Genomic DNA, 41,247 nt, shown 5'->3' with positions numbered 1-41,247 from the left:
AGTTTCTGCAGCGTTTGCTTTAGTTGCGATATCTGAAGCCAATGCGTCTGTTGTTGTTTTTACATCTGCAGCGTTTGCTTTAGTTGCGATATCTGAAGCTAATCCATCGGTGGTTGCTTTTACGTCCGAAGCGTTTGCTTTAGTTGCTAATTCTTGTTTTGTAGCATAAACACTTAAGTCTTGATCTCCTGTATTTGTTCCACTCAAATTAGGAGCAGAAATGACTCCAGTAAACACTTGACCAGCAATATTTGCCTTTAGAGCAATATCACTTGTGTTTTCCATAATAGCAGCCAATTGTTTATCCGAAACATAATTTTTATCTGTACTTGGAATTATGTCAGCGGTTGTAGCTAGTTTTCCTTCTGTTATTCTTCCTTTTGAATCAACAACAACTTTAGAATAAGTTCCTGCAACGACACCAGTATTTGAAAGTGTAGTTACTAAATCAGCACCAGAAGTAGTTATATCTCCAGTTAATCCATTTGGTGCATTTAATACTCCTCCTGAAACGGTAACTATACCTGATCCTAAAGGTGCTGGTCCAACCGCACCAGTCAATCCTACATCTCCTTTTTCGCCTTTTTCACCTTGAATTCCTTGATCTCCTTTTACACCTTGAGCACCATCTTTTCCGTCAGCTCCATTTGTTCCAGCTACACCTTGAATACCTTGAATACCTTGGTCTCCTTTTTCGCCTTTTTCACCTTGAATTCCTTGATCTCCTTTCACACCCTGAGCGCCATCTTTTCCGTCAACTCCATTTGTTCCAGCTACACCTTGAATACCTTGGTCTCCTTGGATTCCTTTTTCTCCTTGAATTCCTTGCGCTCCAGTATCACCTTTTGCTCCAACTGCTCCATCTTTTCCATTTGTTCCAGCAACACCTTGAATTCCTTGTGCTCCAGTATCTCCTTTTGCTCCTTGGATTCCTTGATCTCCTTTTACACCTTGAGCACCATCTTTTCCGTCAGCTCCATTTGTTCCAGCTAAACCTTGAATACCTTGAATACCTTGAATACCTTGGTCTCCTTTTTCGCCTTTTTCACCTTGAATTCCTTGATCTCCTTTCACACCCTGAGCACCATCTTTTCCGTCAGCTCCATTTGTTCCAGCTACACCTTGAATACCTTGGTCTCCTTTATCGCCTTTTTCACCTTGAATTCCTTGCACTCCAGTATCACCTTTTGCTCCAACTGCTCCATCTTTTCCATTTGTTCCAGCTACACCTTGAATTCCTTGTGCTCCAGTATCTCCTTTTGCTCCTTGGATTCCTTGAGGGCCAGGCAAACCTGGCACATTAGCGTTTTCTGCATATAATGCATAAGGAACACTATTCAATTGTGTGGTTCCCATATCAATATAAGCAACACCTCCAGTTGAATCCATTTCCACCTGAATAAATTTTGATCCAACACCCCAATTCACTCCAGACAAAGTTCCTGTAATAATTGTACCAGAACCAATGTTTACATCAAATAAACCAAGACTAGTAGTCGTTATACTATGTGTTTCACTAAAAACAACAGGACCAGTAGAGGCTCCAGTGTGAATAGTAAAACGTAAACTGATTTTTTGCGATGCAACTACACTACCATCTGCACCATATGCCACACCCTGATAAGGAATAGCTTGAGGAGTTTGAGCATAAACATTGTCAATTGTACCTATATAACAAAAAATACATAGTAACATCAAGAATATTCTTTGCAATGATTTTTCTTTTTTTGTAAAATTATTTATCATAAATTTAAATTTAAAATAATATTATTTTTGAAATGGGTTATATGTTGTGCTTAAAAAATTACTTCTATGTTTATCTTTATCTAAGACTTTTTTTTCTTATGGCGGCCAAAAGTATATTAAAAAACTTTCTCAAATAAAAAAATAACAAATACTCGTTTAAAAGTTAAAACTGTCTTTTAATGGGTAAATTATTGTTATTTTATTTAAATATTTTCCTATATTTTTACTTTTTATTAACTTATTATTAAAAAATGTTTCTTTTTTCATAAAATAACTTTATGATTTTATTATATATTTCAAAAGTAGGAATAAATATATGCAATACATTATATAGTCCGATAAAGTGCAAAAAAAATACGATTAAGTGAAAATAAAACCGTTAAAGTGTTTTTTTATAGTCTTAAACCTATAAAATAAAAATCATCAACAAAAAGTGGACTGATTAAAGAAAAAGCGATTGATAATTATTATTTAAAAAAAAAATTATTAACAACAATAAATTTTAGACATACTAACTTAGTTGTCACAGAAAGTTAAAAACAATCTTAATTTTGCCCTATGAAAAAAGTCCATAAAATTTATAGCAAATCTTTTAAAGAGAAAGCAGTCCAAATGAGTTATGCATAGAGCCAACATATCAGAGTTCGCCAGAGAGTTAGGAATAACAACACCACAGTTGTATAAATAGCGCAAAGAGTTTGAAGAATTTGGAAAAAAAGCTTTCATGCAAAAGGAAAATTAAAACTAACTCCAAGTTGGAGTTCAAGCGATGGAATGAGTACGGATAAAACTACGCTTTGAGCTTGGAATATGGCGGTTATAAATCGAAAAATCGAGTAAAATTTGATTTTCCACTCTAACAGAGGTGTTCAGTGTGTGAGCAAAAAAATGTAAATATTCTTGATTCCTATAAAAAAATTACCCGTATTATGAGTCGAAAAAGAAATTGTTGGGACAATGCAGTAGTGGAAAGCATTTTTAAATCCTTGAAAACTGAATTGATTTACGGAAACAAATTGATTTCTAAAGAACAAATGAAACTAGAAATCTTTGAATACATTGAAATTTTGCACAATAGAAAAAGGAGGTATTTTGCTTTGAATCATGCAACTATTGAAGAATTTAACAATCAAATTAATTACAAAAAAGTAGCTTAACTTAATGGGCAGTTTTTATTTGCATATCCAGTTTGCGAGCTAAAAAGAAAAAGGGACTTAACTAAAAAATCAGTTAAGTCCCTTATGGTGGGCGATGAGGGGTTCGAACCCCCGACCCCCTCGGTGTAAACGAGGTGCTCTGAACCAGCTGAGCTAATCGCCCTAATTGTGGGTGCAAATATACACTTAGATATTGGATTCGCAAACAAAATTTAAAAAAATATAATTTTAATTTGAAATGAAATAAAACATATTTTTATCATTACTTCAGGATAGTATTATATTTGTAAAAAAACAATTAAATTTAAATGGCACATTTCAAAGAAAATGATTTACCAAAATCAAAAATAACAGCAACATCTCTAAACAAAGCAACAGTTATTTTTAAATATGCAGGAAGTCATCGTTGGAAATTTTATGTAGGTCTAGTTTTTCTACTTTTAACCGGCGCAACTGCTTTAGCTTTCCCCAAATTAATGGGAATTCTAATTGATAGTGTAAAAACCAAAAGTTACGATCAAGCTAATAATATTGCTATATTACTTATCGTAATATTGTTTTTGCAATCTATATGTTCCTTTTTTAGACTTTCTTTATTTGTTAATTTTACGGAACATACTTTAGCGAATCTTCGATTATCATTGTACAGTAACTTAGTAAAACTGCCAATGTCATTCTTTTCACAAAAACGTGTTGGAGAACTAAATAGTAGAATAAGTGCCGATATTACTCAAATTCAAGATACATTAACATCTACAATTGCCGAATTTTTAAGACAATTTATTTTAATTATTGGCGGCATCATTTTGTTAGCCACCGAAAGTATAAAGCTTACTTTATTGATGCTTTCAGTAGTTCCACTTGTGGCGGTAGCTGCGGTTATATTTGGAAGATTCATTCGAAAATACTCCAAAAAAGTACAAGATCAAGTTGCAGAAAGTCAAGTTATTGTTGAAGAAACGATGCAAGGTATTAGTATTGTAAAAGCTTTCGCCAATGAATGGTATGAAATTGCCCGATACGATGGGAAAATTAAAGAAGTAGTAAAACTAGCTATTAAAGGAGGAAAATACAGAGGGTATTTTGCGTCCTTTATCATCTTTTGTCTTTTTGGGGCTATCGTTGCTGTGGTTTGGTTTGGCGTGAGATTGAGTATTAGTGGCGAAATGAGCGTGGGACAATTAATCTCTTTTGTACTATATTCTACATTTGTTGGGGCATCTTTTGGAGGAATTGCTGAACTTTATGCTCAAATTCAAAAAGCAATTGGAGCTACCGAACGTGTTTTCGAGTTATTAGACGAAACTCCTGAGAAAATTAATGCTACACAAAATTCGCATTCCATTCAGAAAATTCAAGGCAATGTCACTTTCAATAATGTTGGATTCACCTACCCTTCTCGAAAAGAAATGAAAGTATTAAAAGGAGTAAATTTCACAGCTGATTTTGGTCAAAAGATTGCTGTTGTTGGTCCAAGTGGTGCTGGAAAATCTACTATAGCTTCTTTATTATTGCGCTTTTACGACATTGACAGTGGAGAAATATTGGTAGATGGAAAAAATATCTACGATTATGATTTAGAAAATCTTCGTGGCAATATGAGCATTGTTCCTCAAGACGTTATTTTATTTGGCGGAACTATTAAAGAAAACATTGCTTACGGAAATCCTGATGCAACAAATGATGAAATTATTTTGGCTGCAAAACAGGCCAATGCTTTGGTTTTCATAGAAAGTTTCCCTGAAAAATTTGAAACTTTGGTTGGAGAAAGAGGCGTTAAACTTTCTGGAGGACAACGCCAACGTATTGCTATTGCAAGAGCATTATTAAAAAATCCAAGTATTTTGATTCTGGACGAAGCTACTTCTTCATTAGATAGCGAAAGCGAAAAACTGGTTCAGGAAGCTTTAGAAATCTTGATGGAAGGAAGAACGAGCATCATTATTGCACACCGCCTTTCGACCATTCGAAGTGCAGACCAAATTTTGGTTTTAGATAAAGGAGTAATTGCTGAGCAAGGAACTCATCAAGAATTGATTGCTTTAGAAAATGGTATTTATAAAAATTTGAGCCATTTGCAATTTAGTCATTCTTAATTTATAGACGCTGATGAAACTGATTCGCAAAAGCGAAAACGCAAATAAAAACTGATTAGCATTTTATTTCTGCAACTAAAATCAGTTTTTATCCGCGTCTTTACGAAGTAAATCCGTGTTATCCGTGTTCCAATAACGACTACTTCCCTTTTCTCCTATTTCTCTCCGCTTTTATCATTGCTAATTCACGGCTGGTTTGTCCCGCTACCGAAGTATTTTCTTCGGCACGGCGAATTAAGTAAGGCATCACATCTTTTACAGGACCAAAAGGCAAATATTTAGCAACATTATAACCACTATCGGCCAAATTATAACTGATATTGTCGCTCATACCATACAATTGACCAAACCAAATTCTATTGTCTGTCGATTGTATTCCTTTTTTTTCCATTAAATCCATCAAATAATAAGTACTTTCTTCGTTGTGTGTTCCTTCAAAAATAGACATCATATCAATATGATCTAACATATATTTTACTGATGCATTATAATTTTCATCAGTAGCTTCTTTGGAAGCGCAAATTGGAGTTGGATAATTTTTTTCAATGGCACGTTCATTTTCTTTTTCCATATAAGCACCACGAACGAGTTTCATTCCAATGAAAAAACCTTCTGTTTTAGCTTTTTCGTGCACTTTTTTCAAATAATCCAATCGATCCCAACGATACATTTGAAGCGTATTGAAAACAATTGGCTTCTCTTTGTTGTACTTCTGCATCATTTCTTCAACCAAATTATCGACCGAATCTTGCATCCAACTTTCTTCAGCATCAATCAATAAGGCCACATCACTATCATAAGAGGCTTTGCACACTTTTTCGAAACGTGCCACTACTCTATCCCACTCATCAGATTCTGCTGGTGTTAATTTTTTTCCTAAACTAACTTCTTCATACAAATTGATACGCCCAAAACCTGATGGTTTGAACACAGCAAACGGAATTGATTTTTTTTCTTTTGCAAAATCTATCAATTTTAAAGTTTTTTCTAAAACCGCATCAAACTGTTCTTCTTCCTCCTTGCCTTCTACAGAATAATCTAAAACTGATGAAACTCCTTTAGTAAATAATTTGTCCACAACTTTCAAGCTGTCGTCCTCGTTTACTCCTCCACAAAAATGGTCAAAAACAGTGGCACGAATCAATCCTTCTACAGGCAAACTTGCTTTGAGAGCAAAATTTGTTACAGCAGTTCCAATTCGAACAAGTGGTTCATTTGCAATCAATTTGAATAGAAAATAGGCTCTTTCAAGTTCCGTATCGCTTTTCAAAGAGAATGCAATTTGTGTATTATCGAATAAATTTTTCATTTTTTGTTATATTTTTGCACAAATATAAAGAGAGTTTTCAAAATTATTAAGCAAAAAATCCCTTATTTTGCGGTTTAAATTAATTAATAAATATGCAATCTATCCAAGCCAACAATTATCCAATATATTTCAATGAATCAGGATATGAAGCTCTAAATTTGTTCCTCAACGAAAGCAAATATTCCAACTTATTTATTATTGTTGATAGCAATACTAATGAGTATTGTTTGTCAAAATTCCTTCCCTATTTAGCAACTGAATTGACCATTGAAATTGTTGAATTTGAAGCCGGTGAACCCAATAAAAATATTGAAACTTGTGTTCAATTATGGAATGTTTTGACCGAACTAGGTGCTGATAGAAAAAGTCTTGTTCTAAATCTTGGTGGCGGAGTTGTTACTGATTTAGGCGGTTTTGTAGCTTCTACTTTCAAACGTGGAGTAGATTTTATTCATATTCCAACTACTCTACTTTCAATGGTTGATGCTTCGGTTGGAGGAAAAACAGGTGTCGATTTAGGCAATTTAAAAAACCAAATTGGGGTTATCAATGTGCCAAAAATGGTTCTTATTGATACTCAATATTTAGAAACACTTTCTAAAGAAGAAATGCGTTCTGGACTTGCCGAAATGCTCAAACACGGATTGATTTATGACAAAGGCTATTGGGAAAAATTCTTGGATTTAAAATCTGTAGATTTTGCCGATTTTGATGAATTGATTTATCGTTCGGTTGAAATTAAAAACGAAATTGTAATGCAAGATCCAACCGAAAAAAATATTCGCAAGGCATTGAATTTTGGTCACACACTGGGTCACGCCATCGAAAGTTATTTTCTTGAAAATGAAAACAAGAAAAGTCTATTGCACGGCGAAGCTATTGCTATAGGAATGATTTTAGAAAGTTTTATTTCGTTAGAAAAAGACTTGATAAACTCACAAGAATACAACCAAATCAAAACTGCAATAAAAGGCATTTATGATGATGTTGTTTTTGAAGAGAATGATATCGAACCCATAATGGAATTGCTCATTCACGACAAAAAAAATGAGTACGGAAACATTCAGTTTGCGTTAATTGAAGGCATTGGAAAAATTAAAATCAATCAATCTGTTGAAAATGAATTAATTTTAAAGGCTTTCCAAGATTATAAATCTTAACATTTTTTATAAAAAAGGATTGTAATTGGTATATATTATTTTCTACATTTGCAACAATGAAAAAAAGTCAAAATACAAGGAATTATAGCGCTCTAAAAAACGAAAAAAGAAGTTCTTTTTTAAGAATATTAAGGCGTTTTTTTGCTGTTAAGGATTCTTTTAGTTTTGATATTTTTCCCTATTTGAAAGCCGAAAACGAAAAACTTCAAATCGTTTTTGAAAATATTAGAGTTTGAATTTTAGCTTAATTAATTATTTCAATTAAATTAATCTAAAATATTAAAAATCAAATGAATACAAAATATTTCGATTTAATAAATCAAACTTACTATTTTCCACAAGAAGAATTTACATTAAATAAAGACAACCTAGAATTTCATAATATAGATTTGATGAAATTGGTAGAGCAATATGGTACGCCATTAAAATTTACCTATTTGCCTCAAATTTCCAACAACATTAACAAAGCCAAAAGTTGGTTTCGTAAATCGATGGAAAAAAACAATTATGAAGGCAAATATTACTACTGTTATTGCACAAAAAGTTCTCATTTTGAATACATAATGAATGAAGCTTTCAAAAATAATATTCATATCGAAACCTCTTCGGCTTTTGATATTAATATTGTCGAAAGTTTATTAGAATCTGGGAAAATAAATAAAAGTACTTACGTAATATGTAACGGTTTCAAAAGAGATCAATACATCGAAAACATTGCACGATTAATCAATAATGGACATAAAAACACGATTCCAATTATTGATAATTATGAAGAATTGGATATTTTACAAGAAAATATCAAGAAAAAATTCAAAATCGGAATTCGAATTGCAGCTGAAGAGGAACCTAAATTTGAGTTTTATACTTCACGTCTTGGAATTGGTTATAAAAACATCGTTCAGTTCTATAAAAAACAGATTCAGGATAATAAGAAACTGGAACTTAAAATGTTGCACTTTTTTATAAACACCGGAATCAACGACAACGCCTATTATTGGAACGAATTAGTAAAATGTATCAAAGTGTATGTAGCTTTGAAAAAAGAATGCCCTACACTTGATGGTTTGAACATTGGTGGCGGATTTCCAATCAAAAATTCATTGGCATTTGAATATGATTACCAATACATGATTGACGAAATTATCAATCAAATTAAGATTGCTTGTGACGAAGCTGAAGTAGATGTTCCGAATATTTTTACTGAATTTGGTTCTTTTACCGTTGGTGAAAGTGGTGGTGCGATTTATCAAATTTTGTATCAAAAACAACAAAATGACAGAGAAAAATGGAATATGATTGATTCCTCTTTCATCACTACTTTACCAGATACTTGGGCCATAAACAGACGTTTTATTATGTTATCCATCAACCGCTGGAATGATACTTACGAAAGAGTTTTACTAGGCGGAATGACTTGTGATAGTGATGATTATTACAATTCTGAGCAAAATATGAATGCCATTTATTTGCCAAAATACAACAAAGAAAAACCACTATATATCGGTTTTTTCAATACAGGAGCCTATCAAGAAACTATAGGCGGTTATGGAGGTTTGCACCACTGTTTGATTCCGCAACCCAAACATATTTTGATTGATCGTGACGAAAACGGAATCTTAGCCACCGAAGTTTTCTCACAACAACAAACCGCCGATGAAGTATTAGAAATATTAGGCTACAACAAAAAATAATTTTTAAAATTTTTCATTGAGTTATCAAAAAAAAATATTTTCTTTGAACACTCAGGAATCCGCTTTTAAACAATAAAAACAAAATGAGTAAAGGACCAATAAGTCAGTTTATCGAAAAGCATTATTTGCATTTCAATTCTGCATCTTTAGTCGATGCCGCCAAAGCCTACGAGCAACAATTAGCTAACGGAGCAAAAATGATGGTGAGTATGGCTGGAGCGATGAGTACCGCCGAAATAGGCAAAATTTTTGCTGAAATCATTCGCAAAGATAAAGTGCAAATCATTTCTTGTACAGGAGCAAATCTTGAGGAAGACATCATGAATTTAGTAGCACATTCGCACTACGAAAGAGTACCACATTATCGTGATTTAACTCCTGAAGACGAATGGGCATTACTAGAAAGAGGTTTAAATCGTGTGACCGATACTTGTATTCCAGAGCACGAAGCTTTCCGTCGTTTGCAAAAACACATCTATAAAATTTGGAAAGATGCCGACGATAAAGGGGAACGCTATTTCCCTCATGAATTTATGTACAAAATGCTACTTTCGGGAGTTTTGGAAGAATATTACGAAATTGACCTAAAAGACAGCTGGATGTATGCTGCAGCGGAGAAAAATTTACCTATTATTGTACCAGGTTGGGAAGATAGCACGATGGGAAACATTTTTGCTTCCTATGTTATCAAAGGCGATTTGAAAGCATCTACAATGAAATCAGGTATTGAATATATGACTTTCTTAGCTGATTGGTATCCAAAAAATAGCGCTAACGGTATTGGATTTTTCCAAATTGGTGGTGGAATTGCGGGAGACTTTCCAATTTGTGTTGTACCAATGCTGTATCAAGATATGGAAATGCATGACATTCCGTTTTGGAGTTATTTCTGCCAAATTTCAGATTCTACAACCAGCTATGGTTCGTATTCGGGAGCTGTGCCAAATGAAAAAATCACTTGGGGAAAATTAGACATTAAAACCCCTAAGTTTATAATCGAGTCGGATGCAACCATTGTTGCTCCATTAATTTTTGCCTATTTGTTGGATTTATAATATAATTTATGAAAAGAGTAATTGTTGATTACGCAAAACTTACCCACGAAATTTTAAATCTATTAGTAGATAAATTTCCGGATGGCTATGATGATTCAAATATTATCCGTTTTAGAAATGCCCAAAATGAATTGATCGAAGCTGTTGAAGTTCGTACCGAGGACACTATTTATTTAGTGAAAATCAGTACCAAATTGGCCGATAGAATCGAAAATTATGATGAAGATGATGAAATCGAAGCAGAAATTGAACCAATCGCAGACGGCATCATAGACGATGACGATGCTGTCAGTGATGACGATGATGACACAGATGAATACAAAGACCCAGTAGATAAAGGCGATGACGATGACGACGATGATGACGATGAAGAAGCCGATTCTTCTGAAGATGACGACGAGGATGACGAAGAATAATTAATTCTTCAAAATAATACTATTTAAAAGGAACTCCTAATCGAGTTCCTTTTTTTGTTAAAGGTCACTTTGCTTTATACAAAAGTAAGCGACAAAAGTATTCGAAAAATAATTAGCCCTTTGGATAATTTGTAATACTATTTTTCTTATTTTTGAGAGGATTTAATTAAAATCCCAAACCGACAACACAAAAAAACGCAATGTATTTTTTGTGTTTTTAAAATTAAACAATTATAAATCAAACGATTAAATATAGTTTAACTTTTTGAGTTACGTATATTTAAGAGTTGGCAGCAATTGTATGACAACACACCGTAAAATAAGGAACAGACGACAAAATGAAGTATAAAAAAATACGAGAAGAAGAACTAAAAAACAAAGTTGGTGAAGACTGGTTTAAGTCGTTTGACACAACCGAAATTTTAGGAAATATTGACTTTACCGTTTTTCCAAAGCAAGACAATCTTTTTGGGAGAACTCCTTTATTGTGGGCAGAAGCAAAAACTGGAAATTTTGACATCCCTTCAATGTTTGTGCAACTCATTCTGACAATTGGAAAAGCCAGAACTTTTGACAAAACTTTGCCACCAGCTTTTTTAGGTGCATTTGACTTCAAAAAAATTGCTTTTTTAGATTATGTTAATGTTCAAGATATTTTTTATCTCAACGACTTTAACTGGAACGTTACACCAAGCAACCACGAAACAAAAGAATTTCAGTTAATTAAAGAACGTGTTGAAAATATATTAAAAACGAAAACCTATATTTTTGATTACGAAAATGACGAAAAAGAACTTCAAACATTTATAAAAAACAATGTGGCAAAAGCCACAACCAAAAGTAAAATCAAAATTGACAAAAACAATTTCATTCCAATTTATTTGCGTTGGTTAGAAGTTATAAGACCAAATATTGATGTAAACTGGGAACAACTTAATAAAGCAAATATCTTTGACAGTGATTTTTATCTTGCCGACCTTTTTGTAGACGACAAAGATACTCAAAACATTGAAGATGATTCAACAATCAGAGATAATCTGTTTGTAGTTTATCAAAATCAAGGTTACAAAATAGCAAAAGAAAACGTTGGGCAAATAATGGATTTCACTATAAGCATTAGAAACAAAAACCTTTATTTGCAATTTTGGAAACTCTACAAAAGACCACCAATAAAAGAATTCCAAGAATACATTATTGAACGCAAAGATTTACTTGTACCGCAAGATATTAGAGAACGAAAAGGTGCATTTTTTACACCTCGTATTTGGGTAGAACTTTCACAAAAATATTTAACTGAATATTTGGGTGAAAACTGGCAAGACGAATATTTTATTTGGGATTGTGCCGCAGGAACTGGAAACCTTTTAACAGGACTTACCAATAAATATAACATTTACGCAAGTACGTTAGACCAATCTGATGTTAACGTAATGCACGAGCGAATTGACCACGGAGCAAACTTATTACATAACCACGTTTTTCAATTTGACTTTTTAAATGATGATTTCACTAAACTACCTCAAAGTTTACAAGACATTATTAATGATAAAGAAAAACGAAAAAAATTAGTAATATATATTAATCCGCCATATGCAGAAGCTGACAACAGACAAGGTGATGGAAGAAAAGGAGTTGCAGAATCTGAAATTCACAGGAAGTATTCTAATTTAATGGGGTATACAAAACGTGAGATGTATATTCAATTTTTTACTCGAATACATTGTGAAATACCAGATGTAGTGCTTGCAAATTTTTCAACTTTGAAAAATTTGCAAGCACCTAAATTTTCTGAATTTCGTGCTTATTTTCAAGCAAAACTTGAAAAATTATTTTTAACCCCAGCAGATACATTTGATAATGTAAAAGGACAATTTCCTATTGGTTTTTTTATATGGAATACAAGCAAAAAAGAAAAGTTTAATTATTTTGAAGCTGATATTTATGATAAAAACACAAATTTTATTGGAACAAAAAACATTTGGTCTTTTGATAATTCTAAATTAATTAATGATTGGATAAAGCCATATCGGAATACTAAATCAAAATCAATAGCTACAATTATTGGCGTAGGCAGTGATTTTCAAAATCAAAGATTAGTTCGATTTGGCGAACCTTTTATGAAAGTACCGGCTTCCAATCATAACTGGCAAACTTCTAAAGACAATTTAGTAGAAACTTCTATCTATTATACAGTTAGAAGAATAATCGAATCAAATTGGCTAAACGACCGAGACCAGTTTTTATTTCCAAAAGATGCTTGGCAAAACGATTTAGAATTTCAAAACGATTGTATAGCTCATACTCTATTTAGTAATAATATTTCAAGCATTTTTGGAACTAACCATTGGATTCCATTTACAGAACAAGAAGTAAATGCACAAAGTCGTTTTGAAAGTCATTTTATGACTGATTTTATTAATGGTAAAATAAAAATAGAAAGTGAAAATAATCTATTTGGTACAGCAGAAAATCAAACTTTAAAAAAAGAATTTTCAGAAGAAGCAACCGCTGTATTTGATGCTGGAAGAGAACTTTGGAAATATTATCACAAACAACCTAATGTAAACGTAAATGCAAGTTTATATGACATTAGAGAGTATTTTCAAGGCAGAAACGAACAAGGCAGAATGAACTCAAAAAGTAATGACGAAAAATATATGGAGTTAATTGGAGAATTGAGAAATAAACTCAACTTTTTAGCTGACAAAATAAAACCAAAAATATATGAATACGAATTTTTAAAAGAATAAACAACTGGTGCTAACAGCCGTAGCTGTTGCGCAACTCTTTTAAAAAGTAAAATCTAAAATTAAGTATAAAAAACAACCTCGTTTAAGCACTCCCGAAACTTCGGGATAAGCGAGGTTTATTTTTGTCCCCTAATTTGAGTTTGTAAAAATTAGAAGTCTAAAATTGTTCTTTTTAGTAACTTTAAAAGATACAACAATAAAACTCGTGTTGAATCTTCAAGAAGAAGAATAATTTATTCAGTTTATACCCAAAAAAAGGAACTCCATTGAGTTCCTTTTTTTATTTCCTATATTTTGACTACAAATACCGTTCTTGAAAAACTTTTTGATGGTGTTTTTGATGACCTATCATCAAAAATCCTAAAGCTCTAACCGAAACTGGATGATTTGATGCAATTCCTATTCTAGTCAATTGTTCATAAGAAAAACTTTTGAACATCAATAAATTCGAATGTCTCACAGCCGAAAATTCAGTCAACAATTCTTGAATACTTCTACCGTTGGCATTGGTGTTTTCAACATAATCATTTTCCTCAAATCCGGGTAATGGTGTTTGGTCGTTTCTAGAAATTCGCAAAGCACGATACGCAAAAATTCTTTCGGCATCTATAATATGCTGGATGATATCTTTGATGGTCCACTTGCCTTCGGCATACCGATAATCAAATTTATCCATTGGAATTTCACGAACAAAACGAATAAAATCATGCAAACTGATTTCTAATTCTTCCAGCAATTCAACATTTTCAAGCGCATTGATGTAAGTTGCATTGAAAGTCGAATATTCATTTACGGGCAATTGATTGGAATTCATATTGTCGATTTTTATAAATTAAGCTGAATTTCTACTGGCATTAGTATTTCCAAAAAGAGAACGAGTTACAATTTTTTCATAAGTTTGAATCAACTCTAAATCTGGTTTTTCGGCTTTGTTTAATTCATTAATTCTCAACAAAGCATACTGTTGTATTGTCAACAATGGCAATACTATACGCTCTCTTATATCAATAGAAGCTTTTCCGTCAGGATAGTTTTCCATTAGTTCTTTATGACCCGCAATTTTCAATAATAACCTTTTGGTTTCCAAAAATTCATCGTAGATAATTTGCCAAAATTCACCAAACTCAGGATCGTTTTTCATATAAGCTGTCAAAGGGAAAAATGATTTTGCCAAAGACATCATACTGTTTTCCAACAAGGTTTTAAAGAACAATGAGCCATTATATAAATCCTGAACCTTATTCCAACTATTGGTTTCTTCAAAATGTTTTAAGGCAGAGCCCACTCCAAAAAACCCTGGAACGTTTTGCTTCAACTGACTCCAAGAACCTACAAAAGGAATCGCTCTTAAATCGGCAAAATCTAAATGTTCTGATTTGCTTCTTTTAGACGGACGACTTCCAATATTGGTTTTAGCATAATATTTCAAAGTACTCATTTTCTCCAAATAAGGAATGAACTTGGGATGATTCTTGAAACTTAAATACTTTTGATACCCCAATTCAGCCAATTGATCCAGTATTTGTTTTTCTTCAACCGACAAAAGATTTTTATCTTTAGTAAATACCTGATTTGTCGCACCAGCACTTAATAAATTCTCTAAATTATAACGGCAAGAGTCTAAAATTCCAAAATTAGAACTGATTGTTTGTCCTTGAACAGTAATTTGAATTTCTTTATTCTCGATTTTTGGACCTAAAGAAGCATAAAATTTATGTGTTTTTCCGCCTCCACGAGCTGGTGGGCCACCACGTCCATCAAAGAAAATAACTTTAATACCATATTTTCGTGACATTTCAGTCAACTCTTCTTTGGCTTTATAAATACTCCAATTCGCCATCAAATATCCACCATCTTTAGTTCCGTCAGAAAAACCAAGCATGATGGTTTGTTTTTTATTTCTATTAACTAAATGGGCTGCATAAGCTGGATTTGTATATAATTTTTCCATGATATTATGAGCATTTTGCAAATCATCTACAGATTCGAAAAGCGGAATAATATCAACAGAAAGATCCTCCCAATTGTTTAATTTGAAAAGAGCAAAAGTTTCCATCACATTCAATGCACTTTCGTTATTACTTATGATATAACGATTAGCACCCGATTCGCCATTGTTTTCTTGAATTTGTTTTATGGCTTGAATCGACTCAAGTGTCAATCTTGTAATTTCATTATCGAATACATTCGAATCTAGATTACCACTAATATTTGACAATATCTCAAACTTTTCATCTTCGCTTAAATCAAAATAATTTGTTGGAAAAACAGTAGAGTTTGAGTTTAAATAATGCTGTACAACATCTTTAAAAACAGCATCATGTATTTTACTATTTTGACGAATATCAAGAGTAGCAAAATGGAATCCAAACAAATTCACTTTGATAAGAAGACCTTCTAATTCATCTAAATATAAAGATTGATTTCGCTCTATAAGTATGGTTCTAATCTTATTTAATTGAGATTTAAATTCTTCTAAAGTGATGTAAATTTCTCCTTTAGAATAAAACACTGAGCGATATAATTTGTGCTCCAATTCGGCCACTAAAACATCCACTTCAAAGAAAGTAAGCTTTCTTTTCAAGTTTCTCATTTCACGATAGTAACACTTTAATATAGAAGTTCTTAATCTATCGGCAACTTTAAGAGTGATTTCAGTGGTAACAAATGGGTTTCCATCACGATCTCCTCCTGGCCAAAATCCAAGTTTTATCAATTGATTATTTATGGAACTTCCGTGCAAAATATTTTTTTGTAGATAATGAACGATCTCTCCTGCGGTTTCGTAAAACACATTTTCAAGATACCATATCAAACTTACAGCTTCATCAAAAGGATTTGGTTTTTCGTTTTGTATAAAAGGAGTTTTTCCTAATTGAGCCAAAAGCTGTTTGATTTCAAGCAAGTTGTTTTTGCGAATTGCATCAGTCAAATCATTAATAATACCTAAAACCGATCCAGGATAAAACTGAGTTGGATGAGCCGTTAAAACCGTTCTCACATTGAAGTTTTCGAGAAATGAAATTAGCTCCTCTCCTAACTCTTTTACCGCTGCCTTTTCCTTAATATCCCTTAACGAACCTCTACCGTCCATATTATTTACAACCGGAAAAGCAGCATCCTCAATAGCATCAAAAAGAACGATTTGACGTTCGATAAATTGAATAAATCGAAACATTATATCAATTTTCTCTGATTCTGTTGCTCCTTGCATATACTTATTTGCAAAAAAATCAACAATTTCTTTAGGTGTTTTTTGTTTTTTGAAACCGTTTTCGCAACCATCAGTAAATAAAGGAAGTAAAACCCCTGTATTGTCTATTGAGTCGAATGGCAATGTAATAAATACACTATTATAGATGTGATATTTTGATAAAACTTCTTCGTTAAATCTTTCAATTTTAGGGTGCGTATACATATTGAGTTGGTTTAGTTATTGTTGGTTTCGACAGTTTTTATATAAAAAGAAACCCCAAGAATTCACTTGAGGTTACGTTATATAACGGCAATCAAATGAATTATATATCTTTAAAAATAGTATGCATCAAACGTTTTTTATCGTTGATACTTTCTTCTAAAGAAATCATTGTTTCTGTTCTGTAAACTCCGTCGATATCATCGATCATAAAGATTACATCTTTTGCGTGCTTGGTGTCTTTTGCTCTAATTTTACAAAAGATATTGAATTTTCCAGTCGTTACAGATGCTACTGTAACAAATGGAATTTCATTTATACGCTGTAAAACAAATTTAGTTTGCGAAGTGTTATTAAGAAAAACTCCAACATAAGCGATAAAAGAATACCCTAGCTTATCATAATCTAATACTAATGATGAACCCATTATTATCTCAGCATCTTCCATTTTCTTAACTCTGACGTGAACTGTTCCAGCCGAAATCAATAATTTTTTGGCGATATCTGTAAATGGAATTCTTGTGTTGTCAATCAACATGTCCAAAATTTGATGGTCTACTTCATCTAAACGAAACTTACTCATAATTCAATAATTTAATATTTATAGCTACAATTACAAACTTTGAACTAACACTCCGTTTACAAACTTTTTATCATTTAAATAAAAGTTAGCTTTTTGATTTAATTTTGGTGAATTCTCATTTTCATCTTGATAAATTGCGCCTTTCGCATCATATTCAAAATGTCCATAATAATTCTCTAATTCGCTTATATGAACAACATAAGCATTAAAACAAATCTGACCGTCAATCAATTCTTCTTTGTATTGTGCAGCAAAATTCGTGATTATTTCAATACCATCATAATTTATTTTGATGTTTTTATATAAAAAATCATAAAAAACTACTTTATTTTGAGGAATACTCAAATAATTATCAAATCTACTATCAACTATATCGTTTTCGCTTAAGATTTCAAAACTCGAAACCAAAGCCATAAAAACATATTTTCGAGTTTCTTCTCTCCAATAATCATTCTGAAAATGCCCAGCTTCAAACAAAACCGTTGGAACTCCCAAAAATTGAAAAGTGTCTCCGATACAATTAATATTAAATCCATCATCAAAACGCCCTACTTGACCCGGAATATAATTTTGCAATACATCATTTATTCCCGCAATTAAATTAATAGCTTTTAATCGCGTTTCATTTACCTCTCTTTCATCATTATATGCTGGAGCCAAAAAAGACAAAGTTGCCGGTTTACCAGTACTTGCAACCCCAAAAATAGTGCGCTGATCGTGAAGATTAAAACAAAAATCAGGTTTAAAACACTCAAAAGCTTCTCTCAAAACCCTACTTTCGGGCTGTGTAAGATCTTGCGAATCTCTATTCAAATCTACTTCGTTGGCATTGGCACGAGTATATAATTTCGCTCCATCTGGATTTAGCATCGGAATGGCATAAAAAGTAAATGCCTTGAGTAAGGTTTTTGCTAATTCTGAATCTCCGCTTAACAGATTTAAAAAATCAAACAATGCTTTTGTCGTCGTACTTTCATTTCCGTGCATTTGCGACCAAAGCAAAATTTTAATTTTTCCTGTGCCAATTTGAAACTTATAAATAGGAATATCTAAAACCGATTTTCCAATAATTTCTAATTGATTATTGGTGTTTAATTTTTCTAATATTGGGTAAATTTTATCTAAAGTAATATAACGCCCCTCGATTGATTGTTCTTTATATTGACCGAATAATTGTTCTAAATCCATAGGTTATTTTTTGTTTTACAAAAGTAAACATCTTTACATTTACAAAAGTAAACATCAAATTTTAAACTAAATTTATAATTGTAAACAGAAATACTCTTTCAAATAGAATCCCTTTTAGCAAAGCAATTGACAATTGTATTCAATTATAATAATATACATCAAAATATTTTAAATCAGTATTTTAAATACATTTAATTTAAGTTAAAATTTCAATTATAACAGTGGTTTTAAATAATTTACATCTGTAATATTGGCTGTTCTATTCTTTTTGATTACATTTGTAACACAGTTATTATAAAACATATTTTACAATGGTAAACACCGATGATTTTATAAAAAGAATCGAAATTATATTAGATTATTATGGCTTAAATGCTTCTTCATTTGCCGATAAAATAGGTGTGCAACGTTCGAGCTTGTCGCATTTGCTTTCGGGAAGAAACAAACCGAGTTTGGATTTTATACTTAAAATTTTGGATGTTTTTCCAGAAGTTGATTTGTATTGGATGCTCAACGGAAAAGGTAGTTTTCCAAAATCGGAATTAGCGATTGAATCGAATGCTACTTCGCCTACTCCTATTTTGAATACCCAAACCGCAGCTTCGGAAATTGAGAAACAACCCGATTTGTTTTCGGAAAAATTGGTGCTTGAAAAAAATGAAAAGGTAGAAAATCAATTCCCTCGTTTTTCAAATTCAAAAATACCTTCAATTCCAAAAACAGAAACTGAAATTGATCGAATTGTAATTTTCTATACCAACGGAACTTTTAAAACCTATTCAGCCGAATAAATTAGTATTCTTGTGAAAATCCATTCTCTGGAATTTTTCCAACAACGCCATTGAAATGCTGAAGTAAAATAGGTAAATCCTTTTCATAATTTGAAGTAGGAAAGAACGGTTGCCCCATTTTTACAGATTTTTGGCCAAAATCAAAAGCAACAGGAATTATGGGAACATTTGCTTTTAAGGCAATATAATAAAATCCGGTTCTTAGTTCTTTCACTTTTTTTCGGGTTCCTTCAGGAGAAATGGCTAATCGGAATTCGTCACGGGTTTCAAAAATTTTGGCGATCGATTCTACTTTGTTTAAATTCCCTACTCTATCAATGGGCGCTCCCCCCATCCAACGGAAATAAAATCCAAACGGAAAACGAAATAATTCTTTTTTACCAATAAAATTCATTTGAATTCCAATGATTCCTCTTGTCAATAATCCGAGGTAAAAATCGTGCCAACTCGTGTGAGGAATAACCATCAGAACACACTTTTTGATACTTTCATCTAGTGTGCCTTCTATTTTCCAGCCCATCCATTGGAAGAAAATTAACTTGTAGAAACTTTTTTTCATTTAGACCCCATTTTTCGTAAAATTAATATTTATCCTGTATTTTTGATAAAAATAAATTCAAATGCTCAAAAAACTGTTTAGTTTCTTACTTCCGGTCACCATTTTCAAACAAAATTCAACACTTAGTAAAACTCTAGAAGTAACTTGGACTGACGGAAAATTAGTTTTAGATAGTGAGAATACTAATTATTCGTATGGCAATTTACAGCGAATTTTAAGAAAAGGATTGAGAATCATTGGTTTTGAAAAAATCAAATCAATGCAAAAAATCTTAGTGCTTGGTGTTGCTGGTGGCAGCGTTATCCGAACTTTAGTTGACGAAATTAAATTTGAAGGTCAAATTACTGGTGTTGAAATTGACAAAAATATAATTGATATTGCCAATAAATATTTTCAACTGAATGAGATTCCAAATTTGGAAATTATTTTTGATGACGCTTCCAAATTTGTTTTGAAAACGACAGAAACCTTCGACTTGATTATTATAGATGTTTTTCAAGACACAAAAATGCCCGATTTTTTGTTTGAATTCTTTTTCATCAACAAAATTTGCTTTTTGTTAAATCCCAAAGGTCATATTCTGTTTAATACCATGTTACTGAACAAACAGCAAAGAGAACTCAATCTGGACTATGTGAAAAATTTTGATCCTAAAAAATATACCGTTACCTTATATAACAAAATGGAGAAAACGAATGAATTGATATTAATCGAAAGCAAATAATATTTGTAATTTGTACTAAAAATTAAGCAATTTTTTCGTAAATTAGAGTCCAATTCGAATATCAAAAAGATGAAATCGATTCTAAAAAAATTGTTCTTAGGGAATTTAGCCAAAATGCCAAAACCCGAATTCAATCCTGTTCAGAAACGCTTAATGAACATAAAAGCCATTTGGAACAATAATCATCAGGACGATAATGGAATAGAAAAATTTGTACGGTTGTTCCTTTCTTCTTCGCAATTGCTTTTTCCTGGAGTTTATATCAAATATTTGGCCTATTTAAGAGGCTATGAATACCGAGATTTAGCCTTAGATTTCTATGTTTTACTCAAAGTCAGCTTTCCATTATTCATCTTAATGAATCATTGGCAAAGTTATCACTTTGTGATTTGGATAATGATTTATGTCTTATTAGAAACTATTTTATACATTCCCACGCTTATTTTTGCTTCGGATATGTTTTCGAAACCGCGTTCTTATAAAAGATCGATGCTTTTGCTTTTTCTCAATTATATCGAAATTATATTTTCGTTTGGAGTTTTGTATTCTTGCGGTAATTATTTGAACAAGCCGCTCGATCATTGGTTTGACCCAATTTATTTCAGCACCATTAATTCGGCTTCTATCGGCTATGGCGATTTTTATCCTGTTACACCAATCGGAAAATTTTTAACCACCGCTCAAGCCTTTTTATTCTTATTATTTGTAGTTCTGTTTTTGAATTTTTTCACTGCAAAAATAAAAGTAAAAGGCTATTTTGATATTGAAAACGAAAGCTAATTTAAATCAATTTCCTAGCTTTTTCTAAATCTTCTTTGGTGTCAATTCCAATTCCAATATGTGTTGTCTCCACCATTTTGATACTTTTGCCAAATTCCAGATAGCGCAATTGCTCCAGTTTTTCGGATGCTTCCAACGATTTCATCGGCAGATTGTAGAAATCCATCAAGGCCTGTTTTCTAAAAGCATAAATCCCAATGTGTTTCATATAGCGAACGCCCACATTCGCTTCTCGCGGATACGGAATCACCGAACGTGAAAAATACAACGCAAAACCATTTTGGTTTACGACCACTTTAACATTGTTGGGATTATTGATTTCCTGTTCTTCTTTGATTTCACACATTAAAGAAGCCAAATCTACTTTCTTTTCGGTGTCATTTTTATAGACTTCAATCAGTTTTTCCAGAGCGGCTGTGTCGATAAAAGGTTCGTCGCCTTGCACATTGACCACAATATCAACCTCCATATTTTCGACGGCTTCGGCAATTCGGTCACTTCCTGATTCGTGTTCTTTGATACTCATAATGGCTTTTCCACCATTAGAAGCAATTTCTTTAAATATCAAATCGGAATCGGTCACCACGAAAACGTCATCAAAAAGATTGGACTTTTTGGCGGCTTCATAGGTTCTTAAAATCACGGTTTTACCTCCCAAATCTTCCATCAATTTGGCGTGAAAACGGGTTGAGGCGTAACGTGCGGGAATGACTGCTATTATTTTCATTTTGTTTATTCCTAAATTTAAATTATTTGGCTTTCAAATATACCATTTTTTCTAGCAAATCTTCACCGAAGTCATACTCAACGAACCCGCCACTAATTTGTCATTGAACAAACTCAATTCTTCGGTTTTGTCTTTCAATCCTAAAGTATAAATCAAAGGCAAATAATGATCTGGAGTTGGAATCGCAATTTGCAACGCCTTATTTTGTTTTTCGTAATCAATAAGCGGTTGAAAATTGCCGTCCAATAAATAATTGTTTACCGTTTCTCTGGCTTCAATCGCCCAATCGTAACCGTAATTGTCTTTGTTAAAATTAGGAAAATCAACCAATCTCAAGTTATGCACGATATTGCCGCTACCAATAATCAGGATTCCTTTTTGGCGTAAATCACTCAGTTTTTTGGCCAATTCAAAATGATATTGAGGAGATTTTGTATAATCAATACTCAACTGGATTACGGGAACATTGGCCTCGGGATACAAATGTTTAATGACACTCCAAGCGCCGTGATCCAAACCCCAATGTTTGTCTAATTCTACTTCAAGAGGTTTAAATAATGCTGCGGTTTCAGCTGCTAATTCCGGACTTCCTTTCGCAGGATATTGCACCGCAAACAATTCCTGAGGAAATCCTCCAAAATCGTGAATCGTTCGGGGCATTTCCATTGCAGTAACTTTAGTGCCTTTGGTAAACCAATGCGCCGAAATACACAAAATGGCGTTGGGTTGTGGCAAAGTTTTGGCTAGGTTTCGAAAGCCAGTCACAAACTGATTTTCTTCGATGGCGTTCATAGGACTTCCGTGTCCCAGGAACAAAACAGGCATTTTTTCGGTGTTAGAAAAACTGCTTGAAATTTGATGTAAATCGTTTAAAGTATTCATATAATCTAATCGCGATAAATATTGTTTAAATGTAAAAAATCTTTTCCGTTCAGGTAGTCATTAAATGAAAAAACGGACCAATAAAATTGCCCGTTTTTCTATTCTTGATTCTATAGTTCTTATTTTGTGTACGTTTGCTTCAAGAAATCTTTCAAGGAAATCGGTTTTCTACCCAATAATTTTTCTAAATCCGATGAATCGGCATAAAATTCGCCTTGTTCAATTGCGGCTCCAAAACCTACAAACATTCCAACATATTCTCCTGGAACACCTGCTTTTGTCAATACATCCGAATAAATATCAGGACTTGGACTAGTGTAACTTACTGTGCTATTGGTTATTTCACTCAAAATATCCGCACTGGTTTTCAATGAATAATTTTCGATGTTATTCATTGCATATTCTCTACTTTCAGCATTTTCATCAATTAAGACATTAGCAACAGCCTCAGCCAAATCATTTCTAGAAACATAAGCTGCAGCAGTATCTCCAGCTGGAAAAAAGATTCCTGTTGCTAAAACTTGTTCGCCAAAAAACATTGGTAACACCTCTAAATATAAGTTATTTCTAAAAATACTATACGTCATTCCGCTCGCTTTAATGGCGTTGTCGGTATCAATATGCGATTTTGCCAAAAAAGCAATCGGCGAGGTTTCCGACTCATTTTTTCGTTCAAAACTGGTGTATAAAATGTGTTTTACACCGGCTTCTTTGGCCGCTTTTACGGCATTCAATTGTTGTTTGCTACGCTTTTCAAAATCAGTAGCCGAAACCAACAATAACTTATCCACTCCTTTGAATGCTGCTAGCAAAGAATCATAATTATCATAATCTCCTTTAACAATTGTGATGCCTTTTGCTTTTAAATCTTCGGCTTTGGCCTCATCTCTTACCAAAGCTGAAATATTTTTTGCTGCGATTCCTTTTTTTAATAAAAAATCGATGGTTGTTTTTCCAAAATTACCTGTTGCGCCAGTTACTAAAATTTTTGCACTCATTTTTTTTAATTTTTATTGTTAATACTAATGCAAAGATAATTACATTTGCTACCTAAAATATAGCGATATATTAAAGTATAGTAGTATCCTTTTGTATAGCAACAACAAAATCAAGGAAATAATGGAAAATAAAATCAGTTTCAAAGAAGCCAAAGCCTGTCCTATTCAATTTGTATTGGCTGTTAACGATACTTTAAACGTAATTAATGGCAAATGGAAATTACCTATTATAGGTTCTTTATTGTTCGAAAAAAGACGTTTTACCGAAATTCAACGCAATATTCCAAAAATCACACCTCGAATGTTGTCCAAAGAATTGAAAGATTTAGAAATGAACGGAATGGTCAAAAGAACCGTTTATGACACAACACCCATCACGGTAGAATATGAATTGACTGAATCTGCAAAATCATTGGGCGATGTTTTGGATAAAATGTTAGAATGGGGTTTGCAACATCGAGAAACGGTGCTTTCAGAAAGTTAATCCACAAAACTCTCGTCCTTAAATCCTATCAAATAGAGCTTATTTTTTGCTCTCGTCATAGCCGTATAAAGCCAGCGAATGTAATCCCTGTTAATCCCATCCGGCAAATACGGCTGTTCGACAAAAACCGTATTCCACTGCCCTCCTTGCGATTTGTGGCAAGTTATGGCATACGAAAACTTGACTTGCAAGCCATTGAAATATTCATTGGCTTTCACTTTTTGGAATTGTTTGTACTTGGTTTCGCCTTCGTAATCTTTCAGGACTTCTTGGTATAATCGGTTGGATTCTTCGTAAGTCAAGGACGGTGATTCGCTTTTTATGGTGTCCAATAACAAAACCGTTTCGAATGGTTTTTGGTTGGGATAATCGACCATTCGAATTTTGACATTGGCAAACTTAAAACTGTATAATTCCTTGATATTGAATATTTCCAGCACTTCGATGATGTCGCCATTGGCAATAAAACCAGCTTCATCGGAGTCTTTGAGCCAGAAATAATTGTTTTTCACAACCATCAAAAAATCCCCTGTGGACAATTCACTTTCCTTGTCTAAAATCTTGGTTCGAATTTGCTCATTATATTGGTTGGCTCTTTTATTCGACCGAACGATGAAAGCCGTGTCCTCGATGCTGTAATTGCTGTAAGCCGAATTAATCGCATCCTGAATGTCGTAACCATCGGTCAAACGGACGATATCCTTAAATTTTTGAAGATCAAATTTGAATTCATCTATAAAAGAATCCTTCAACAATTCCCGAAGTTCCGTGGCGTTGTGCAAAATCCCGGAGTTTTCTTCCTGACGCATTACTTCGTCCAATTCGATATGTTCGATTTCTTTGCCGTAATTCATTCCCAAAGTTCGAATATCCAAAGCGGGACTAATATCCAAATTCACGGGTGGTAACTGGGCGGTGTCTCCCAACAAAATCATTTTGCAATTGGTTCCCGAATACACATACGAAATCAAATCGTCGAGCAAAGAACCGTTTTCATACAATTTAGAATCGGAATTGGTATCCGAAATCATTGAAGCTTCATCAACGATAAAAATGGTGTTTTTGTGTTTGTTGGGTTGCAAAACAAAAGAAACTCCTCCACCCGATGACTTCTTTGGAAAATAAATTTTCTTGTGAATCGTAAAAGCTGGTTTATCGGAATAATTAGCAATTACTTTGGCCGCACGACCTGTTGGCGCCAGCAAAACATATTTTTTATTGATGTCAATCAAGTTGTTGACGATAGTCGAAATCACGGTTGTTTTACCCGTTCCGGCATACCCTTTCAAGACGAAAATGGTGTTGTTGTCGTTTTGGGTCAGGAAAATAGCGATTTTTTGGAAAAACACATCCTGTTTGTACGTAGGTGTAAAAGGAAATTTTTTCTGTAAAAGGCTGTAAAACAAGGAGGATTCCATTGGGTGTTATTTGACTGCAAAGTAAGGAAAAAGTTTAGGAGTTTAAAGATTAAAAGTTTTAAAAGTTTAAGCGATTCACGGTGAACTTCTAAACTCTTAAACCTTTAAACTTTTAAACTATCAAATAAAATTGTAAGTTTGCAACTATGTCTGTCAACACTACCATTACCGATAAAAAATACAAAAAACTCTCGCTTCAGGTTTCCTTGACGGGGCTTTCTTTTTGTGTTTTTGATACTTTAAACCACAAAATCCTTTCCGTGAAGGAAATCCATTTTGATACATTTCACAAAGCCACCAAAATCGAAGAATTGTTTGGTGACGCTTTCAGAGAAAACCCAGAATTAAAGGATTCTTATGACGAGATATTAGTGATTCACAACAACAATCTTTCAACATTTGTTCCAGAACCGCTTTTTGACGAGAATTTCTTGGGAAGTTATCTACAATACAATACGAAAGTTTTTGAAACTGATTTTTTTGCTTTCGACGAAATTCACAACTATCAAATGAACACCGTTTACATTCCGTATGTGAACATCAATAATTTTTTTATTGACCAATTTGGTTCTTTCAATTACAAGCATGCCAACAGTATTTTGGTCAATAAACTTTTGGATGCGTCCAAAAATAATGATGATAAAAAGATGATTGTCAATTTCAATCCGGGACATTTTGAGATTATTGTCGTTCAAAACCAAAAGTTATTGTTGTTCAATTCTTTCGATTATCAAACGCCAGAAGATTTTCTGTATTATTTGCTTTTCACGGCCGAACAATTGAATATGAATCCTGAGAATTTCAAATTGGAATTATTAGGAACTATTGCCGAAGATGACACTTTTTATCAATTGGCTTTCAAATACATCCGAAATGTATCTTTTTTTGATGTATCGAATTTGCAACAAAACAATCCCTTTTCAACTGCCCAAAATCAGAAACATTTTATTTTATTTCAATCGTGAGAATCATTTCAGGTAAATACAAAGGAAGACGCATTTTTCCGCCCAAAGGACTTCCTGTTCGCCCTACAACCGATATGAGCAAAGAAGCATTATTCAATGTTTTGAACAATCATTTCAGTTTTGAAGGCTTGAAAATACTGGATTTATTTGCAGGAACTGGAAATATCAGTTTCGAATTTGCTTCTCGAGGATGCACACCAATAACTTCTGTAGATGCTGATTTTGGTTGTGTAAAATTCATCAAACAAATCGCTTCGGAATACGATTTTAACATAGCCGCAACCAAAAGCGATGTGTTTCAATTTTTGGAACGAAACAAAGCCACTTACGATATTATTTTTGCCGATCCTCCGTATGGATTGGATCAAAAGACTTTTGAAAAAGTAGTCTTGACCGTTTTCGAAAAAAAAGCACTTCAAGAAGACGGAATGATGATTATTGAACATTCTAAATACACCAAACTCGATCATTTACCCCATTTTTCTTTCCAGAAAAGTTATGGAGGTTCTTTTTTTAGTTTCTTTGAATTTGAAAAATCGGATGAAGAAAGTGATGAAGATTCTGAAGAGGAATAGTTTTAGTTTATTCTAAAAATTAAAAGGCTTGAATTCATATGAATTCAAGCCTTTTTAGTTATTCGTAATTTCTAAATTGCATTGAAACGATTATTGTTTTATAATTTTTACAGTTTTAGATTCAGACTCTCTTTCCACTTTCAAAATATAAACCCCATTTGTATGAGAACTCAAGTCTATTGTAACTGACTCATTGTTTCCAGTAGTTAGTTTATTTGACCAAAGTTTTTTTCCTAATAAAGTATATAAAGATAGATTCGTTTCTTGACTAGAACCTCCAATTTGTATTTTAGCAATTCCAGATGTTGGATTAGGACTTACTGTGATAGTATTCAATACCAAATTAGTATTGCTTAATCCTAAAGTAGCCACATCAAGCTCATTTGATTTAGCACTTAATCCTCCCATTTCGTTTGCTGCTCTAACTGAAAACTTTCCAGATGTTTGAGCTGAAGCATCATAACTATTTGTTGTTGTGAAAGAAACAAATACATCGTCTTTAAAAATTGCCCATCCCAATACGTAATTATTATTAGCCCAATTAAGTATTTTTCCAGTATTAGATAGAACTGGAATTGAAGCTTGTTCAGTAGCTAAAGTAGGTTGCCAAGTATCAGTACCACTCAATACATTTTCGATTGTATAATTGTTGGCTTGGGCTTGGGTAAGTACTGGATTCAAAGTCACCGAACCTCCAGAACCATTAGAATAGGTAGTTCTTCTTCCGGATAAATCTATGGCATTTCCTGAACCTGTTAAACTGTTGTATTCAGCATAAACAGATGGCAATGCGCCCCATTCTGACCAACCTTCATTTGCTGGTAATTGTTTCATAACTGTATTAATAAAAACAACTTTTGGACTTCCTTGCCAAGGGCGACCTAGTTTATAACTTCCGTTGTTTTGAGCAAAACCATCAATAGTACAATCTCTAAACACGTATCCCCAGTTAGATCCTGTGGCTGCTGCTGTTACATGATTTCCAGCACGATCTTCTAAATAAAGAGTACAAGCATTGAAAAACACATCACCTCCACCAAAAATAAAATCTACTGTTCCGTGAATTTCACTATTTTCAAGATAAATTCGGTTACTTGCAGTATAGAAAGTATCTTGATTACTTAATAATTTTACATTTTTATATATATTTCTATCTCCTTGATCTCTTAAAGCAACTGCTCTTCCTGTAAAGGCTCCTTTTCTATAATCCATTTTGTTTAAAATGGTAAGATCTTGCATGTAGATATTTTTTGAATTGGATTGAAAATTAATTGTTGGTGTAGTTCCAATCCCTTCATTTGCAGCAAGAGGTTCGTTGAATAAAGTTACTCCATCGGCACTTTGACCAATGAAGGATACATTTGGAAGATTGATAAATGTTTGTTGTGTAGCATCTCCAGTTGTGTTTCCTAAATCATAATTCCCATTTGGGAAAAAGATATAAAATCGTTCTCCACTAGCAGAAGCTGTTTGTGCTGCAGCCAATGCAGCCGCAAAATTACCATCAACACCAACTATAAAATTATATGCTTTTTTTGTTACTACAGGTTTATTTAATGTCGTGAAAGTAACAGAAATTGGAGTAGTTAAAGTATTGTCTGCCAAATCAGAAATTTTATTTCCAGCTAAAGTAAATGTATAAGTTGTGTTATAACTTAAGCCCGAATAATTAAAAGAAATGGATTTTCCGAATACTTCTGGAGTAAGGTTTTTACCATTTAGAGTGGCTGTTGTACCTGAAACTATTTTGATGCGTTCGTCAAAATTAAGTACAACTTTTCCTGTAGCCGAAGCACCAGTAGCATTATTAGCAGGAATCGAACTAACTACTACAGGAGCAATTCCATCATTGAAAACACTTTTGGTTCCAAAGACATAAATACCCGAAATAGTTGTTCCGTCATTTGTTGCTGCAGCTCCAACTATAGTTGAAGTATAATCAGGAATCCATCTAATGTAAACTTCACTCTTATTATTAGCATCAGCAGGCAATGTAAAAGTGTTTTCGTAATATTGTTTGGCATTTACCAAATCAAAAACACCTATTCCAGTAAAATTAATTCCATCTAACGAATACTCGCACAATTGTTTAGTATAAGCATTATAGTTAAAAAGCATAGCCGCTTTTACACTAATATTAGTATAATCTGTCGCGTTAATTTTTATTTGATAGTAGTATTGATTAGCTATTGGTTGCCAATTTACAGCGGCTCCTCGACCTTCATAACCGCCTTCTAGAACAGATTTACCCAACCATCCTGCTTGTGTTCCATCAGCTTTACGCAAAATTAATGCAGCAGGATCATTGATAGCATCTGACGAAAAATCGGCCACACGGCTATTGTTTCCCGTTTTATAGAAATCCCATCCCACAACATATTCAGAAGCATTATAATTCGCACTAATGGATTTATTGGAGTTCATTGCAACATTGAGAATAGAATTTGTTTCCCCAGTTCCCCAATTCGAGAAATTAAGGATTGGATTGTTATTTGCAGTTAAGCTCACATTCGTTCCTTCTTCATACATTCTTATTCCTCCAACCATTGTTCCTGCAGGAGAAACTCCTACCATATAATCTTTTGCTCCTCCGTTTACAGAAATTTCTAAAGAATAAGTGTTAATTGCTGTATAAACTGCTTTTAAATTTACGTTATTATTTAATGTAAATGTATAAGGATTACTTGTTGAAACTATTTGGTCTAAATCATTTGCCCAATGCGAAAATTGATAACCAAAATTTCTAGTCGCTGTAAGAGTAACTTCTGTACCGGAATCATGAGTTGTTCCTACAGGAAAACTAGTTATATTTCCACCATTTGCTGGTGAATTTGTTGTTGAAACCGTATAAGTTGTTATTGCTGCAATTGTTCCACTTAAATTTCCAATAATCTGTACGTTAGAAATTCCTACATCCTTTCCTCCTCCTAAAGAGTGAATATAAATTTCCAATGTACACAAACCATTCGAACTAGGAATTGACAACGCAGTCAGATCTTTTATATAATAATTAAAATCTCCACCTGAAGTTACTCCTGAACGAGCCGGTTTTACATTAGCTTGGATTAATGTTGAAGTACCATTACTAGATTTCCAATACAAATCCAATACTCCAGAACCTGTTCCAAATCGTTGACAATTAAATGCAATTGAAGTTGGTGTAAAATTTAATCCTGTAACAGGGGTCACATTAAAACTTAGAAGATTTCCAACTGCAACTCCAGTAGGAGTATTAGAGGTACCAGGATTTTTGATAGACGTATACATACTACCGGCTATTGTTGCTTCTGCTTTAGCACCATTATAAATATAATTGCTTCCAAGAGTTACGTAATCAGGCTTAAAATAGGTAGCTGTTGATGCTGACCCTGAATAAGTAGCTGTTTGTCCAGCAACACCTGTATTAAAAGGCCAAGTGATAGTTGCAGTTTCATTTACTGTCTGGGCAATCGATTGCACTATAGAGCATAGAAATAACAAAATAATAAGCTTGGGGGCTTGGTTAGAAAATAGTTTTCTTTTCATAATTAGTTTGTGTTTTTTAATAAGTTATAAAATCTATAAAATTTAATCTTGCAATTTGATAAACAAAACGCATAATTAAACGTTGCTAAAATAACAATAATAATAATAAAAGCAACTATTTTTTTGATTAATATATTATTACAGGAGCAAAATTATTTAATTAACAATAAAACCATTTAATGACAATATAAAATTCAAATTTAAAAAATCGAATGATGAAGAAATTGAAGAGGATTCTGAAATAATTAACTCACTACCTTATCCTTCCAGAATTTTCATCAATAACTTTTTCTTTATATTCTTCATTTTTTATTTTCCCAAATGAATATTTAATTGAGAAGGAAATTAAACGAGAATCGGTGTAATACACTCCTTTTGCAGTAACATTATTAATAGTAAAATTTTCATAATACTTAATTTGTCTAAAAATATCATTATAACTTAGCGTAAAATCAAAGTATTTGAAAAAAGTTTTTGAAACTGCCACATCTATTGTAAACAATCCATTTCTTTCAAAAATCCCTTCGTTTCTGTGTGTCAATCCCCAACCAGTTAATGCTAAATCTATTTTTTTTGGAAGTTTAAATATGTGATTTGAATAATAATATAAATACGGTTTAGGTGGATTTACTACTGACAATTTATCTTCTACTTTATTAATTATTCCACATATTGAATTTGTCGAAGTCCAAAATTTATATTTAAAAGGAACTGTAAATTCAAGATTAAATCCAGATTCTTTTTCAAAATTTGCTGTTTGAAATGTAAGTAGTTTTTGTGAATCATTATAAGAAGTTGCATAATAAACCGGATTCCTAATTTTGTTATAACTCAATTTAAGTAATTTTTCTTTTAACTGATAGGCTAAAGAAATTTCATCAATTATTGTAGGATCCAGATTAATGTTATTTGACCAAACAAAATATGGATTTATATAAGCAGAAACCTGACTTGTCGTAGAAAAATTCGGTCTTGAAATACTTTTAGCATAATTAAAACTAATAGTATTTATGCTATCAATTGGGATTTGAATTTCTAATTTAGGAAAAATAGTAATGTAGTTTTTGTCAATTAAAAGAGCGCTATCTGATGAATTTTCAGCTTTAACAATAGTGTTTTCAGCTCTCAATCCAAATGAATAATTCATCTTTTTATAATTTCCATACAAATTAGAATAAGTGGCAATATTCGTTTCTTCATAAGTGTAATTTGAAGCAATTGATGTTTTTGGACTTAGTGTTTCAATAGCAAAATCGGTAAATGAATTAGCTTGAAGATAAAGTGCTCCCAATTCTAATTTCATCTTATTTATAAACTCTTTTTCAAAATCAGCTCGTCCTGAAAATACATCAATTTTAATATTCTGGTTTCTATTTTGAGATAATTGAAAATTAGTATTGTTATAATTGTTAGCTATTATGCTTTCAATTTGCTGATTGAAATTTGAATATTGAAAACCAGTAAACAATTGTCCATCAATACTTTTTATTTTGTGAGTGTAATTCATAAAACCATTTGTGAAATTTCTATTTTCATTATTTGAATTTAAGGTATTAATAAAATCAACGTTTGATTGTTGCTCATTATAAGTATCGGTTACAATATCAAAAACATCTTTTTGGATTCTTCTATTAATGTTAATTGAGAAATAATCAGCTTCATTTATTTTATAAAAAAGTCCAGTTCCAAAAACAAACTGTGGACGTTTTGTAATTGCGGTAACTAAATAATTTGAAACAATATCATAATTTGGAATTGTAAAATCATTGCCATTACTTTCCCAAACTTTTATTTGATTGAAATTAAAATTGACTTTAAATTCCAACTTTTTCTTTTTAATACTAGAATTGATTCCAAAATAATTGTTGAACTTTTTTTGAAAGGAAGCTGTTTCAGAAATAATAACTTTAAAACTTTCTTTCTTACTTAATTTTCTGGTAATCAAAATCACAACCCTGCCATTAGCTTCATATTTTGATGATGGATTGTTGATAATTTCAATTGTTTTTATTTCATAGACAGACAAAGAATTCAAATCATTAATTTCCACTTTTTGATTATCTAAATACAATATTGGATTTCCTTTTCCAATAACTGTAATAGATTCTTTATTTGGACTTACCTGAATTCTCGGTAGTTTTGCCAATAAATCAACTGTATTAGAAACGGAATTATAAATAGAATTAGCCACATCAAGTTTTATATTTCCGTTTTTGTTAGTGAAAGCTTTGGTTTCATTTACAATTTTAACTTCATCTAAGTCTTTCGGTTTTTCTTGTGAAATCACTAATTGAGTGATTAGGATTGAAATAAAAATAAGTAGCTTTTGCATAACATTTAATTTAATGCAAATTTGATTGAATGTTTTTTTACGAAAGTTAATTGGAGGTTAATGCAAGGTTAAAATCGATATTTTGGAATAAATGCCTTATTTTTGGGCTATTGAATTTCTAAAATGAAACAAAAAATCAATCTTTTAATCGGTTTCTCATCAGTAGTTTTGATAGCACTTATTGCAATGCAATACTATTTGGTTAAAACATCTTACGATTATAAAGTAGCCCAATTTCATACTGAAATTAAGGAGAAAATTTCCAAAATAACCAACGATTTTACCGATATTGATTCGACTGTAATGAGTAGTAAAGACATTTATTACAATCGGTTATTGAAAAGTTATATTAAAGACACTAATTTCAAAAGTGAACTTAAAACTAAGTTGCTTGCCAATCCGTATCGTGATGTTTTAACTGAATTATTGCGAAGAAAAATCAACTTAGAATTTCCGAAAAACAAAATCGATTTTGCAGTTGTTACCAATAAGTTTATTGTATTTAATTCGCAACAAAAAGCAGACACCATTTTTTCTGAAAAACCTGCAATTGGCAACATATTGTACGGTAATTTAGCTTCGTTAGACAATGCTTTTTCTATTAGAAATTATGTTGGAACTTCAATTGGAGATTCCAATTACAAATTGTTGACCGAAGAAACCTTATTTGTTTCTGTAAAAAATTGGGAACAAATTATTTTGCAGCGAATGGCAACGATTCTGATTTTATCGGTTTTTTCTATTTTGATTTTGATTACACTATTTGTTATTGCTATTCGTGCCTTAATCAAACAGAAAAAAGTAAGTGATGTAAAAACCGATTTCATCAATAATATTACCCACGAATTAAAAACGCCTTTAACAACATTATCGGTTTCAACCAAAATATTAGAGCGTAAAGAAGTTCAAGAAAATCCTGAATTATTTCATTCAATTTTAGAAACCATTAACCGTCAAAATACTCGTTTGCAAAACCTTGTAGATCAAGTTATGAGCAATTCTTTGGGCATCGAAGAAATTGAGTTGCAAAAAGAAAAAGTGCAACCTAATTTATTGGTAAAAACCATTGTATCTGATTTTGAATTGGCTTATCCAAATGTAAAAATTCAAACAGAAATTGTATTTTCTGAAATTACTTTACTGTTGGATAAATTTCATTTAACCACTGCAATTAATAATGTTTTAGAAAACGCTGTAAAATATGGATGCCAAAACATTAGTATCAAAACATCTTTAGAAAATTCCACTTTTAGTATTGGGATTCAAGATGATGGTATTGGAATTGCGAAAAGCAAACAACCTTTACTTTTTGAAAAATTCTACAGAGTCGAACAAGGAAATGTACATAATACTAAAGGACTTGGTTTGGGATTATATTATGTTGACCAAATACTTAAAGCACACAAAGGAAACATTAAAGTTGTTAGTGATTTAGGAAAAGGTGCTTTGTTTACTATTAGTATTCCATCAGCTTAAAAATTATGAAAAGAATTCTTTTAGCAGAAGATGATTTTGATTTTGGAGCAATCCTAAAACAGTATTTAGAACTTCAAGGATTTGAAGTAAATTGGGCAAAAGATGGCGATGAAGCATTGTATTTGATTCAAAAAAACACCTTTGATATTTGTGTTTTAGATGTGATGATGCCTAAGTTAGATGGCTTTTCTTTAGCAGAAAAAATAATTGAACTTTATCCTGAAGTTCCGTTTGTGTTTCTAACAGCACGAAATCAAAATGAAGATAAAATTAAAGGATTAAAATTGGGTGCTGATGATTATATTGTAAAACCATTTGAAGCCGATGAATTGGTTTTAAGAATTACAAATATCATAAAACGAACCCAAAAAAGAAACCAAGTAGGAACACTTCCTAACGAAATTCAAATAGGATTTTATTCTTTCGACACCAATCGTTTTGAATTAAAACACAATCAAAAAAAACAGCAACTTACAGAAAAAGAAGCATTATTATTGGTTTTTCTTTTTCAGCACAAAAATCAATTATTAAAACGTGAATTAGTTTTAAAAGCAGTTTGGGGAAATGAAGACTATTTTTCTGGAAGAAGTATGGATGTTTTTATTAGCAAAATCCGAAAATACCTAATTGAAGACAAAACGATTGCTATTGAAAGCATTCGCAATGTTGGATTAGAATTTAAAATTTTAAAAAAAGCAGACCTATAAGCCGGATTCTGTCTCCAATAAATTAGAGCCTTATCATTTATCTAGGCACGAAATTGCTTGCGTGCTCCATCTTTCTACCCTTCGGCAACGGGCGAGAAACCCTTAAATGCCGATATACTTGAAATTTCACCGCATAGAGTTTACCTGGTTTCACTACAGCATTACCTGTACCTGCTTTCTGTTGCACTTGTCCTAATCCGATTGCTCGAACCGACGGGCGTTACCCGCTATGCTCCTCTGTGGTGTCCGGACTTTCCTCCCCGATAAAATCGCGGCGATAAGGCGGTCTGCGGTGCAAAAGTAAGGTTTTTAGAGTTTAGATTTCTACATTGTCATTGAAATAACAATTGATATTTTTTTTGGAATTTAGAATTTGCTTTTTGATTTTTCAAAACCTATATTTGCTATCCAATAAAAATCTATGGAACAATTTGTAGTATCGGCTCGTAAATATCGTCCGCAAACATTCAAGGATGTTGTGGGGCAAAAAGCCATTACCAGCACTTTATTGCACGCCATAGAGAGCAATCACCTTGCTTCTGCCCTATTGTTTACTGGACCTCGTGGGGTCGGAAAAACAACTTGCGCCAGAATTTTGGCTCGAAAAATAAACCAACCGGGTTATGACGACCCAAATGAAGATTTTGCCTTCAATGTATTCGAATTAGATGCTGCTTCCAACAATTCAGTAGATGATATTCGGAATTTGATTGACCAAGTTCGTATTCCGCCACAAACTGGACAATACAAGGTATATATTATTGACGAGGTGCATATGTTGTCTTCGGCCGCTTTTAATGCTTTCTTGAAAACATTGGAAGAACCACCGAAGCACGCTATTTTCATCTTGGCTACGACCGAAAAACACAAAATTATTCCGACGATACTTTCACGTTGTCAAATATTCGATTTCAAACGAATTACCGTAAAAGACGCCAAAGAACATCTTGCCGAAGTTGCTGAAAGTCAAGGCATAAATTTCGAAGACGATGCTTTGCACATCATTGCGCAAAAAGCCGATGGTGCGATGCGTGATGCTTTGTCTATTTTTGACCGAGTAGTTTCGTATTGTGGTAGCAATTTGACCCGTCAAGCTGTAACCGAAAACTTGAATGTTTTAGATTACGAAACATATGTTTCAATAACCAACTTAATTTTGGAAAACAAAATTCCAGAGTTATTGGTAGCTTTTAATGATATTTTATCAAAAGGATTTGATGCACATCATTTTGTAGCTGGATTAGCTTCCCATTTCAGGGATTTATTAGTTTCAAAAACTCCTTCTACTTTATCTTTATTAGAAGTTGGCGAACAAGCTCAAAAACTGTACGCTATTCAATGTCAAAAAGCATCTCAAGAATTTTTATTGAAAGGAATTGAGATTGCCAATGACTGTGATTTGAAATACAAAGTCAGTCAAAACCAACGATTACTTGTTGAACTTTGCTTGATGCAATTGGCCTCCATCACCTTTGATGGAGAAAAAAAAAAGTTGAACAATTTATAATTCCACCCACTTATTTCAGAAGAACGGATTACTCAATAGTCGAAACTAATAAATCGAAAGTCGAAAGTATTAAGGTTCAAAATAAAGAAATTACTTTAGAGACTAACCAAAACCTAGAACCTAAAACCCAAAACCCAGAACCCAATACCCAAAACCAATCCGAAGAGCCAAAAATTTCGGCTTTGTCACTTTCAAGCATTAGAGCTAAAAGAGAATTACTAGAAAGTACTAAAGGAATTGTAAAAGAAGATGTTTTGCTTCCGACAGAAGCATTCAACGAAACAGACATGTTGTTGTATTGGAACAAATATGCACAGCGATTGGGTGATAAAGGGCACAAAATTATGGAATCACTTTTAAAGATAAGTGATCCTAAATTAGAAGGAACTACTATTATTCACGAATTGCCCAATGACGGTTCTAAGCTCGATTTTGAATCTCAAATTCACGGTCTTTTGGGTTATTTGAGAGGACATTTGCACAATCACGATATTACGATTGAAATTGTTGTGAATGAAACAATAGAAAATAAATTTGCTTTCACTCCAATCGATAAATTTAACAGATTGAATGAAATAAACCCTAATTTAGAACTTTTGAAAAGAACTTTTGATTTGGATATTTAGAATTTGCAAGAATAATTTTTGCTTAATTTTTAACTCTTAACCAATGGTGTTTCTGATTTCAAATTATATAGATTGATAGTTATTCCTTATACCAATTAGATTACAAACTTTTGACTTTTTTTGTTAATTTTGGCATATGATTAAAATTGTAATAATCGGTTCAGGAAATGTTGCTCATCATTTGATTAAAGCTTTCACTCAAAGCAAAGAAATCAATGTGATTCAAGTATTTGCAAGAGAAAAAAAATCTATCAATCTCCTTCCCGATTTCACTACAATTATTACTAATTATAATGAATTGGTTGAAGCTGATTTATACATAATAGCTGTTTCAGATGATGCAATTGCTTCTGTATCCTCTCAATTACCATTCAAAAATAGACTTATTGTTCATACTTCTGGAACTGTTTCGATAGATTCTTTAGATTCGAAGAACAGGAAAGGAATTTTTTATCCACTCCAAACTTTTTCTAAAGACAAAGAAGTTGATTTCAGTCAAATTCCTATTTGTTTAGAAAGCGAAAATGAAATCGATTTTGAATTATTAAAAAAAGTAGCTGAAAACATTTCGAATAACGTATTTGAAATTAATTCCGAGCAGCGAAAAGCACTTCATGTTTCGGCTGTTTTCGTCAATAATTTTGCAAATCATTTGTATCAAATTGGCAATGAAATTTGCATTGAAAATAATGTTCCTTTTGAAATATTAAAACCATTGATTTTAGAAACCGCCAACAAAATTATGACGCTTTCTCCAAAAGAAGCTCAAACTGGGCCAGCAAAACGCAATGATAATCAAACGATTCAAGCTCATTTGGAGTTTTTGACTAACGAAAATCAAGCAAAAATTTATAAAATACTAACTCAATCTATACAAAATAATGGCAAAAAGTTATAAAGAAATAATGAACGATATTACCACCTTCATTTTTGATATTGATGGTGTTCTTACTGATGGATCCGTTTTTGTGACCAATGAAGGTGAAATTTTACGAACAATGAATATCCGAGACGGTTATGCTTTGAAAGCAGCTGTAGAAAGTGGTTATAATGTTTGCGTTATTTCGGGCGGAAGTAATGAAGGTGTTCGTGTACGATTGAGAAATCTAGGTATAACTGAGATTCATCTTGGAACGCCAAACAAAGTAGAAACCTATAAAGAATATATTGAACTCTACGATATCAAATCGGAACATGTGATGTATATGGGCGATGATATTCCTGATTATCATGTGATGCAACTCGTTGGATTACCTACTTGTCCGCAAGACGCTAGTCCCGAAATCAAAGGTATTTCTAAATATATTTCGCATAAAAACGGAGGAAAAGGTGCCGCTCGTGAAGTCATTGAACAAGTGATGAAAGTACAAGAAAAATGGACAACTCACTTTGATGGAAAACTAGATTAATTTTAGTAATCAGTAACCGTATTTCTCATCAAAACAATCTATAATCTAATCCCGATGTTTCGGGACTTCAATTTAAAAATTTAAAATGACACAAACAGTAATTTTTGATATGGACGGTGTAATTGTTGACACAGAACCAGTTCATAGTTATGCCTATTTTCAGCATTTTGCCGAATTAAATATTGATGTTTCTAAGGATATGTTTACTTCCTTCATGGGCAATTCTACCCGAAATACTTTTCAAAAACTAAAAGAATTATTTCCGATTAATGGCGAAGTAGAAGATTTAATTCAAAGAAAAAGAACCCTTTTTAATGACGCTTTCGATAGTAAAGAAGATTTATATTTAATAGATGGTGTCGAGCAACTAATTCAAGATTTGCACAGTAATGGAATGCAATTAATTCTAGCTTCATCAGCTGCCAAAGTTACTATTGACCGGGTTTTTAGACGATTTAATTTGCATCAATACTTCACTCATATTGTGAGTGGTGAAGACTTTCCACATTCAAAACCTCATCCTGCAATCTTTGAGCATGCAGCGAATTTATCTATTGCTCCAAAAGAAAATTGTATTGTAATTGAAGACAGTACCAATGGAATTAGAGCTGCCAAAGCGGCTGGTATTTTTTGCGTGGGATATAATAGCGAAAATTCTAAACTGCAGGATTTGTCATTAGCAGATGTTGTTGTGGAAGATTTAAACGAATTAAATTTTGAAATAATCTCGAAATACTAATTTTCGAATTAAGTAATATTTAACATTTTTGAACCCTCGAATTTGTAATTTTGAATAAATCTAAATTAATAACAATGAGAAAAATAATTTTTATCTTAGCAATGATTATTGCAAATTATGTGACTGAAGCTCAAGTAAAAACACCTCAGGCAAGTCCGAAATCGACACTCATTCAAGTTGTAGGTTTAACTACTGTTGAAATTGTTTATTCTAAACCAAGTGCTAGAGGTCGAGATGTTTTCAATAATTTGGTTCCGTTTGGAAAATTATGGAGAACAGGAGCAAATGAAAACACAACAATCTCCTTTAGCGATGATGTAATTATTGACGGCAAAACATTACCAAAAGGAAAATATGCACTCTATACCAATCCTAGAGCCGATAATTGGGAAATATTTTTCTATACTAAAACAGACAATTGGGGCAATCCTGAAACTTGGGACGAATCAAAAGTCGCTTTGAAAACAAGTGTAAAATCGGGACATATCGATAGATTTGTAGAAAGTTTTACCATCGAAATTAATAATCTAGATAATAATTTTGCTCATTTGGAATTGTCTTGGGAAAACACAATAGTAGCCCTTAAATTTGAGGTTCCAACTGCAAAAAATGCAATTGCCAGCATTGATAAAGTCTTGTCAGGCCCAACAGCAGGTGATTATTTCTCGGCAGCACAATACTACCTTCAATCGAATGGTGATTTAACAAAAGCTTCAAGCTATATCAATAAAGCATTGGAAATGAGCAAAGAAAAACCTTATTTTTATTACCGTTTAAAATCCTTGATTCAAGCTAAACAAGGAGATAAAATGGGAGCTATAGAAACGGCAAAAATTTCTCTTTCAGGTGCCGAAGCAGCAAACAATCAAGATTATGTAAAAATGAGTAAAGACAGCATCGCTGAATGGAGTAAAAAATAACTCATTGTATTTTGAATAAAAAACCTGTTTGAATATTGTTCAAACAGGTTTTTTTTGATATTAATCACAAAACAATTGTAATCAAACAAAAAGGGTCAGATTTACTCTAACCCTCTTTAAATTATTTCTACAAAAACTATTATTTCATAGTTCTCATATAGGCAACTAATTGCCAAATTTCGGCGTCACTCAATTTTTCTTTGTAAGAAGGCATTGGCTTTCTACCAATTTTTGTGTAGTAAAACAATGATCCGTCTGATTTAGATTGGAACTCTTTAGAAGAAAAATCGCCACAAGTAATGTCAATTTTTTCTGCTTTAGGACCGTCACCCAAACCTTTTACTCCGTGACAAGATTTACAATTAGTTCCCCACAATACTTTACCCGCAGCAGCATCAGCACCAGCTGGACTTTTTTTGCCCGCATCCGCAGCAGGAACTTTCCATTCTTTTCCTTTTGGTTTTGCCTGAGCGTTAGAAGTTTGTGTGAACATAAAGGCTGCCATAATTGCTAAGCCAAAAAAGATTTTTTTCATGT

33 protein-coding genes, 1 tRNA gene, 1 other RNA gene and 2 pseudogenes are annotated in these 41,247 nt (G+C 32.6%); 21 read left to right on the top strand and 16 right to left on the bottom strand.

Annotation, left to right across the window (positions count from 1 at the left end):
* Positions 1-1,746 (bottom strand): annotated as a pseudogene (locus C3L50_RS15215) (collagen-like protein); the annotation flags it as partial.
* Between the two features lie 929 nt (positions 1,747-2,675).
* Here C3L50_RS15215 and C3L50_RS15210 point away from each other — a divergent pair.
* Entirely contained in the window at positions 2,676-2,903 is a 228-nt protein-coding gene (locus tag C3L50_RS15210; protein ID WP_133158899.1) for an IS3 family transposase, read from the top strand.
* Between the two features lie 85 nt (positions 2,904-2,988).
* Here the strand turns inward: C3L50_RS15210 and C3L50_RS15205 are convergent.
* Positions 2,989-3,066: transfer RNA gene (locus tag C3L50_RS15205), tRNA-Val, on the bottom strand.
* 145 nt (positions 3,067-3,211) lie between these two features.
* Here C3L50_RS15205 and C3L50_RS15200 point away from each other — a divergent pair.
* A complete protein-coding gene (locus C3L50_RS15200) occupies positions 3,212-4,999 on the top strand; it encodes an ABC transporter ATP-binding protein (protein ID WP_103807040.1) in 1,788 nt (595 codons plus the stop codon).
* 139 nt (positions 5,000-5,138) lie between these two features.
* Here the strand turns inward: C3L50_RS15200 and C3L50_RS15195 are convergent, their stop codons facing one another.
* The gene (locus C3L50_RS15195) at positions 5,139-6,308 is read right to left on the bottom strand and encodes a proline dehydrogenase family protein (protein WP_103807039.1); all 1,170 of its coding nucleotides are present in this window, start codon (positions 6,306-6,308) and stop codon (positions 5,139-5,141) included.
* A 92-nt stretch (positions 6,309-6,400) separates the two neighbouring features.
* Here C3L50_RS15195 and aroB point away from each other — a divergent pair, with 92 nt between their 5' ends.
* The 5 genes from aroB (at position 6,401) to C3L50_RS15165 (ending at position 13,380) form a co-directional block, all read left to right on the top strand.
* On the top strand, positions 6,401-7,468 hold the full coding sequence (gene aroB / locus C3L50_RS15190) for a 3-dehydroquinate synthase (protein ID WP_103807038.1): 1,068 nt from the start codon (positions 6,401-6,403) through the stop codon (positions 7,466-7,468).
* 290 nt (positions 7,469-7,758) lie between these two features.
* Complete coding sequence (locus C3L50_RS15180) at positions 7,759-9,159, top strand: type III PLP-dependent enzyme domain-containing protein (RefSeq protein ID WP_103807036.1); 1,401 nt, start codon at positions 7,759-7,761, stop codon at positions 9,157-9,159.
* Between the two features lie 83 nt (positions 9,160-9,242).
* Complete coding sequence (locus C3L50_RS15175; RefSeq protein ID WP_103807035.1) at positions 9,243-10,214, top strand: deoxyhypusine synthase family protein; 972 nt, start codon at positions 9,243-9,245, stop codon at positions 10,212-10,214.
* Between the two features lie 8 nt (positions 10,215-10,222).
* Positions 10,223-10,630 carry a DNA primase gene (locus tag C3L50_RS15170; RefSeq protein WP_103807034.1) on the top strand — a complete coding sequence of 136 codons (408 nt, stop codon included), beginning with the start codon at positions 10,223-10,225 and terminating at the stop codon, positions 10,628-10,630.
* Positions 10,631-10,968: 338 nt separating this feature from the next.
* A complete protein-coding gene (locus tag C3L50_RS15165) occupies positions 10,969-13,380 on the top strand; it encodes a hypothetical protein (RefSeq protein WP_103807033.1) in 2,412 nt (803 codons plus the stop codon).
* 298 nt (positions 13,381-13,678) lie between these two features.
* On the opposite strand, the gene C3L50_RS15160 is transcribed toward C3L50_RS15165, so the two are convergent.
* The 4 genes from C3L50_RS15160 to C3L50_RS15145 all read right to left on the bottom strand — a co-directional run bounded on the left by C3L50_RS15160 (position 13,679) and on the right by C3L50_RS15145 (position 18,566).
* Entirely contained in the window at positions 13,679-14,194 is a 516-nt protein-coding gene (locus C3L50_RS15160; RefSeq protein ID WP_103807032.1) for a DinB family protein, read from the bottom strand.
* An 18-nt stretch (positions 14,195-14,212) separates the two neighbouring features.
* On the bottom strand, positions 14,213-16,798 hold the full coding sequence (locus C3L50_RS15155; RefSeq protein ID WP_103807031.1) for a phosphoenolpyruvate carboxylase: 2,586 nt from the start codon (positions 16,796-16,798) through the stop codon (positions 14,213-14,215).
* Positions 16,799-16,898: 100 nt separating this feature from the next.
* Positions 16,899-17,378 carry an Lrp/AsnC family transcriptional regulator gene (locus C3L50_RS15150; protein WP_103807030.1) on the bottom strand — a complete coding sequence of 160 codons (480 nt, stop codon included), beginning with the start codon at positions 17,376-17,378 and terminating at the stop codon, positions 16,899-16,901.
* Between the two features lie 30 nt (positions 17,379-17,408).
* Positions 17,409-18,566: a M14 family metallopeptidase gene (locus C3L50_RS15145; protein ID WP_103807029.1), complete on the bottom strand. Its 1,158-nt coding sequence runs from the start codon at positions 18,564-18,566 to the stop codon at positions 17,409-17,411.
* Positions 18,567-18,877: 311 nt separating this feature from the next.
* Between C3L50_RS15145 and C3L50_RS15140 the strand changes: the two genes are divergently transcribed.
* On the top strand, positions 18,878-19,357 hold the full coding sequence (locus C3L50_RS15140; protein WP_103807028.1) for a helix-turn-helix domain-containing protein: 480 nt from the start codon (positions 18,878-18,880) through the stop codon (positions 19,355-19,357).
* Between the two features lies 1 nt (position 19,358).
* Here C3L50_RS15140 and C3L50_RS15135 read toward each other — a convergent pair whose 3' ends face one another.
* On the bottom strand, positions 19,359-19,916 hold the full coding sequence (locus C3L50_RS15135; protein WP_103807027.1) for a 1-acyl-sn-glycerol-3-phosphate acyltransferase: 558 nt from the start codon (positions 19,914-19,916) through the stop codon (positions 19,359-19,361).
* A gap of 61 nt (positions 19,917-19,977) precedes the next feature.
* Here C3L50_RS15135 and C3L50_RS15130 point away from each other — a divergent pair, with 61 nt between their 5' ends.
* Positions 19,978-20,640, top strand: a complete 663-nt coding sequence (locus C3L50_RS15130; protein ID WP_103807026.1) for a spermidine synthase — start codon at positions 19,978-19,980, stop codon at positions 20,638-20,640.
* 69 nt (positions 20,641-20,709) lie between these two features.
* Complete coding sequence (locus C3L50_RS15125) at positions 20,710-21,420, top strand: potassium channel family protein (protein ID WP_103807025.1); 711 nt, start codon at positions 20,710-20,712, stop codon at positions 21,418-21,420.
* Position 21,421: 1 nt separating this feature from the next.
* Here the strand turns inward: C3L50_RS15125 and kdsB are convergent, their stop codons facing one another.
* From kdsB to C3L50_RS15110, 3 genes are all read right to left on the bottom strand, one after another.
* Entirely contained in the window at positions 21,422-22,147 is a 726-nt protein-coding gene (kdsB, locus tag C3L50_RS15120) for a 3-deoxy-manno-octulosonate cytidylyltransferase (protein ID WP_103807024.1), read from the bottom strand.
* Between the two features lie 51 nt (positions 22,148-22,198).
* The gene (gene ygiD / locus C3L50_RS15115; RefSeq protein ID WP_103807023.1) at positions 22,199-23,029 is read right to left on the bottom strand and encodes a 4,5-DOPA-extradiol-dioxygenase; all 831 of its coding nucleotides are present in this window, start codon (positions 23,027-23,029) and stop codon (positions 22,199-22,201) included.
* Positions 23,030-23,148: 119 nt separating this feature from the next.
* Positions 23,149-24,027, bottom strand: coding sequence for an SDR family oxidoreductase (locus tag C3L50_RS15110; protein ID WP_103807022.1), 879 nt, complete (start codon positions 24,025-24,027; stop codon positions 23,149-23,151).
* 121 nt (positions 24,028-24,148) lie between these two features.
* Between C3L50_RS15110 and C3L50_RS15105 the strand changes: the two genes are divergently transcribed.
* Complete coding sequence (locus tag C3L50_RS15105) at positions 24,149-24,511, top strand: winged helix-turn-helix transcriptional regulator (protein ID WP_103807021.1); 363 nt, start codon at positions 24,149-24,151, stop codon at positions 24,509-24,511.
* Here C3L50_RS15105 and C3L50_RS15100 read toward each other — a convergent pair.
* Positions 24,508-25,929 carry an ATP-dependent DNA helicase gene (locus C3L50_RS15100; RefSeq protein WP_103807020.1) on the bottom strand — a complete coding sequence of 474 codons (1,422 nt, stop codon included), beginning with the start codon at positions 25,927-25,929 and terminating at the stop codon, positions 24,508-24,510. The genes C3L50_RS15105 and C3L50_RS15100 overlap by 4 nt on opposite strands.
* A 146-nt stretch (positions 25,930-26,075) precedes the next feature.
* Here C3L50_RS15100 and C3L50_RS15095 point away from each other — a divergent pair, with 146 nt between their 5' ends.
* The gene (locus C3L50_RS15095; RefSeq protein ID WP_103807019.1) at positions 26,076-26,894 is read left to right on the top strand and encodes a DUF3822 family protein; all 819 of its coding nucleotides are present in this window, start codon (positions 26,076-26,078) and stop codon (positions 26,892-26,894) included.
* Positions 26,891-27,469, top strand: a complete 579-nt coding sequence (locus C3L50_RS15090; protein WP_103807018.1) for an RsmD family RNA methyltransferase — start codon at positions 26,891-26,893, stop codon at positions 27,467-27,469. The genes C3L50_RS15095 and C3L50_RS15090 overlap by 4 nt, the downstream gene beginning before the upstream one ends.
* Positions 27,470-27,559: 90 nt before the next feature.
* Here the strand turns inward: C3L50_RS15090 and C3L50_RS15085 are convergent, their stop codons facing one another.
* Positions 27,560-30,994: a pectinesterase family protein gene (locus C3L50_RS15085; RefSeq protein WP_103807017.1), complete on the bottom strand. Its 3,435-nt coding sequence runs from the start codon at positions 30,992-30,994 to the stop codon at positions 27,560-27,562.
* Positions 30,995-31,247: 253 nt separating this feature from the next.
* Positions 31,248-33,326: an outer membrane beta-barrel family protein gene (locus C3L50_RS15080; RefSeq protein WP_103807016.1), complete on the bottom strand. Its 2,079-nt coding sequence runs from the start codon at positions 33,324-33,326 to the stop codon at positions 31,248-31,250.
* Positions 33,327-33,449: 123 nt separating this feature from the next.
* On the opposite strand from C3L50_RS15080, the gene C3L50_RS15075 reads away from it, so the two are divergent.
* Positions 33,450-34,802: a sensor histidine kinase gene (locus C3L50_RS15075; protein WP_103807015.1), complete on the top strand. Its 1,353-nt coding sequence runs from the start codon at positions 33,450-33,452 to the stop codon at positions 34,800-34,802.
* Between the two features lie 5 nt (positions 34,803-34,807).
* Positions 34,808-35,494: pseudogene (locus tag C3L50_RS15070) on the top strand (response regulator transcription factor); the annotation flags it as partial.
* Here C3L50_RS15070 and rnpB read toward each other — a convergent pair.
* Positions 35,491-35,803, bottom strand: an RNA gene (gene rnpB / locus C3L50_RS15065) — RNase P RNA component class A. The pseudogene C3L50_RS15070 and the gene rnpB sit on opposite strands and share 4 nt — an antisense overlap.
* Positions 35,804-35,930: 127 nt before the next feature.
* Here rnpB and dnaX point away from each other — a divergent pair.
* From dnaX to C3L50_RS15030, 6 genes are all read left to right on the top strand, one after another.
* A complete protein-coding gene (gene dnaX / locus C3L50_RS15060) occupies positions 35,931-37,016 on the top strand; it encodes a DNA polymerase III subunit gamma/tau (RefSeq protein ID WP_103807014.1) in 1,086 nt (361 codons plus the stop codon).
* 182 nt (positions 37,017-37,198) lie between these two features.
* On the top strand, positions 37,199-37,642 hold the full coding sequence (locus C3L50_RS15050) for a DNA polymerase III (RefSeq protein ID WP_243400398.1): 444 nt from the start codon (positions 37,199-37,201) through the stop codon (positions 37,640-37,642).
* A gap of 136 nt (positions 37,643-37,778) precedes the next feature.
* The gene (locus tag C3L50_RS15045; RefSeq protein ID WP_103807011.1) at positions 37,779-38,540 is read left to right on the top strand and encodes a Rossmann-like and DUF2520 domain-containing protein; all 762 of its coding nucleotides are present in this window, start codon (positions 37,779-37,781) and stop codon (positions 38,538-38,540) included.
* Entirely contained in the window at positions 38,524-39,051 is a 528-nt protein-coding gene (locus C3L50_RS15040) for a KdsC family phosphatase (protein ID WP_103807010.1), read from the top strand. The genes C3L50_RS15045 and C3L50_RS15040 overlap by 17 nt, the downstream gene beginning before the upstream one ends.
* Before the next feature lie 85 nt (positions 39,052-39,136).
* Positions 39,137-39,790 carry an HAD family hydrolase gene (locus C3L50_RS15035; protein WP_103807009.1) on the top strand — a complete coding sequence of 218 codons (654 nt, stop codon included), beginning with the start codon at positions 39,137-39,139 and terminating at the stop codon, positions 39,788-39,790.
* Positions 39,791-39,864: 74 nt separating this feature from the next.
* A complete protein-coding gene (locus C3L50_RS15030; RefSeq protein WP_103807008.1) occupies positions 39,865-40,710 on the top strand; it encodes a DUF2911 domain-containing protein in 846 nt (281 codons plus the stop codon).
* A 139-nt stretch (positions 40,711-40,849) separates the two neighbouring features.
* On the opposite strand, the gene C3L50_RS15025 is transcribed toward C3L50_RS15030, so the two are convergent.
* Entirely contained in the window at positions 40,850-41,245 is a 396-nt protein-coding gene (locus C3L50_RS15025) for a c-type cytochrome (RefSeq protein ID WP_103807007.1), read from the bottom strand.
* Between the last annotated feature and the right edge of the window lie 2 nt (positions 41,246-41,247).

It is taken from the genome of Flavobacterium alvei, assembly GCF_002920895.1.
Lineage (GTDB): Bacteria > Bacteroidota > Bacteroidia > Flavobacteriales > Flavobacteriaceae > Flavobacterium > Flavobacterium alvei.
This window is presented reverse-complemented; position numbering and strand designations above follow the sequence as displayed.

What these genes read in the sequence shown, in the direction of transcription:
- C3L50_RS15210 (WP_133158899.1), top strand. Translation starts at nt 2,676, where the DNA reads ATGAGTCGAAAAAGAAATTGTTGGGACAATGCAGTAGTGGAAAGCATT.
- C3L50_RS15200 (WP_103807040.1), top strand. Translation starts at nt 3,212, where the DNA reads ATGGCACATTTCAAAGAAAATGATTTACCAAAATCAAAAATAACAGCA.
- C3L50_RS15195 (WP_103807039.1), bottom strand. Translation starts at nt 6,308, where the DNA reads ATGAAAAATTTATTCGATAATACACAAATTGCATTCTCTTTGAAAAGC.
- aroB (WP_103807038.1), top strand. Translation starts at nt 6,401, where the DNA reads ATGCAATCTATCCAAGCCAACAATTATCCAATATATTTCAATGAATCA.
- C3L50_RS15180 (WP_103807036.1), top strand. Translation starts at nt 7,759, where the DNA reads ATGAATACAAAATATTTCGATTTAATAAATCAAACTTACTATTTTCCA.
- C3L50_RS15175 (WP_103807035.1), top strand. Translation starts at nt 9,243, where the DNA reads ATGAGTAAAGGACCAATAAGTCAGTTTATCGAAAAGCATTATTTGCAT.
- C3L50_RS15170 (WP_103807034.1), top strand. Translation starts at nt 10,223, where the DNA reads ATGAAAAGAGTAATTGTTGATTACGCAAAACTTACCCACGAAATTTTA.
- C3L50_RS15165 (WP_103807033.1), top strand. Translation starts at nt 10,969, where the DNA reads ATGAAGTATAAAAAAATACGAGAAGAAGAACTAAAAAACAAAGTTGGT.
- C3L50_RS15160 (WP_103807032.1), bottom strand. Translation starts at nt 14,194, where the DNA reads ATGAATTCCAATCAATTGCCCGTAAATGAATATTCGACTTTCAATGCA.
- C3L50_RS15155 (WP_103807031.1), bottom strand. Translation starts at nt 16,798, where the DNA reads ATGTATACGCACCCTAAAATTGAAAGATTTAACGAAGAAGTTTTATCA.
- C3L50_RS15150 (WP_103807030.1), bottom strand. Translation starts at nt 17,378, where the DNA reads ATGAGTAAGTTTCGTTTAGATGAAGTAGACCATCAAATTTTGGACATG.
- C3L50_RS15145 (WP_103807029.1), bottom strand. Translation starts at nt 18,566, where the DNA reads ATGGATTTAGAACAATTATTCGGTCAATATAAAGAACAATCAATCGAG.
- C3L50_RS15140 (WP_103807028.1), top strand. Translation starts at nt 18,878, where the DNA reads ATGGTAAACACCGATGATTTTATAAAAAGAATCGAAATTATATTAGAT.
- C3L50_RS15135 (WP_103807027.1), bottom strand. Translation starts at nt 19,916, where the DNA reads ATGAAAAAAAGTTTCTACAAGTTAATTTTCTTCCAATGGATGGGCTGG.
- C3L50_RS15130 (WP_103807026.1), top strand. Translation starts at nt 19,978, where the DNA reads ATGCTCAAAAAACTGTTTAGTTTCTTACTTCCGGTCACCATTTTCAAA.
- C3L50_RS15125 (WP_103807025.1), top strand. Translation starts at nt 20,710, where the DNA reads ATGAAATCGATTCTAAAAAAATTGTTCTTAGGGAATTTAGCCAAAATG.
- kdsB (WP_103807024.1), bottom strand. Translation starts at nt 22,147, where the DNA reads ATGAAAATAATAGCAGTCATTCCCGCACGTTACGCCTCAACCCGTTTT.
- ygiD (WP_103807023.1), bottom strand. Translation starts at nt 23,029, where the DNA reads ATGAATACTTTAAACGATTTACATCAAATTTCAAGCAGTTTTTCTAAC.
- C3L50_RS15110 (WP_103807022.1), bottom strand. Translation starts at nt 24,027, where the DNA reads ATGAGTGCAAAAATTTTAGTAACTGGCGCAACAGGTAATTTTGGAAAA.
- C3L50_RS15105 (WP_103807021.1), top strand. Translation starts at nt 24,149, where the DNA reads ATGGAAAATAAAATCAGTTTCAAAGAAGCCAAAGCCTGTCCTATTCAA.
- C3L50_RS15100 (WP_103807020.1), bottom strand. Translation starts at nt 25,929, where the DNA reads ATGGAATCCTCCTTGTTTTACAGCCTTTTACAGAAAAAATTTCCTTTT.
- C3L50_RS15095 (WP_103807019.1), top strand. Translation starts at nt 26,076, where the DNA reads ATGTCTGTCAACACTACCATTACCGATAAAAAATACAAAAAACTCTCG.
- C3L50_RS15085 (WP_103807017.1), bottom strand. Translation starts at nt 30,994, where the DNA reads ATGAAAAGAAAACTATTTTCTAACCAAGCCCCCAAGCTTATTATTTTG.
- C3L50_RS15080 (WP_103807016.1), bottom strand. Translation starts at nt 33,326, where the DNA reads ATGCAAAAGCTACTTATTTTTATTTCAATCCTAATCACTCAATTAGTG.
- C3L50_RS15075 (WP_103807015.1), top strand. Translation starts at nt 33,450, where the DNA reads ATGAAACAAAAAATCAATCTTTTAATCGGTTTCTCATCAGTAGTTTTG.
- dnaX (WP_103807014.1), top strand. Translation starts at nt 35,931, where the DNA reads ATGGAACAATTTGTAGTATCGGCTCGTAAATATCGTCCGCAAACATTC.
- C3L50_RS15045 (WP_103807011.1), top strand. Translation starts at nt 37,779, where the DNA reads ATGATTAAAATTGTAATAATCGGTTCAGGAAATGTTGCTCATCATTTG.
- C3L50_RS15040 (WP_103807010.1), top strand. Translation starts at nt 38,524, where the DNA reads ATGGCAAAAAGTTATAAAGAAATAATGAACGATATTACCACCTTCATT.
- C3L50_RS15035 (WP_103807009.1), top strand. Translation starts at nt 39,137, where the DNA reads ATGACACAAACAGTAATTTTTGATATGGACGGTGTAATTGTTGACACA.
- C3L50_RS15030 (WP_103807008.1), top strand. Translation starts at nt 39,865, where the DNA reads ATGAGAAAAATAATTTTTATCTTAGCAATGATTATTGCAAATTATGTG.
- C3L50_RS15025 (WP_103807007.1), bottom strand. Translation starts at nt 41,245, where the DNA reads ATGAAAAAAATCTTTTTTGGCTTAGCAATTATGGCAGCCTTTATGTTC.